The organism is Peribacillus sp. B65 (genome assembly GCF_058513295.1).
Genome location: NZ_CP195840.1, coordinates 689,068 through 746,738, shown reverse-complemented (window position 1 = coordinate 746,738; position 57,671 = coordinate 689,068). Strand labels below are relative to the sequence as shown.

The 57,671-nt window shown below is 40.0% G+C and carries 57 protein-coding genes (2 of these 57 only partly in view); 39 read left to right on the top strand and 18 right to left on the bottom strand.

Features of this window, described 5'->3' with window-relative positions; all coding sequences use genetic code 11:
- Nucleotides 1-509, top strand: the 3' end of a protein-coding gene (locus tag ACSR9O_RS03755; RefSeq protein ID WP_491723931.1) for an HD domain-containing phosphohydrolase. The gene continues 514 nt to the left of window position 1, outside the view; the window shows 509 of its 1,023 coding nt (coding positions 515-1,023); the start codon falls outside the window, past its left edge; the stop codon is at nt 507-509.
- Nucleotides 510-669: 160 nt separating this feature from the next.
- Here the strand turns inward: ACSR9O_RS03755 and ACSR9O_RS03750 are convergent, their stop codons facing one another.
- Genes ACSR9O_RS03750 through ACSR9O_RS03740 form a run of 3 tightly spaced genes read right to left on the bottom strand, consistent with a single transcriptional unit; the run spans nt 670 to nt 3,269 of the window.
- Nucleotides 670-1,221, bottom strand: coding sequence for a TVP38/TMEM64 family protein (locus ACSR9O_RS03750; RefSeq protein ID WP_101224308.1), 552 nt, complete (start codon nt 1,219-1,221; stop codon nt 670-672).
- Between the two features lies 1 nt (nt 1,222).
- Nucleotides 1,223-1,900 (bottom strand): response regulator transcription factor, encoded by a 678-nt coding sequence (locus ACSR9O_RS03745; RefSeq protein ID WP_101224307.1) that lies wholly within the window; start codon nt 1,898-1,900, stop codon nt 1,223-1,225.
- On the bottom strand, nt 1,878-3,269 hold the full coding sequence (locus ACSR9O_RS03740; RefSeq protein ID WP_230177229.1) for a HAMP domain-containing sensor histidine kinase: 1,392 nt from the start codon (nt 3,267-3,269) through the stop codon (nt 1,878-1,880). Before ACSR9O_RS03740 ends, ACSR9O_RS03745 begins: the two co-directional genes overlap by 23 nt.
- An 882-nt stretch (nt 3,270-4,151) precedes the next feature.
- On the opposite strand from ACSR9O_RS03740, the gene chrS reads away from it, so the two are divergent.
- Nucleotides 4,152-4,628: a chromate efflux transcriptional regulator ChrS gene (chrS, locus tag ACSR9O_RS03735; RefSeq protein WP_034315019.1), complete on the top strand. Its 477-nt coding sequence runs from the start codon at nt 4,152-4,154 to the stop codon at nt 4,626-4,628.
- A 35-nt stretch (nt 4,629-4,663) separates the two neighbouring features.
- Here the strand turns inward: chrS and chrA are convergent, their stop codons facing one another.
- The 6 genes from chrA to ACSR9O_RS03705 form a co-directional block, all read right to left on the bottom strand.
- A complete protein-coding gene (gene chrA, locus ACSR9O_RS03730) occupies nt 4,664-5,215 on the bottom strand; it encodes a chromate efflux transporter ChrA (protein WP_101224305.1) in 552 nt (183 codons plus the stop codon).
- Nucleotides 5,215-5,835, bottom strand: coding sequence for a chromate efflux transporter ChrB (chrB, locus tag ACSR9O_RS03725; RefSeq protein ID WP_491723930.1), 621 nt, complete (start codon nt 5,833-5,835; stop codon nt 5,215-5,217). Before chrB ends, chrA begins: the two co-directional genes overlap by 1 nt.
- A 368-nt stretch (nt 5,836-6,203) precedes the next feature.
- Nucleotides 6,204-7,076: a DMT family transporter gene (locus ACSR9O_RS03720; protein ID WP_101224303.1), complete on the bottom strand. Its 873-nt coding sequence runs from the start codon at nt 7,074-7,076 to the stop codon at nt 6,204-6,206.
- Between the two features lie 534 nt (nt 7,077-7,610).
- Entirely contained in the window at nt 7,611-7,823 is a 213-nt protein-coding gene (locus ACSR9O_RS03715; protein WP_101224302.1) for a hypothetical protein, read from the bottom strand.
- 98 nt (nt 7,824-7,921) lie between these two features.
- Nucleotides 7,922-8,200 carry a hypothetical protein gene (locus ACSR9O_RS03710; protein ID WP_101224301.1) on the bottom strand — a complete coding sequence of 93 codons (279 nt, stop codon included), beginning with the start codon at nt 8,198-8,200 and terminating at the stop codon, nt 7,922-7,924.
- A complete protein-coding gene (locus ACSR9O_RS03705) occupies nt 8,197-8,943 on the bottom strand; it encodes an ABC transporter ATP-binding protein (protein WP_491723929.1) in 747 nt (248 codons plus the stop codon). Before ACSR9O_RS03705 ends, ACSR9O_RS03710 begins: the two co-directional genes overlap by 4 nt.
- 288 nt (nt 8,944-9,231) lie before the next feature.
- On the opposite strand from ACSR9O_RS03705, the gene ACSR9O_RS03700 reads away from it, so the two are divergent.
- The 3 genes from ACSR9O_RS03700 (at nt 9,232) to ACSR9O_RS03690 (ending at nt 10,814) form a co-directional block, all read left to right on the top strand.
- Complete coding sequence (locus ACSR9O_RS03700) at nt 9,232-9,594, top strand: group I truncated hemoglobin (RefSeq protein WP_101224300.1); 363 nt, start codon at nt 9,232-9,234, stop codon at nt 9,592-9,594.
- Nucleotides 9,595-9,720: 126 nt separating this feature from the next.
- A complete protein-coding gene (locus ACSR9O_RS03695) occupies nt 9,721-10,104 on the top strand; it encodes a cupredoxin domain-containing protein (RefSeq protein WP_491723928.1) in 384 nt (127 codons plus the stop codon).
- A gap of 155 nt (nt 10,105-10,259) precedes the next feature.
- Nucleotides 10,260-10,814 carry a hypothetical protein gene (locus ACSR9O_RS03690; RefSeq protein ID WP_491723927.1) on the top strand — a complete coding sequence of 185 codons (555 nt, stop codon included), beginning with the start codon at nt 10,260-10,262 and terminating at the stop codon, nt 10,812-10,814.
- A gap of 61 nt (nt 10,815-10,875) precedes the next feature.
- Here ACSR9O_RS03690 and ACSR9O_RS03685 read toward each other — a convergent pair whose 3' ends face one another.
- Nucleotides 10,876-12,288 (bottom strand): PQQ-dependent sugar dehydrogenase, encoded by a 1,413-nt coding sequence (locus tag ACSR9O_RS03685; protein ID WP_491723926.1) that lies wholly within the window; start codon nt 12,286-12,288, stop codon nt 10,876-10,878.
- A 352-nt stretch (nt 12,289-12,640) separates the two neighbouring features.
- Here ACSR9O_RS03685 and ACSR9O_RS03680 point away from each other — a divergent pair, with 352 nt between their 5' ends.
- The 15 genes from ACSR9O_RS03680 (at nt 12,641) to ACSR9O_RS03610 (ending at nt 30,370) form a co-directional block, all read left to right on the top strand.
- Entirely contained in the window at nt 12,641-14,230 is a 1,590-nt protein-coding gene (locus tag ACSR9O_RS03680) for a bifunctional metallophosphatase/5'-nucleotidase (RefSeq protein WP_491723925.1), read from the top strand.
- Nucleotides 14,231-14,511: 281 nt separating this feature from the next.
- Complete coding sequence (locus ACSR9O_RS03675; protein WP_260356824.1) at nt 14,512-15,183, top strand: GntR family transcriptional regulator; 672 nt, start codon at nt 14,512-14,514, stop codon at nt 15,181-15,183.
- 483 nt (nt 15,184-15,666) lie between these two features.
- Nucleotides 15,667-17,133, top strand: a complete 1,467-nt coding sequence (locus tag ACSR9O_RS03670; protein ID WP_230177240.1) for a 4-hydroxyphenylacetate 3-hydroxylase family protein — start codon at nt 15,667-15,669, stop codon at nt 17,131-17,133.
- 29 nt (nt 17,134-17,162) lie between these two features.
- The gene (locus ACSR9O_RS03665) at nt 17,163-17,954 is read left to right on the top strand and encodes a carbon-nitrogen family hydrolase (RefSeq protein WP_491723924.1); all 792 of its coding nucleotides are present in this window, start codon (nt 17,163-17,165) and stop codon (nt 17,952-17,954) included.
- Nucleotides 17,951-18,628, top strand: coding sequence for a DUF2848 family protein (locus ACSR9O_RS03660; protein WP_491723923.1), 678 nt, complete (start codon nt 17,951-17,953; stop codon nt 18,626-18,628). Before ACSR9O_RS03665 ends, ACSR9O_RS03660 begins: the two co-directional genes overlap by 4 nt.
- A gap of 1 nt (nt 18,629) precedes the next feature.
- Nucleotides 18,630-19,346: a cupin domain-containing protein gene (locus ACSR9O_RS03655; RefSeq protein WP_101224292.1), complete on the top strand. Its 717-nt coding sequence runs from the start codon at nt 18,630-18,632 to the stop codon at nt 19,344-19,346.
- A 442-nt stretch (nt 19,347-19,788) separates the two neighbouring features.
- A complete protein-coding gene (locus ACSR9O_RS03650; RefSeq protein ID WP_260356828.1) occupies nt 19,789-20,610 on the top strand; it encodes an FAD synthetase family protein in 822 nt (273 codons plus the stop codon).
- On the top strand, nt 20,610-21,071 hold the full coding sequence (locus ACSR9O_RS03645) for a flavin reductase family protein (protein ID WP_230177434.1): 462 nt from the start codon (nt 20,610-20,612) through the stop codon (nt 21,069-21,071). Before ACSR9O_RS03650 ends, ACSR9O_RS03645 begins: the two co-directional genes overlap by 1 nt.
- A gap of 131 nt (nt 21,072-21,202) precedes the next feature.
- A complete protein-coding gene (locus tag ACSR9O_RS03640; RefSeq protein WP_260356829.1) occupies nt 21,203-21,976 on the top strand; it encodes an IclR family transcriptional regulator in 774 nt (257 codons plus the stop codon).
- Nucleotides 21,977-22,293: 317 nt separating this feature from the next.
- Complete coding sequence (locus tag ACSR9O_RS03635) at nt 22,294-23,637, top strand: MFS transporter (protein WP_230177246.1); 1,344 nt, start codon at nt 22,294-22,296, stop codon at nt 23,635-23,637.
- 491 nt (nt 23,638-24,128) lie between these two features.
- Nucleotides 24,129-25,484 (top strand): APC family permease, encoded by a 1,356-nt coding sequence (locus ACSR9O_RS03630; protein WP_491723922.1) that lies wholly within the window; start codon nt 24,129-24,131, stop codon nt 25,482-25,484.
- A 27-nt stretch (nt 25,485-25,511) separates the two neighbouring features.
- The gene (locus ACSR9O_RS03625; protein ID WP_260356831.1) at nt 25,512-27,137 is read left to right on the top strand and encodes an amidohydrolase; all 1,626 of its coding nucleotides are present in this window, start codon (nt 25,512-25,514) and stop codon (nt 27,135-27,137) included.
- Between the two features lie 34 nt (nt 27,138-27,171).
- Nucleotides 27,172-28,071 (top strand): carbon-nitrogen hydrolase, encoded by a 900-nt coding sequence (locus ACSR9O_RS03620; protein WP_101224287.1) that lies wholly within the window; start codon nt 27,172-27,174, stop codon nt 28,069-28,071.
- A gap of 304 nt (nt 28,072-28,375) precedes the next feature.
- Complete coding sequence (locus tag ACSR9O_RS03615) at nt 28,376-28,516, top strand: amidohydrolase family protein (RefSeq protein ID WP_230177252.1); 141 nt, start codon at nt 28,376-28,378, stop codon at nt 28,514-28,516.
- Between the two features lie 495 nt (nt 28,517-29,011).
- A complete protein-coding gene (locus tag ACSR9O_RS03610) occupies nt 29,012-30,370 on the top strand; it encodes a glycosyltransferase family 2 protein (protein ID WP_260356832.1) in 1,359 nt (452 codons plus the stop codon).
- A gap of 339 nt (nt 30,371-30,709) precedes the next feature.
- Here the strand turns inward: ACSR9O_RS03610 and ACSR9O_RS03605 are convergent, their stop codons facing one another.
- Nucleotides 30,710-31,903 (bottom strand): chromate transporter, encoded by a 1,194-nt coding sequence (locus ACSR9O_RS03605; RefSeq protein ID WP_491723921.1) that lies wholly within the window; start codon nt 31,901-31,903, stop codon nt 30,710-30,712.
- Nucleotides 31,904-32,529: 626 nt separating this feature from the next.
- Here ACSR9O_RS03605 and ACSR9O_RS03600 point away from each other — a divergent pair.
- Nucleotides 32,530-32,670 carry a hypothetical protein gene (locus tag ACSR9O_RS03600; RefSeq protein ID WP_157831099.1) on the top strand — a complete coding sequence of 47 codons (141 nt, stop codon included), beginning with the start codon at nt 32,530-32,532 and terminating at the stop codon, nt 32,668-32,670.
- Between the two features lie 176 nt (nt 32,671-32,846).
- Here the strand turns inward: ACSR9O_RS03600 and uraH are convergent, their stop codons facing one another.
- The 4 genes from uraH to ACSR9O_RS03580 all read right to left on the bottom strand — a co-directional run bounded on the left by uraH (nt 32,847) and on the right by ACSR9O_RS03580 (nt 37,822).
- On the bottom strand, nt 32,847-33,206 hold the full coding sequence (uraH, locus tag ACSR9O_RS03595) for a hydroxyisourate hydrolase (RefSeq protein ID WP_101224286.1): 360 nt from the start codon (nt 33,204-33,206) through the stop codon (nt 32,847-32,849).
- 9 nt (nt 33,207-33,215) lie between these two features.
- Nucleotides 33,216-34,709: a factor-independent urate hydroxylase gene (pucL, locus tag ACSR9O_RS03590; protein ID WP_491723920.1), complete on the bottom strand. Its 1,494-nt coding sequence runs from the start codon at nt 34,707-34,709 to the stop codon at nt 33,216-33,218.
- Between the two features lie 15 nt (nt 34,710-34,724).
- On the bottom strand, nt 34,725-36,050 hold the full coding sequence (locus ACSR9O_RS03585; protein WP_491723919.1) for a nucleobase:cation symporter-2 family protein: 1,326 nt from the start codon (nt 36,048-36,050) through the stop codon (nt 34,725-34,727).
- Between the two features lie 158 nt (nt 36,051-36,208).
- Nucleotides 36,209-37,822, bottom strand: a complete 1,614-nt coding sequence (locus ACSR9O_RS03580; protein ID WP_491723918.1) for a PucR family transcriptional regulator — start codon at nt 37,820-37,822, stop codon at nt 36,209-36,211.
- A gap of 309 nt (nt 37,823-38,131) precedes the next feature.
- Here ACSR9O_RS03580 and ACSR9O_RS03575 point away from each other — a divergent pair, with 309 nt between their 5' ends.
- The 4 genes from ACSR9O_RS03575 to ACSR9O_RS03560 all read left to right on the top strand — a co-directional run bounded on the left by ACSR9O_RS03575 (nt 38,132) and on the right by ACSR9O_RS03560 (nt 43,319).
- Complete coding sequence (locus ACSR9O_RS03575; protein WP_260356835.1) at nt 38,132-39,187, top strand: Rieske 2Fe-2S domain-containing protein; 1,056 nt, start codon at nt 38,132-38,134, stop codon at nt 39,185-39,187.
- 197 nt (nt 39,188-39,384) lie between these two features.
- A complete protein-coding gene (allC, locus tag ACSR9O_RS03570; protein ID WP_260356836.1) occupies nt 39,385-40,632 on the top strand; it encodes an allantoate deiminase in 1,248 nt (415 codons plus the stop codon).
- Between the two features lie 14 nt (nt 40,633-40,646).
- Nucleotides 40,647-41,909, top strand: coding sequence for a pyridoxal-phosphate-dependent aminotransferase family protein (locus ACSR9O_RS03565; RefSeq protein ID WP_101224280.1), 1,263 nt, complete (start codon nt 40,647-40,649; stop codon nt 41,907-41,909).
- A 30-nt stretch (nt 41,910-41,939) separates the two neighbouring features.
- Nucleotides 41,940-43,319 carry an allantoinase gene (locus ACSR9O_RS03560; RefSeq protein ID WP_260356837.1) on the top strand — a complete coding sequence of 460 codons (1,380 nt, stop codon included), beginning with the start codon at nt 41,940-41,942 and terminating at the stop codon, nt 43,317-43,319.
- A 137-nt stretch (nt 43,320-43,456) separates the two neighbouring features.
- On the opposite strand, the gene ACSR9O_RS03555 is transcribed toward ACSR9O_RS03560, so the two are convergent.
- Genes ACSR9O_RS03555 through ACSR9O_RS03545 form a run of 3 tightly spaced genes read right to left on the bottom strand, consistent with a single transcriptional unit; the run spans nt 43,457 to nt 45,818 of the window.
- The gene (locus ACSR9O_RS03555) at nt 43,457-43,903 is read right to left on the bottom strand and encodes a PaaI family thioesterase (protein ID WP_101224278.1); all 447 of its coding nucleotides are present in this window, start codon (nt 43,901-43,903) and stop codon (nt 43,457-43,459) included.
- A gap of 14 nt (nt 43,904-43,917) precedes the next feature.
- A complete protein-coding gene (locus ACSR9O_RS03550; protein ID WP_260356838.1) occupies nt 43,918-45,468 on the bottom strand; it encodes a solute symporter family protein in 1,551 nt (516 codons plus the stop codon).
- Nucleotides 45,465-45,818 carry a DUF485 domain-containing protein gene (locus ACSR9O_RS03545; RefSeq protein WP_260356839.1) on the bottom strand — a complete coding sequence of 118 codons (354 nt, stop codon included), beginning with the start codon at nt 45,816-45,818 and terminating at the stop codon, nt 45,465-45,467. The genes ACSR9O_RS03550 and ACSR9O_RS03545 overlap by 4 nt, the downstream gene beginning before the upstream one ends.
- A 264-nt stretch (nt 45,819-46,082) precedes the next feature.
- On the opposite strand from ACSR9O_RS03545, the gene ACSR9O_RS03540 reads away from it, so the two are divergent.
- The 14 genes from ACSR9O_RS03540 to paaX form a co-directional block, all read left to right on the top strand.
- Nucleotides 46,083-47,411: a phenylacetate--CoA ligase family protein gene (locus ACSR9O_RS03540; protein WP_101224275.1), complete on the top strand. Its 1,329-nt coding sequence runs from the start codon at nt 46,083-46,085 to the stop codon at nt 47,409-47,411.
- 210 nt (nt 47,412-47,621) lie between these two features.
- Nucleotides 47,622-47,861, top strand: a complete 240-nt coding sequence (locus tag ACSR9O_RS03535; protein ID WP_048678740.1) for a ferredoxin — start codon at nt 47,622-47,624, stop codon at nt 47,859-47,861.
- A 126-nt stretch (nt 47,862-47,987) separates the two neighbouring features.
- Complete coding sequence (gene paaA, locus ACSR9O_RS03530) at nt 47,988-48,944, top strand: 1,2-phenylacetyl-CoA epoxidase subunit PaaA (RefSeq protein ID WP_491723917.1); 957 nt, start codon at nt 47,988-47,990, stop codon at nt 48,942-48,944.
- A gap of 18 nt (nt 48,945-48,962) precedes the next feature.
- Nucleotides 48,963-49,322, top strand: a complete 360-nt coding sequence (gene paaB, locus ACSR9O_RS03525; RefSeq protein WP_101224273.1) for a 1,2-phenylacetyl-CoA epoxidase subunit PaaB — start codon at nt 48,963-48,965, stop codon at nt 49,320-49,322.
- Nucleotides 49,312-50,112, top strand: coding sequence for a 1,2-phenylacetyl-CoA epoxidase subunit PaaC (gene paaC / locus ACSR9O_RS03520; protein ID WP_101224272.1), 801 nt, complete (start codon nt 49,312-49,314; stop codon nt 50,110-50,112). Before paaB ends, paaC begins: the two co-directional genes overlap by 11 nt.
- A 24-nt stretch (nt 50,113-50,136) precedes the next feature.
- Nucleotides 50,137-50,634 carry a 1,2-phenylacetyl-CoA epoxidase subunit PaaD gene (gene paaD, locus ACSR9O_RS03515; RefSeq protein ID WP_101224271.1) on the top strand — a complete coding sequence of 166 codons (498 nt, stop codon included), beginning with the start codon at nt 50,137-50,139 and terminating at the stop codon, nt 50,632-50,634.
- Between the two features lie 20 nt (nt 50,635-50,654).
- The gene (locus tag ACSR9O_RS03510; protein WP_098372584.1) at nt 50,655-50,960 is read left to right on the top strand and encodes an EthD family reductase; all 306 of its coding nucleotides are present in this window, start codon (nt 50,655-50,657) and stop codon (nt 50,958-50,960) included.
- Nucleotides 50,957-51,733: an enoyl-CoA hydratase/isomerase family protein gene (locus ACSR9O_RS03505; protein ID WP_230177273.1), complete on the top strand. Its 777-nt coding sequence runs from the start codon at nt 50,957-50,959 to the stop codon at nt 51,731-51,733. The genes ACSR9O_RS03510 and ACSR9O_RS03505 overlap by 4 nt, the downstream gene beginning before the upstream one ends.
- A 10-nt stretch (nt 51,734-51,743) precedes the next feature.
- Nucleotides 51,744-52,517, top strand: a complete 774-nt coding sequence (locus ACSR9O_RS03500) for an enoyl-CoA hydratase-related protein (protein ID WP_491723916.1) — start codon at nt 51,744-51,746, stop codon at nt 52,515-52,517.
- 23 nt (nt 52,518-52,540) lie between these two features.
- Nucleotides 52,541-54,058: an aldehyde dehydrogenase family protein gene (locus ACSR9O_RS03495; RefSeq protein WP_230177277.1), complete on the top strand. Its 1,518-nt coding sequence runs from the start codon at nt 52,541-52,543 to the stop codon at nt 54,056-54,058.
- A 120-nt stretch (nt 54,059-54,178) separates the two neighbouring features.
- Complete coding sequence (locus ACSR9O_RS03490) at nt 54,179-55,051, top strand: 3-hydroxyacyl-CoA dehydrogenase (RefSeq protein WP_491723915.1); 873 nt, start codon at nt 54,179-54,181, stop codon at nt 55,049-55,051.
- Nucleotides 55,048-56,256, top strand: coding sequence for an acetyl-CoA C-acyltransferase (locus ACSR9O_RS03485; RefSeq protein ID WP_491723914.1), 1,209 nt, complete (start codon nt 55,048-55,050; stop codon nt 56,254-56,256). Before ACSR9O_RS03490 ends, ACSR9O_RS03485 begins: the two co-directional genes overlap by 4 nt.
- A gap of 13 nt (nt 56,257-56,269) precedes the next feature.
- Nucleotides 56,270-57,046 carry an enoyl-CoA hydratase-related protein gene (locus ACSR9O_RS03480; protein WP_230177282.1) on the top strand — a complete coding sequence of 259 codons (777 nt, stop codon included), beginning with the start codon at nt 56,270-56,272 and terminating at the stop codon, nt 57,044-57,046.
- A gap of 85 nt (nt 57,047-57,131) precedes the next feature.
- Nucleotides 57,132-57,671 carry the 5' portion of a phenylacetic acid degradation operon negative regulatory protein PaaX gene (paaX, locus tag ACSR9O_RS03475; protein ID WP_096339984.1) on the top strand. The gene runs 342 nt beyond the window's last position, so only the first 540 of its 882 coding nucleotides appear in the window; the start codon lies at nt 57,132-57,134; the stop codon falls past the right edge of the window.

Sequence of the window (57,671 nt, the reverse complement as noted above, 5' to 3'; positions counted from 1 at the left end):
ATCGAAGATGCCAGCTGGAACTATCTAAAAGCTATATGAATCATATCGTCCATTCAAGTATTCTACATGACATCGGGAAAGCGGAGATTCCAGAGGGGATATTATACAAACCTGGCCCGTTATCTCCTTATGAACGAAAAATCATCGAGATGCATCCGTTAATGGGATCCGATATTTTGAACAAGATTTCAAGGGAAATAAACAATGATGTGATCAGCAGCCTGGAAGTGGCTGAAAACATCATCCTCCATCATCATGAAAAATGGGATGGAACTGGATATCCACATCGATTGAAAGGTGAGGACATCCCATTGGAAGCTAGAATCGTTGCCATTGTGGATGTATTCGATGCATTGACCAGCAGAAGGCCGTATAAAGATTCCTGGTCAGTGGAGCGGGCATTATCTTTCATAAACGAACAAAAAGGAAAGCATTTCGATCCATCCATCGTGGTGTCATTCCTTTGCTACTTTAATGAAAAGGCTTCGAAGCCGTTCCCTGCACAGTGATATAAATCAAAGAACTCGTCGAATATCTTTTCCCGATAAAATGGGATCATGCCTCATCCGCCATCTGGATCTGGTCGGTGCCCCTTGGAGACCAAGGGTTACCGATTCTTGAAAAAATTTAATAGAATGAGCATGTAAAACCGAAAAAAGGGGAAGATTACTACATTCCATTTTTCTTATTTCTATTAAAGTAATAAACGACTGCAATTACCAGAATCGACAGTACCAAAACAATCCTTATATCGTCCGATGCCTTCAATACTTGTGTCACCGAATACGCCTCGACAAGGAGGGCAGGCAGTTTTCCGATGGATGTGGCGAGGAAGAAAATCATCATTCGCGTCTTGCTTAATGCTGCTGTAAGGTTAATCACGCCGGATGGTATAAAAGGAAGGAGCCTAAGCATCAGGATCATCCAAAATGCATGAAACCCTTGTGACTTTTGCAGCTTCATGACCCACCGGTTCTTCATGAACTTGGGTTGGAATGTTTGAAAGCCCTTTCGATATAACCAAAAGCTGACCACTGCACCGGCAATTTCCCCCATGTAAGAAAGGATCAATCCCTTTTCAAATCCAAATACGGTGATATTGGCGGCCGTGATGAATACGCTTGGAACAAAACCAAGCACGCTAATCAATATATTGAATACTAAACTTACAGCAATGGAAAAAGGGCCGCTGGATAGTAATGCCTCAGAAATGAAATTCATATCAATCCACAGAACTCCATTTATACCCGATGCCCCAGACCGTTTTCAAGTGTTGATCTACAGGAAAACCGACATGACGCAATTTCTCTCTAATATTTCGAATATGGGAATCGATTGTCCGATCTTCCGTATCCGTTTTAAATCCCCAAATGGTCGAAAGCAGGTGGTCTCTGGAATACACTTGATCTGTTGATTTTAAAAACAAGCATAACAGTGAGAACTCTTTTGGTGTCAATGGGATTGTTTTTGTATCATAATGTGCTTCATAAGCGGATTCATTTAATTTTAGCCCTCTAAAAATCACAGTATCATCCTGATTATGCACTCGCCGCGTCACTGCTTCGATTCTGGCAAGTAAAACTTCTTCATTAAATGGTTTCGTAATATAATCGTCTGCGCCCTTTTTCAACCCTTTCACCATTTCTTGTGCAGCATCCCGGGCGGTGAGCATGATTATGGGAATGTTGGTAAACGCACGGATCCTTTCACATGTTTCCCACCCATCCAAATTAGGCATCATTACATCAAGAAGTACTATGTCCGCATGTTTATGCGATAAGAACTGTAAGGCTTCATGTCCAGATTTCATCTTCATGCATGTATATCCGTGAGGTTTAATGTATAGCTCTAATAGATCAAGCATTCTCTGTTCATCATCAACCAGAACTATTGTCTTCATTTGTAATCTCCTTAAATGTGATAGTGAAGCACGTTCCTTGCTCCAAGTTGCTTTTAACCGAAATGGTCCCTCCTTGTATCTCCACTAATTGCTTGACGATGGAGAGCCCCAATCCGAATCCACCGGTATCTCTGGCGCGTGATTTCTCGACACGATATAAACGGTCAAAGATATGGGGGATATCTTCAGGGGGAATGCCAACACCTTGATCGATTATGGAGACGGAAATCCTGCCAAGGCATTCAGTGGCTTTGATGGTGGTGACTGTATATTCGTTCGAGTACTTCAGCGCATTATCGAGCAGGTTAAGAATGACTTGCTCAAACCGTGAGGGATCTATATCTATAAATAAATCATCCTTACATTCCAGATTCAATTGAATTCTTTCATTTGTAAAAGCCGGCAGCACTTTTTCATGAATGTTTTGCAGGAATGAAGAGAGCTGGACGGTTTCTTTTGATATGGTGAATGTATTCACATCCATTCTAGCCATATTGAATAGTTCGTCCAATAATCTGTTTAATCGTTCGGATTCATCATGGATGATCTCTAAGTATCGTGTTCGTTCGGCAGCATTCAAGTCTTTCCGGCGGGCAATATCAGCGTATCCCTTGATATAAGTTAGCGGCGTGCGCAGTTCATGAGAGATACTTGCCAAAAATTCATTGCGTTCCTTCTTTAAATAGTTCAATTCATTAGCCAAGCTTTGAATGGATTGGGCAAGCTCCCCGAGTTCATCATGAGATCGTACTGGCACTGCCAATGAAAAATTCCCTTTGCTGAGTTTGGTTGTCGCTTCCTTCATTGAAATAAGCGGTCTAGTCAAAGCTTTTGATAGAAAATAAATGGTGATAAGCATGAAGAAAAGGAGCAATGCAGTCGCAAAAAGGAAATGCTTATTCAATTGTGCAATTAAATCCTCAACTTCCCTAGTATCTTTGAACATATAAACATAGCCTTTTTTTTCTTTATCACTGATAAATGGCGTAATGGTCGCTATATATCTTTCATCCTTCCAACTTGATTGGATGACCATACCTTTTCGGGGAACTTGCGGGATGTTTTTTGCCAAGATTTTTTTCATTCCCCCATTTACCTTTTCGGAAGATATCAGAATATCGCCCCTTGTGTTCGTAATCACGACATCTGTATCGGTATGGTACTCCATCAGGCCGATATGCTTAAGGGTAGAGTCGGAATACGTGATTTCCAACACATCACGATGACTATTGCCACGGGCCTTCAGTGATTCCAATTCTTGATTGATACGGGAATGGATCACTTTATTATGCAAGTAAATCATCGAAACGGTTTCCATCAAAAAAATGCAAACAAATATAGATAGTCCGAGCTTAAAGGAGATTTTCATGAGCATTCACCTTCTTATGGAATAAAGTCAGTTTAGCGAAAAAGTATGAAGAAAGTATGCAGTATTTTCAATTTCTTCGCATCTCTTAAACAACGATAATCCGAATGAAGACTTGTTGCAAGAAGGACAATAACTTTAATGGACCCAAACTGCATTTTTTCAGTCTTGTATATGGTAATGCGGGAATAAGTTTTTTTAATTCTATTGGAAGTTGTTATTTAAAAAATAGATGATGATTCTTGAATTTATGTAGACTGCTTTTATTTTATTTAAACCTATAATAAATTGAAACTGCCGGAAAAATGGGCAGTTTTTTTATTTAGTCTATTCAAAATGTTTTGTATTAAGGAAACATTTTGTCGTAAATGAATACTATATAAAAAAGGAGCTGATCCATATGAATTGTACAAACCGTACGCAGAAAAAAATAATGGCTTATTCCGCATTATTCAAAAAAATGGGCATTCTCAATGATGAGGAATACAAAAATATCGCAAAAACCTTACAAACAAAGGATTGAGGAAGTGTCCATTGGAAATTCATAAACTATTATCCTGCATTAAACGGGCTGTAAAACCCCCGCCTTCCAATTTTCGAAGTAGGAGGGGGACTTCGGTCTGGAACTCAAGGAGGTGCCGTCATTTGTCCGGCCCTGAGTCTATCGAACTCCATCTTTTTGGCGGCTGCACTCAGCTGGATGAAATACTGCATCTTTATTTTGGAAAACTACATATATGATGGACATTCATATACAAATAGAGGGGGGGAATTTGGACTGCCCAAAAATTTCTGCCTTTATTAGAAGTGAAAAGGAAGATTGTTGTGATCCGGTGGTGTTCTCTGCGATAATGGAATAAAGAAATCGAAAAGGAGTTACGTAGGATGGCAGAGGACTTTAAGATTCCCAGCTTGAAAGTTGATGAGATCGATAAGAAAATCATATCGGTTTTACATGAAGATGCACGAATTTCATATACCGACTTAGCGAAGAAAGTGGAGCTTTCCAGAGTTGCGGTACAGATGAGAATTAATCATCTTGTTGAAAACGGGGTGATCGAGAGGTTTACTGCGGTCATAAATCCAGCTAAGGTCGGCATCCATGTCTCGGCATTCTTTAACGTTGAGGTTGAGCCAAAATATCTGGAATCGGTCGCACAGCAATTAGAAAGTGAACCGGCTGTAACGAGTTTATATCATATGACCGGTCCGAGTAAACTCCATATGCACGGAATCTTTACTGATAATCAAGAGATGGAACGTTTTCTCAATGAGAAGCTGTATGCGGTCGTCGGTGTTGTCAGCGTTGATTGCCAAATTCTCATTAAACGCTATAAAAGCCGGATGGGCATGAAGCTTTAAATAAAAAAATCCCCCTATATAGGTGGATTTTTTTATTATGTGAGCGGGATGATAAAGCCGCCATACGCAAAGGCAAGAATGATTACGAATGCGGGGTGAATCTTGAATTTACCTAAAGCCAAGAATGCCAATCCAGCGATGACGATTGAATGGATGTAGCCGATGGATCCGACCGCATCCGCTGCCATATTCCAGGTGAGCAATAACATCATGATCGCAATCACGGGCTGTACAAGCAGTGACATGCCTTTTACGATAGGCGATTGCTTGTATTTTCGCAGGATTTTTAATAAATATATCAAAGCCACGGCTGAAGGGATGATCGTGCCTGCCAAGGCAGCTAGAAATCCTGGCCAGCCATATACATCATATCCGACATATGCGGCTATTTTCGTGGCGATCGGTCCTGGGAGTGAATTTCCTAACGCCAGCATTTGTGAGAACTCGGTATTATCAAGCCAGCCATAACGGGTAACGATTTGATCATACATTAGCGGAATCGAGGCTGGACCTCCGCCGTAACCAAGCATATTGGCTATGAAAAACGCCAGAAAAACAGCAACTCCTATTGGGATAATAAGACCCATTAAGCGGATTCCTCCTTCCTATCCGTCTTTTTGTTTTTCAATCTATCCTTTAATTTAAAATGAAACGCTCCATATATAAGAAAAATCATGATGACGATACCCGGATGCAGGGAAATGACCTGCAGAAGCAAAAAGGAAATCGCAAAAAAGGTGATTCCGAGCACCTTTCCTAACCCTTTTACCGCCTTTTCGCCAAACTCATAAGCCATTTGACCAAGCATGACAGCAACCACCGGCATTACAGCAGCGATCATATTATTGATCATTGCTGAATTACTTAAAACATTAATGAATGCAATCAAGAAAACCATCGCAAAGCATGAAGGTAAAACGTGAGCGGCCACACTTACGAGGGCTCCCGGCCAGCCTTTTAATTTATAACCAAGATATGCTGCCATCTTCGTGGCAATCGGTCCTGGGAGTGTATTGGCAATCGCCAAAGTTTCCCCGAATTCATCATCGTCGAGCCAGTGATAACGGGAAACTGCTTCGTGGCGGATGAGCGGGATGACTGATGGTCCGCCGCCGAAACCTAATATCCCCGTTCTCATCATCCCAATCGTCAATTCCATATATGGTTTTTTCAAGAACGATTCCTCCTTCGTTATAAAATTTAGCATTCATTTCCAAAAGATTATGAATTAATGATAACAAAAACTCTTTCGAAATGTACATAAAATAATAATTATTATTACGTAATGATTGTATATTTGGGATTTTTCAATATAATCGGCTGAAAAAAATATAATAATACATCTTTTTGTCTTAAGAATCTAGAAACCGTTGGGACGGTGTAGATGAGTTCTTGGATTCCGCCTTATTATTAACATAAAGGGGTATTAATAAGGAGAAATTACAAATAAAAAACAACTTATTCTGCAATCCCCTTTTTAAAACCAAAAAAGAACCCTATAGACAGCCCTTTTTAAAGAGACCGCTCTATAGGGTACATTTTAATATATAACTCTAATAAACTTATTAATGTGGGTTATTCTTCCCGAATGACTAATAATACCCCGATAAAAATTAATATTGTGCCGATCCAAAAAGACAAGCCGATTTGTTCCCCTAGTATTAACCAACCTAAAAAAGTACCGACTATAGGCTGTAAAAAGAAAAATAATCCACCACTTGAAGCGGTAAGCATTTGCAGTCCGCGATTCCACAGTAAAAAGGCACATGCTGTGGAAATAACGCCCAAGTATAATAGGCCGCCCCATATGGATGGATGCATGATTGCTTGAAAATCAAGCTCATCCAATCGACTGATCGTAATAGGTGTTAAAAAGACAATTGCCACTAGCACTGCATAGGTCGTTATAACAATTTGTGAATATTGCCCAGGGACACGTTTAATTAGAACAGACATAAGTGCCCAAGTTAAGGCAGCAATAAGCAGTGATAGGCCCCCAAGTTGGTGAGATGAGCCGATATGGGCATTCCCGACAATGATACCGACTCCGATCGTCGCTAAAATTACAGAAATTGATTTCTTGATAGTGATTTTTTCTTTTAAAATGATACGTGCAAATATCACCATGAATGCAGGTGTTGTGGAAGTAATGATGGCTCCCATTTGTGCAGTGGATAGCAGTGTACCGACTTCCTGGGTTACTATGGAAATTGTGTTTCCAACAAGTCCTATAATGAAAACCAAAAGCCAATCCCGTTTTTCAATCCGCCAAGATTGTTTTGTTATAAAACCAATTGTCAGCAATGCTAAAATCGCAATTACATATCGTAATAATACTAATTCAAGTGGCGGAACAACGTCTACCACAACTTTTACCACAACATACATCCCGCCCCAAATGCTAGCAGCGAGTGATAAATATAAAGAACCTAATATAGTGTTTTTCATCTTGTACCCTCCGTTTTAACTAAACATTTCCAGTCCTTAACGGAGATGCAATTTTTCTGCCGTTAAGGAAGAATAACTGCAGGTACATCATTTTCGAATAGTGGTGACCACATCATAAGCTTTCAGCTCACTTTCAAAAAATATTATTTTCAATGATTTTAGTATTCCGAGCTGTTTCAAGCATCAGTAAGTTATAAAATATACTCATTTAAATATACAAGATTTTAGATTGATAAAACAACAAATAATAGTATTAAGCTAGCGTACAATTAAGATTATCCGTCAATCAAGATAGTATACTAAAACTTGAAACACATAAAAAAACCCCACCTGATCTATTAACAACTGGTGGGGTTTCTATTTGGCTTAATGGATTCTAGTTGGGATAAAAAGAGGGATTTATAGGGAAGGGATGCAAATGGTACAGTAATAAAGCTGGAAAGAAAAGGTGGATTAGGATTAAAGAGCTCCCTTAAAGAGTTTAATCCTAATCCACCGTTACGTTATATTTGGTGCATGACCTTTCCGAAAGCATCACAATCCGTTATATTTTCTTTCAATTTTCCTGAACTCATCTGATAGTTCAAATAGGGTGTGTAATACGGCTGTTTGAATATATAGATTCATATAATTATCATTGCTCTTCTTTTGAAAGGATAAATCATGTTTTTCATTTATTTTCCTAGTAATACATGCATTAATTTCGCTCCACATTTCTTTCGTTCCTTCTTTAATTTTAGTCTCCATAATCTCCCACTCCTTTTTTATTAGTTTATCCAATCTATTACATTCTTATACTTATTATTTGGCCAATCTGGTAACTTTTTTTATCTTAAAATTAATGTCTACAGTTTTATGGGTATCCTTCTTTTTCTTTGCTTCATAAAGAAAGAGTTAGCATAAAGAATAAAGAAAATGATAAAGAGGAAGATGACCACTGATGCAATCGACACCCCCGTTTGAAAACTCTCCTTATTATTGAGTACATCCAATATATCCTGGTTATACGTCAGTGATGAGAAGGTGAAATGGACCATTACACCAGTAATCATGGCAAACAGATAAATCGTATAAACACGGAAATTGCGCTGAACGTTCCGGAACGTCATATTCAGTAAGTTCAACTTTGATTCCCTCCCATGGCACTCTGGATGTGAAGGATTCGATCAAAGAAGTCACTTTGACTTTGGTCACCTTTATAAAGCTCGTTTACGATTCCTCCATCACGCAAGAAGATAACTCGTTTACAGAAGCTTGCTGCATAGGAGTCGTGTGTAATCATGAGAATGGTCGTTCGAAACGTTTCATTTAAGCTCGATAACTGTTCCAATAATTGTGTTGCCGCTCTCGAATCAAGTGCGCCTGTAGGTTCATCTGCAAAGACAATCGCAGGGTTTGCAATAATTGCGCGCGCGGATGAGGCCCGTTGTTTTTGACCGCCTGAAACTTCTGTAGGGTATTTATCCTGGATTTCTTCAATATTCAATGCCTGAATGACTGGTCCCAGCCGTCTTTCCATCTCATCCGTAGAAAATTTCCTCAATGAAAGGGGCAGGAGAATGTTCTCTTTAATCGTTAAAGTATCAAGCAAGTTGTAATCTTGAAAGATGAACCCCATGCGTTCTTGGCGAAATGTACGCAATGCTTTTTTGTTTAAATCCAACAGGGCCTGTTCTTCAAGCCAGACCTCCCCGCCAGAAAATTCATCAATTGTCGAGAGCACATTCATCAGTGTGGTTTTTCCCGAACCGGATGGCCCCATAATAGCCGTAAATTCACCCGAAGTAATGGTAAGGTCAATATTTTTTAAAACCTGTGCTTTTCCATAGGATTTTGATAAGTTTTTAGTTTGTAATACTTTTTTCAACGTAAATCTCCTCTACATACTATAAAATTCATCCCTTTTCCCACCATAGATGTAAGAGGAAGTAAGATAACAATTTTGTCACATTACAATTTGAATATGTAAAATAAAAGTGTGAACAGTGAATGTAATAAATGGATTTCCCTATAACAATTATGCATTTTCAGCAACTTGGTAGCATAAAGAGGGATTAGTGAATCTCAGCAAAAGGGGATTAAATTGTAAGATAAAGAATAAAAACAAATTTTCTACAAAGAATACTTCTATTAATTACAAGTTAGGAGTGTATATATGGAACAAACACTTTATGAAAAAGTCGGCGGGGAAGAAGCGATAGCAAAAGTTGTGGACTATTTTTACTCCGAATTGGTTCTTAAGGATGAGACAGTTAATCATTTTTTTGAAAAAACGGATATGGAAAAGCAACGCCGTCATCAAACAAAGTTCATTAGTTTTGCATTAGGTGGTCCAAAACAATATTCTGGACAATCCATGGCAAAAGCACACCAAGGATTGAATCTGCAACCAGAACATTTTAATGCCATTGTAAAACATCTTAACGATGCACTAGCTCACTTTGGAGTGAATGAAGCTGACATAAATACAGCTCTATCTAAAGTTGCTACACTAAGAGATGATATCTTGCATAAATGATTGTTATTGAGCTATCAGGTGCTTTGCAAAGGTGAGCTGACTAGCAGCTCTCCTTTGCAACCAAATTAATAGTAATAATATATTAATGGATTAGAAAAAATAGTGTTAAGGAAGGAGGGATTGCGAATGTCTATGAAAAAGCGGGTAACAGGATTGGCCATTGTGCTTGCAATGTTTGTAGTTGTGACAAGTCTAGGCTCACTCGGCGTATTTGCCGAATCCGGTGTTGTAGCTCAGCCTACGGTGAAATCGATTGAGGTAGAGTTGAACGACGATTACTTTAATCCGGAAGTCATCACTATTCCGAATGGAACAGCCACAACGTTGATATTGAAAAACAAAGGTACAAAAGAACACACCTTCACAGTGGAGAAGCTCGGAATTGACGCCGAGGTCCAGCCGGGTAAAGAAAAAACCATTACCGTGCAACCGAAACAGCCCGGTACATATGAACTGACATGCCGGTACCATTTCCAGGAGGGAATGGTTGGGAAAGTAATAGTCAAATAAAAGGCAGGGCCAATAAGGCCTTGTTTTTTTATTTATTAAGCTATTTTTTCATTACACAGGAAATTGATGTTTGGATGATTAATAATTGTTCCACCTCTAATAAATGGTAATATAATGTATCGTAACGTATAAACCAAATGGAAGGAGGTGGAAAGGTGTATTTTTTTAAACCTATTTCTGATGAGGTTCGTTTATCTCAAATAGTATTCAATAAACATAAAAAAACGATGAAGCTCATTTTAGGGTCTATTTTTGCCTGTATTGCTGCTATTCTACAGGCTGCTGCTGGCTTTTTACCAGGTATAGGATATTTTATAAGTCCGCTAGCCACTGCACCTATTCTGTTATGTTCCATGTTTTCCATTCCATATGGAGTGATGACCTACCTTCTGACAATTATGTTGTTATGCATCCTACAGCCCACTGAACTGATTGTATTTCCTTTTACAACAGGATTGTTAGGACTTGGCATAGGGGCATCTTTTTACTTCTTTAGGAAGAGATTAAGTATTATCGCTGCTGGCGCAATTCTTTTAATGTTAGGGATTATGAGTCTAATATTTATTTTTCACTTTCCAGTTTTAGGTCCAGCAGTCTCTGTTTCCTTTTCATTTCTTATTACTGGCTTCTTATTTGCTTTCATTTATAGCTGGTTATGGGTTGAAATTGCTTTAATCATTTTTAAAAGATTAAAAATGATTATAATTTAGTGATTCCCCATCACTCACTTGATTTAAATTTGGATTCATAAGAGAATTATCAAGAATTAATTCATGGAACAATTTCAAAAACAGTACCCTGGTTGAAATCAGTCACTTTCATAGAGCCATAAACCCCTAAATATAATCTGCTTTGATCCAGGTTCGTTCCCAAATTAACATAATAAGCTGATTGAGACCCAAAATCATAATCGGTTTGTATCACACTAAAATCATTTTGTTCACCATTTGGTCTAATGGTGGTATAAGCTAGAGCCCCTCTAACCTGAGGTTGAGATTCTTTCCGGAAAAGATCCGTAAACACAACGCTTCCTGTTAAACCAGGGATGCTTTTCCCCATATATGCTTGCACTCCTGTAAGTGCAGTTCCTTCAAACTTATCGTGTCTGTTATCTTTATGAAAATAACTAGTTAAAGGCTGAAGACGACTCCCTGAAAGTGATACTGCTTCATTGTAATAAGCAATTGTTTTTTCATCCGAATTCTGATTTTCAGTGCAGCCTTTTATAATCGAAGCAGGAAAAGCACCTTCCCAACCTCGCCAGCCAAAGTTAATAAATCCTTCTTTGTCAGGTTCAGAATTCATGAAAGAAGCTTGAATAAGCTGAGTAACCGGCATTGGTTTATAATGAACGAATGAAAAAATCGACTCGACCAAATTCTGGCCGACATTTCCCGCATATTTAATATACTGATTATAAAACCTTTGAAATGAAATGCCTGGTATATTGCGAACACCTTTGGCCATTACCATGAGTGCTTCCTGAATGGTTGTGGGAAGTTCATTGAAACGTGTGACAATGGGTGGATCATTGACGTACATATTCTTACCTACATCAATTTCAATTATTTTACCAGCTATTTCCAGATCATCCTGACTTAAGTTAAATGGGTCATGGCCTGATCCACCATCTCCGGTTGTTAAAACAAGTTTTCCTGTTTCAGGTGAAAAGTTTAAACTATTGACCCCATTATGATTTGAAAATGGTCTTCTTAAGTTGAGTAATGTCCGTCGTTTTTGGGGTTGGCCATTCGATTGTAAAATCCATTCTTCAATTGTATCAATATGATCATATTGTGTTTCTCTATTTATCCACCGTAGGTTTAAAGTCTTGGGATCACATGGATCAGGCTTAAAAGATTCAGGAAGAGCACCTGGTCCTTGTGTTCCAGCCACTGAATAATGAAGATAAAACAGACCGTTATAATAAAAATCGGGATGAAACGCTAGCCCTAGCAATCCCCGTTCATCATATCCGCCACCAGAAGCACCTAGTTTCAGGATTCGCGGGCGAATATCCAAAAAAGTCCTTATATCTCCATTTCCTATGTAAAAGATCTCTCCTACCTGGGTTGCCATAAATAATCTTTCAATTGAGTCACCTGGAAGTATGGTTGTTTTCAAAACAGTAGGTAAATTTATTTTACTTACGATGGGCCGTAAACCAACCTTGACTTTTATCAACTGACTTTGCACCCCTTCTTATTGTTTTCTTTGTATAAGAATATGATTAGAGCTGTCCATTAGTACCAAATTAGGCCGGGGAATCTGATAAGGCATTACACCATTTTCTGCACGAGCGTAATTAAATGGGTAGAAAAATGGGAGCCTTTTTAAATAAAACTGTATTTATTGCCAGTCAAAATCTTAACAGATTTCTAAATGTTAAGCCGTATGAGTATTTAAAAAAGATATGCATGTACTGGGTTAATTTAATAATTATTATATGAAATATAACAAAAAATCACGGTCCCTTTATACGGATATAAAATTCAAGAGTTATTCTTAATTTACATCTAGAGGGAGGGATCGGAAATTGTCAAAATTTCAGGCCATATCTTCTTTGTTCATCTTGGTATTCATCATCATTTTCGTAACTTATAAAATCTCAGCATACTCATCCAATCATTCCACAACGAACCATTCCACATCCAAACGCTACATTCAAGTACATTTGTTAGGAGTTAATGATTTTCACGGCCAACTAAACAAATATCAAATGGTTTCAGGAACCATGGCAGGTGGGGCTGAATACCTGTCTGCCCATTTAAAAGAATATAAACAAGAAAACCCAAATACACTACTTGTTCATGCAGGTGATATGGTAGGAGGAAGTCCTCCAATCTCTTCTCAATTTAAAGACGAACCGACGATTGAATTTTTAAACCTTCTGCACTTTGATGTCGGGACACCTGGAAATCATGAATTGGATCAAGGCGTAAATGAAATGAAACGCCTTATTTATGGAGGATTCAATAAAAAAACAGGCTATTTTCAAGGTGCCAATACTTCTTACAGTTCTGCAAATATAATCGATGGAAAGTCGGGTACTCCCTTGTTACCTCCGTATGTTATTAAACAAATTGACGGAATTAATATTGGATTTATCGGGGTGGTCACAAAAGAGACCAACCTGTATGTGACACCTGAAAATCGAAAAGAAGTAGAAATTACGGATGAAGTTACAGCTATTAACCGATCCGTTAAGATTTTAAAGGAAAAAGGGATTAAAGTGATTGTTGTATTGGCACATGACTCAGCTAAATCAGATAAGGCAGGAGCAAATTCCAGTGGAGCTTTAGTGAAGATGGCTCCAAGAATCGATGATGAGGTCGATGTCATTTTTGCGGGTCACAGCCATGAATATGCCAATACCGTTGTAGCCGGTAAACTGATCGTTCAAGCTTATTCTAATGGGAAAGCCTTTTCTCAAGTAAATCTTGAAATTGACCCACATTCTAAAATTATCGTTAAGAAACAAGCAAAGATTATTGTCACTTCACATCATCATATAAAACCGGATAAAGAAACGGTTGCCCTTCTAAATAAATACAGAAAAAGATTGGGGAGCCATTTTAATCAGATAATAGGACAAATGCCTGAAGAAATCAAACGAAATCAAGATGCAAACGGTGAATCCCCATTAGCGAAAATGATTGCAGAATCTGAGCGGGAAGCCATGGGGGTAGATATAGCTTTTGTCCATCAAGGCGAAATGCGGAAAAGTTTTAAAAAAGGGGAGGTCACTGTAGAAGACCTTTACACAGTCTTGCCTATGGGTCATAGTGTCAGTAAGTTAATCTTAACAGGAGACCAAATAAAACTTGCTTTAGAACAGCAGTGGGCGAAAGATTATGAAAATAGGCTGCAAACGGTTGGTTTAACGTATAATTGGGACCCCGAAGCTCCAATTGGCAACCGCATTGTTGCGTTGAAAGATATGAAGGGTCAAGAGATTCAGGCAAGCAGCGAATATGAAGTGGCAGTTAGTAATTATTTAGCTTCAGGCGGTGATAACTTCACTGCATTTGAACAAGGCAGACTCGTAGAATCCGGTCCGCAAGTTGTCACTGCACTAATACGCTATATCCAACAGAAGTACCCTCCCCATTCATTGAAAGAATGAAGGGGAAAATACAAGGACTTGCATAAGTAAGTGAGCCCAAAAAATTATATTTTCGACTATTGTTAATTTACTCTTTCAAAGGAGTTGCTTCGGCAGCTTTTTTTCTTATGGAATAAAAAGGTGCTGTCCGGTTTGTAAAATTTAGAAAAATAAAAAATATATTATTGACTTATGTCTGAGGTGTTATGTATTATGTATACATAACACATATGAGGTTTTAGCCAATCATGTAGATTTAAATTGTTCATATTGTAAAGACTTATCAAAAAGGACGGATTAATATGGCAGGAATTCATTTAAAACCAATCGAAAAGGAAAGAACAACACAAGATAAAGTTTATAATCAAATAAAAAAAGCAATTTTATTTGGTGGTATTACCAGTGATGAAATATTTACTGAAGTTCAATTAGCGGAAAGGTTAGATACTTCAAGAACTCCGGTAAGGGCAGCTATTCAAGATTTGGTGAAGGAAGGATTACTTGTTTCCATACCAAGGAAGGGTTTAACTGTAAGAAAGATTACACCAGAGGAACAGGATGAAATCTTTTTACTAAGAAGTGCAATTGAAGTTGAATCGGTGAAAAAACTAACAAAAGAAATGACATCACCTGAAAAGCTGAGGTTACTTAAATTAATTCTGAAGCAACAAGAAGAAGCGTTGCAAAACGATGATGCTATTAGTTTTATCAGGCTAGACCATGAGTTTCATCTCTCGCTGACAAGGCTAGCAAACTTCACTATAATAGAGCAAGTTTTGAACAATCTTCATAACCTTACTCAGCTTATGGGTTTAAAAGCAGTCAGTAAACTTGGGAGAATGAAAAATGTTTTAATGGAACATACTCAGATTATCCAGGCTTTAGAGGAGAAAAATCCGGAACTGGCTTCACAGGCGATTTTAAACCATTTAGAAAAAACAAAAGAAACATTGATTATGGTTGATAATTCCTGATTTCTATCAAATGCTTGAAGGGGGGTGCTCCTAGTAAAAGGCAGTTTATTAATCTTTAGGAAAAAAAAGGGTTTAGAATCAACTTCAGACTATGAAGTTGAAGCAAGGTTAAACCGATTCTTTTTTTCACGTGTAGAGCAAAGCCTTGGAGAAATTCTTCCGAATGCTTTTTCCTGGGTTTTTGCTTAGATAGTAAGCCTTATTGTTGAAATAGTAAGAGAACAATCTATAATTCATTGGAAATGAAAGCGTTTACTCATCGATCCCGATGTTAATGTTCATAGGTAAAGAGTAAAGGTATAAAGGAATAATGATTCGATATGGAATGTCATTACCTACCTTAATTACAGATTGGAATTGGCAAAACCTTTAATGTATACACAATACATAATACATAACACGAAATACAATTAAGGTTCGCCTGTTAAATCGTTTCTTGTTTTTAAAACATGTACTTATTCAAACATATAGGAGGAATCAGGTATGGTTAGAACAGGTAAAGAATATTTACAGTCATTGAAAGATGATAGGGCAATCTACATAAATGGGGAACGAGTACAGGATGTGACGACCCACCCAGCTTTTACAGGAATTACACATACCATTGCAGGTTTATACGATTTAGCATGGGATGAATCTCAGAATATGACATACAAAACTGAGGACGGTACACTAGCAAATAAAATTTATATGATTCCAAGGAGTCGGGAAGAACTTAAAGATAGAAGATTGGCGATTTCTAAATGGTCTGAAGCAACATGTGGATTTGTCGGAAGAAGCCCTGATCACGTCGCCAGCTTTTTGGCTGCTTTTGCCAGTTCACCCGATGTGTTTGATCGTGGAGGAGAAGGTTATGGGAATAATGTTTTGAATTTCTATAAACATGTGCGAGATCAGGATCTATATGTAACATACGTTATTATTCCGCCACAAATCGATCGAAGTAAAGCAGCTCATGAGCAGGAAGATAAATTTCTTCCAGTTGGAGTGTACGAAGAAAGAGAGGACGGAATTATTGTTCGAGGTTCTCAAATGCTCGGTACTGCATCAGCAGTATCAGATTACTTATTTGTAAGTTGCCTTACACCACTCAGACCTGGTGATGAAGATTATGCTTTGTCTTTTGTACTGCCGATTCATGCAAAAGGATTAAAATTTTATGCGAGGCCTGGTTATGCTGAAAAATCTCCAAGCACATTTGATTACCCATTGTCCTCTCGTTTTGATGAAAGTGATTCATTAGTTGTTTTTGACGATGTATTCATTCCTTGGCAAGATATTTTTGTTTACAAAAATATTGACATCGTGAGAGCTCAGTTCCATGAAACACCAGCTCACGTATTAGGCAATAATCAGGCGCAAATAAGATTTAGCAATAAATTGAAATTTTTGATTGGTGCTGCTCGAAAAGTTTCTGCTATGAATGGAATTGATAAAATCCCTTCAGTCCAAGAGAAGTTAGGGGAACTTGCTTCTATTGCGGCTTCTGTAGAAGGTAATCTCTTAGCTTCTGAATATAATTGTATCATCGACAAAAACGGTGTGGCACGACCGAATCCACGTTTTCTCTATGGTGTAGTAGGTCAACAGGAAACTATATATGCTTCCACTATTAAAATTTTACGGGAGTTATGCGGTGGAGGTGTTTTACAATTACCATCTTCATATAAAGAACTCATCAATCCTGAAACGAAAGATGATATGTATCAATATATACGTTCTACGGGAGTTGGGGCTGAGGAGAAAATTAAACTATTTAAGTTAGTATGGGATATCATTGGTTCAGAATTCGGTGGCAGGCATCAACAGTATGAAATGTTCTATAATGGTGCACCTTTTGTCACGAAAGGCTTTTCATTTAGAAATTACGGCTATGATGAGCCGGTTCAAATGGTGGATAAATTTTTAGGAAGCTATTCACTTCCCACTCAGGTGGAAGAACTAATATAAAAAAATATAAATAAAAGGATGTTGCAGAAATGAAAATTGCATCAATACAATTAGAGATTAAAGATAGCGAATCTAAATCTGCTCGCATAGATCGTGTGGAGTCAATGATTGATGGATTAAAAGGACAAGATTTAATAGTTTTACCAGAAACGTGGGCAACAGGGTACTTTTCTTTTGATCGTTATATTGACGAATCAGAAGAATTGAATGGGGATTTTGTCCAACGATTCTCCTCAAAGGCTAAAGAAGTTAAGTCATATATATTTGCAGGTAGTTTTATAGAAAAAAATAATGGAAAATACTACAACACAAGTGTTCTATTTTCTCCGGATGGGAAACTTATAGGAACCTATCGAAAAATGCATTTATTTCGTTATGGTTCAAAAGAAGGCCAAATATTGACGAGAGGAAATGAAACAACTGTAGTCGATACAGAATTCGGGAAAGTTGGCTTATCAACTTGCTATGATTTGCGATTTCCTGAATTGTATCGTGCTGAAGTGGATTTAGGAGCAGAGTTACTTCTTGTTACATCTGCTTGGCCGCATAGAAGGCTGGAGCATTGGAAATTATTCAATTCAGTTCGAGCATTGGAAAACCAGTGTTTCTTGATTTCGAGTAATTGTGTTGGTAATACTAATGACGTCCTTTTAGCTGGTCATAGTCAAGTGGTTGACCCATGGGGGATTGTTGTGGCTGCTGGAGGAGACGAAGAAACTATTATTAAAACAGAGATTGATCCATCTCAGGTTACTAAGATTCGAGATGTATTCCCTAATTTGAAGCACCGAGTTTTGGATAGAAAGGAGGAATTCAGTTGATAAATATTAATGTTTGTGGAAGAAATATTGTCGCAGACCCTAAACGATTACTTATTGCCGGCTATACGGGAAAAGACCAGGAATCTGTAAAAAAACATATTGATGAATTGAAGGAGATCGGCGTACCGGCTCCTCCACAAGTTCCGATGATTTACGATCTTTCAACAAATCTCATTACGACAAATAACTCAATTTCAGTTATTCAAGAAAGCAGCAGCGGAGAAGCAGAAGTGGTCATCATGAAAATTCAAGGGAAATGGTATTTAGGACTTGGCAGTGATCACACGGACCGCGGGCTTGAAAAAGTGTCTATTCAGAAATCCAAACAAGTATGCAGCAAACCTATTTCAACACAATTTTGGCCTTTGGATGAAGTAAAAGATCGATGGGATGACATTGAAATGAGAAGCTGGATGATTGTTGATGGGGTGAAAAAAGAGTACCAAACAGGCAAGCTGGGAGAATTCTTGCATCCTGAAGACTTGCTCAAAATAATCGAGGAACGTGGATATGATAGTGAGGATATGATTGTGTTTTGCGGAACATTACCGATTAAAAATGGTGAATTTATTTATGGGGAAGCATTTTCAGCAGAATTATATGATCGTTTAATAGATAACAAAATTCAATTGTATTATCAAGTTCATATTTTAGTGGATTCGGAGGTTGTTTGAAATGGAAAAATCAAAAATGAAAATTGATAGAAAACCAGAATTAGAATTTGTTGAGTATAAAACCTTTGAGGCTGTTCCTTCAAAAACTGTAAAAGGTGCATCTCAACGAATTATTGCACAGATTCCAGATACTAATGTAGCAACTCGAATTCTTGAACTGGAGGCAGGTACTGATACATCCCCTGATGGAGTCCAAGTCCATGATTTTTGGGAAGAATTATATATTATAGAAGGATCCTTAATTGATTTACGTCTAAATGAGGAATTTACAGCAGGAATGGTTGCATGCCGTCCTCCAGGGATGGAGCATGGTCCATGGAAATCAACTAATGGTTGCAGGATTTTCGAAGTTCGCTATTATGCAGATCAGAAAAAAGAAGAACATGAATTTGTCGATCATAACACTTTTGAAGCGCAGCCTTTTAGTAAGGTTAAGAGCCTTTCTGAAAGAATCATTGCTTCTGACCCTACTACAGGAGTCGCTACAAGAATTCTTCATAACGGTCCAGGGACAGATACTTCTCCTAATGGGGTGCAAGTCCATGATTTTTGGGAAGAATTATATATTATTGAAGGATCTTTAATAGATCTACGTCTAAATGAGGAATTTACAGCAGGAATGGTTGCTTGCCGTCCTCCTGGGATGGAGCATGGCCCATGGAAATCACCGGATGGCTGTAAGATTTTCGAGGTCCGTTACTACTCTAAGGTACAATAAACAGATATGTTTTGAAACGAATAAGCTCCTGCATATACGAATATGGTAATCCATCAAATGGCTTCTCGTGACATTAAACAACGAGGAGCCATTTATCTCTGATACATTCTTACGCAGGAACCCAATGCGAATGCTCAAATTGATTATTGGGGTATTTAAGTATCTGAATATTCCGTGTGATAGATTATGTATACAGAGTTCATTACGAAGAAACTCTAATCGTTAAGCAATGAGTGCACATTCATGAAAAGTTCAATTGTTGACTTAAAATGTACGTCATTAATGGTTGATGGGTCCACCGTACACCAGTGTTACACAAAATAATATCGGCTAAACATTTTAAAAATCATTATCTTGATGACGGAGAAGGTGAAGCAGGTTGGATGTTTTCCATTTAGCACATCCACTAGAGGGATCCCTATATCCAAGGGAGCCTCACGTAATGGCATTAGGTTTTTTTGACGGTGTTCATTTAGGTCATCAATCTCTGTTGAAGCAAACCAAGAGAATAGCCGAAAAGAAAAATCTTAAATTCACGGCGATGACCTTCGATCCACATCCAAATGAAGTAATCAAATTGGAGAAAGATTGGAGATATTTAACTCCCCTAGCTTTAAAGATTGAAAGAATGGCTGCTATAGGAGTGGACAAGCTTTTTGTCATAAAGTTTAATTTAGCATTTGCTTCCCTTCAGCCATCTGAGTTTATTAAACAATATGTTTTAGGTCTTCAAGCTAAACATATAGTGGTAGGATTTGATTTCACCTTTGGAAATAAAGCTCAGGGTACTGTTGATTATTTACAAAAAGTGAGTAAAAACAACCTCTTTGATGTAACCGTCATTTCAAAACAGGTACATAATGGCGAAAAAATAAGTTCAACTTTAATTAGAAAAATGGTAAGGGATGGAGATGTCCACCTCGTACCCTACTATTTGGGACATCATTTTGAAATTAATGGGGTCGTTTATAGTGCAAATAGACATAAACATGAGAAAGAGACAAATATGGAAATCTATATTGGGAATAAGTATATCCTGCCAGCACCAGGCTTATATCGTGTAGAAATCAAAAACGACAACAAATCTTGTCATGGGAAATTTATAAGATATGGGTGCAGCAAGAGAAATGATGAAATAAGCGGTCAAATTATAGAAATGCTGAAGGGAGGTGTTGTGGAAGAATTGACTGTTAAATTCATAAAACAGATACCTTTCGAATCAATGTTTAAGTATAGTTCAAATTTTAAGGAGGTTATAAAATGATGGATGATAGAAATTTTAGAAATGCGATGGGGAAATTTGCAACAGGAGTAACAGTCATTACAACACTTTTAGAAGATGAAGCACACGGTATGACGGCGAATGCTTTTATGTCAGTTTCACTTAATCCAAGAATGGTCTTAATATCCATAGGCGAAAAAGCTAAAATGCTAGATAAAATTAATGAATCTGGAAAATTTGCTGTAAATATATTGTCAGATGCTCAAAAAGAGTTATCCATGCATTTTGCGGGGCAGATTAAAGAAAACCGTCAGATTGAATTTGGCTGGATAAATGAACTGCCAGTAATTAAAAATGCTTTAGCAAATATCGTATGTAAGGTCCATAGTAAACAAATGGCTGGGGATCATACACTCTTTATTGGAGAAGTAACTGAACTCGTCGTTAGCGAAGGAGCACCACTAGCCTTTTATGAAGGGAAATACGCCGAAATACTCAGCTAATCTGTTTATATCAGGATTTTTGTAAAGGTTTGATCATTAAAGTTGAAAACGATGATCCTGTTTCGTATTAGTTAAAAAGACCGTAAAGCATTCTTGAAAAAGCGCTTTTGTTTTGTTAAGGAGGGGAATTCATGCAAAGCAAAAATAAGACAGCCGTCAGATCAATGGACATCCTTAATCTTTTTTTAACGCACTCAAAGTTAAGTTTTAATGAAATCGTACATTTTTCAGGGATACCGAAAACATCTGTTTATCGAATGGTAATGTCACTTGAAGAGATGGGTCTTCTCGCTAAAGATAGAGATGGAAAATATTTACTTGGCCTGTTATTTCTTCAGTTTGGCCATTTAGTAGCTGAACGCTTCGATATTCGGCAGGTAGCTTTGCCGATAATGCAAAAACTTCATGATAAGGTAGGGGAAGCCGTTAATCTCATCGTACAAGACGGCAAAGAGGCAATCTGCATCGAAAAACAGGATACAAAACAGCGTGTAAGGCTTAATACGGCAATTGGCCGGAGAACACCGCTGTATGCCGGAGCGTGTTCTCGTGTCATTCTCGCTTTTCTGCCGCAGTATGAGCGGGAACAATATTTAGAGCAAATAGAACTGAAGTCGATTGCATCTGGAACAATTACTGATAAAGAGAGACTTCGTATTCTTCTAGAAGATTCTCGAAAAATGCAATTTACGATCAGTCACTCGGAACTTGAAAATTATATATCTGCGGTAGCTGCTCCTATTTTTAATTACAAAGGTTATATCATTGCGGGCATTAGTGTTGCTGGTCTTGAAGTGAATTACCAAAACGAGTTGTTGCCTCCATTGGTTGAAAAGGTTAAGAGTGCAGCACTCGATATTTCACGGGAATTTGGGTATAACGATAAACATCTTTGTTTAGGCTAATATATCCACGGTTGATAGACAAATTGCGATTATCGGCTTTTTCACCAGAACGATTAGTGCCTTATTGAAGGTATTTATATAATGTATTGTGGATACACAACACATTATACTGAATACTTACGAGTCTGATTAACTGCATGTTCAAGATTAATATAAGGCACAAAGTAAACAAATAGCAGGAGATCAGACTCTCTTTATCGGGGAAGTAACATAGTACGTTATTAATGTTGGTGCACCATTAACCTATTAATAATCAGCAAGCCATCCACATCCAAGAACCCGCATCCAGGAAGTAACTAATCCGGAGGTGTGTTAAATTGAGTGGGAAAAAGAAACTGGACAAGAAATCACAAAAGATATTATTTGCAAGTTTACTTGGCAGTACCATTGAATTTTTTGATTTCTTTCTTTATGGAACCGTTGCTGCACTTGTATTTAATAAACTGTATTTTCCTAATGATGATCCGTTTGTAAGTTTATTGCTTGCTTATGCTTCATTTGGCATTACATTTTTTATACGACCTCTTGGTGGGCTTGTTTTTAGTCATTTGGGAGACAAGTTTGGCAGGAAAAATACTCTTGTGCTTTCACTTTTATTAATGGGAATTTCTACTGTATGTATTGGACTACTTCCAACATATAGCATGATAGGGCTTTGGGCACCAATCCTTCTGGTTTTTTTTCGTCTCGTTCAAGGGATTGGACTTGGCGGGGAATGGGGAGGAGCAATACTCTTAGCGGTTGAATCTGCACCTAAAGAAAGACGTGGCTTTTTTGGAAGCTTTCCTGCAATGGGTATCCCTCTTGGGATGTTACTTGGGACATTCTCCATTTCATTAATGAGTTTACTTCCTGAATCACAATTTCTTTCATGGGGATGGAGGGTTCCATTTGTCCTAAGTGCGATTTTAGTAGTTATTGGTATCTGGATAAGGAAAGGGATTGAGGAAACATCGGCCTTCAAGGAAGAGAAAGAAAAAGGAAACGTCGTAAAAATCCCACTATTTGAGACACTGCGATATCATTGGAAAGCTGTTTTAATTTCTTTAGGAGCAAAATGTGTTGAAGTGGGCCCATTCTACTTATTTTCCACATTTTTCATATCCTATGCTACAGAAACACAAGGTTTTTCAAGGACTACAGCTTTAAATGTAGTTACTGTTGCAACAATCGTTACAGCGATTTGCATGCCATTTATGGGAATGTTATCTGATAAAATTGGCCGTAAACGTGTTTTTCTTATTGGTACTATCGGAATAACGCTTTTTGCCTTTCCATACTTTTATTTATTTTCCTTACAATCCACTCCTTGGTTATACGTTATTTCAATAGTGGGCTTAGGAATACTGTGGCCTCCAATTGCGGCGACTATCGGGACAATGTTTACTGAAATGTTTAGTACGAATGTTGGTTATACAGGAATAACGCTTGGTTATCAAACAGGCTCTGCATTATTTGGTGGAACTGCCCCAATGATTGCGACTATATTAGTAGGCACCTACAATAATTCTTGGATTCCGCTTGCTTCATTTTTAGTATTTCTTTGTATCGCATCTCTTATCTCAGTATTATTTGTCCGAAGTAGTCAAAGTAAAAGTAATCCTTTCTCTGAAAAAAGGACAATAGACGATAAGGATACAGATAATCAAATAAGCGGGTAATGAATAGTCTTTCTAAGAGGGAAAATAGATTGATCTTTAAAAATGGTGACGTTTACACAGTTAATGAAGAGCGAAGTTGTACGAGAGCGGTTGGGATAGGGAAACCTTCCAATATCGCTCTCTTTCAATGAAGTCTCTTTGAAGTGTTTACGGTAGAAGGCACCAAGTAGACTATGTTCGGGCGATGGCATTATGATAACTTTGCCATTTGATTTTTCCTTTATAAATGACTTAATGAATAGATATTTCTTAGATATCGGAAGAGTGAGAGCCGAGGACTGCTAGCTGAAGAAGAAAAGTATTGAATAATGGGTTGCCATATCCCGTCCCTGACGACTGATTATGCAATATTAAATAAATGATGTAGAATTGCATAAACCTATTAATTCATTAAATAATCTGTATATTGCAATTGTTGGCAAAATACTATTAATACCCACTTGGTATGGTATTTGCATATAAATTAATCACGAATAAGGGTGGAGTGATACATGGAGAATGCAAAATTAAGACGTTCGTTAACAGTATTTCCTTTAGTGCTATTTGGATTGGCTTATATGGCACCTACAACAGTTTTTTCTACATATGGGGTTGTTGCGGAGATAACGAAAGGGATGGTACCTGCTGCCTATATCATAGCTTTGGCTGGTATGTTGTTTACAGCCTATAGCTATGGTCAAATGGTTAAGGCCTACCCTGTTGCCGGTTCTGCATATACATTTACTCAAAAGGCTCTTAATCCTCACCTTGGGTTCTTAGTGGGCTGGGTTATCCTATTGGACTATTTATTTTTGCCAATGATCAATGGATTACTGATCGCTATTTACTTAAACGCATATTTTCCATCCGTTCCTTTTTCCTTCTGGTTAATAGCCTTTGTCATTTTAATCACCACTGTAAATATAATTGGAGTGAAAATAGCAACAAAAATAAATGTTTTATTAGTTGCCTGTCAATTTCTTATAATAGTAATATTTTCATTCCTCTCGATTAAAGGGTTACTTAACGGAATGGGTTCAGGAACATTATTCATGAGTTCTCCATTTGTGAACGGAGATATACAACTATCTTTAGTATTAGCGGGTTCATCTGTTTTATGTTTATCTTTTTTAGGATTTGATGCTGTTACCACATTTTCAGAGGAGACCATTAATCCGAAAAAAATAATACCAAAAGCCATTTTCCTCGTCGCGTTAATAGGGGGAGGTCTGTTTGTCACCATCTCATACATCAGTCACCTTGTTTACCCAAATTTCCAAGCTTTTAAAGATCCGGATTCCGCTTCCTTGGAAATTGCCATGTACATAGGGGGTAATTTATTTCAATCTATTTTTCTAGCAGGATATATTACCGGAGGGCTGGCATCTGGTTTATCAGCTCATGCAAGTGTTTCGCGACTTTTGTATGCGATGGGGAGAGATGGAGTTCTTCCAAAGAAAATATTTGGTCACATTCATCCAAAATTTCAAACTCCAACACACAACATCATCTTAGTGGGTATTTTTGCTTTATCTGCTTTATTTGTTGATTTAGTGACAGCATCATCCTTTATTAACTTTGGGGCGCTTGTTGCCTTTACTTTTGTTAATCTTTCGGTTATTTCCCATTATTATATTAGAGAAAAACAGCGAAACGGAATGAACACACTAAAATACCTCATATTGCCGCTGATTGGTACTGGTTTCACAATTTGGTTATGGACTAGCCTTGATTCAAAGGCACTTTTACTCGGACTGGGATGGTTTGGAATTGGTTTCATCATGCTGCTTTCAAATACGAAATTGTTTAGTAAGCGGCCGCCTGAGCTTTCTATTGATAATGCGATTGAAAAAGAAATTCAGGCATAAAAGCTATAGTCATCAAGGAGGATAAAAATGGTAAGTGCAGACATCATTCTTTCTGGTCAACATGTTTTTACTGGGTTACAAGATGAGCCAATAAAAGCAGCTATCGCCATTAAAGATACTAAAATTATTAAAATCGGTTCTAAAGAAGATATAATGTCATTCCTTGGAGATCAAACAAAAGTCTATGACATGGAAGATGGACTAATTATACCGGGTTTTCATGACTTTCATATGCACATTATGATGGGAAGCATTTTACAGAAGGATAGTGCCAAATTATTTGATGCAGCTTCAGAAGAAGATGCAGCCAAAATAGTAGGTGAATTTGCAGAAACGAGACCAAATGATGAGTGGATATTTGGCGTCGGCTGGGATCATACCAATTGGAAGAACAAAGTGCTGCCACATAGAACAACACTAGATAAATATATTAGTGATCGCCCTGTTTTATTATTCAATGCAGAAGTGCATTACGCATGGATCAATAGTAAAGCAATGGAAATCATTCAATTAACGAAAGATACCCCAGATCCGGAATATGGGGAAATTGGAAAAGATGAAAATGGGGAACTGACAGGCCTTCTATTTGAACAGGCAATTGGCTATGCATCAGAACATGCATATAAATTACCGAAAGATAAACGTGTAAGCCTATTCCAAGGTTTTCTTAATGAAACAAAAAGATTGGGAATCACATCCGTTAATGATTTATACGGAGCTAAAATTGCGCCAAATCCATTAGACGATCTTGAAATTTTCAAGGAATTTGAGAGAGAAGGGTTACTTACAACCAGAATTCACTTTTCGCCGGAATTAAAAATGGATTTAGCTGCCGCAATGGAATTACAAACAAATTATCAGTCAGACAAGCTCACCTTTTCTGGATTAAAACAATTTATAGATGGTGTTGTGACAAGTCATACTGCTTTTTTATTGGATCCTTACAAAGACCGTCCAGATACAAAAGGCGGAACAACCTATCCAGCTGATACAATTAAACAATTAGTAAAAAAGGCAGATAAGGAAAATTTCCAAATTCGTTTCCATGCTATTGGTAACGGTGCAGTCCGCTTAGCATTGGATGCATTTGAAGAAGCGAGAAACGTAAATGGACAAAGAGATGCTAGACATGTCATTGAACATGTGGAGGTATTGCATCCGGATGATGTTCATCGCTTTAAGGAATTAGATGTAATCGCTTCCTTTCAACCTAAACACATTGAATTAATGGAAAGTGAGGCATACACAGCCAGAATAAGTGAAAAACAACAACCTCTCTATTATCCTATCAAAACACTAGTGGATACTGGTGCTAAAATTGCCTTTGGTACAGATTTTCCTGTAGTACCCTTAAATCCCATGATGGGTATTTATCAGGCAATCACCAGAAAAGATTTAACCGGGAAGGCGTGGCAAGAGTCGGAAGGAGTAACATTAGCTGAAGCGTTAAAATATTACACGGCTACACCGGCATTCGGGTCTTTCAGAGATAAAGAATTAGGCACCTTGGAAGCAGGGAAGATAGCGGATATCGCAGTATTAAATAAAAATTTATTTAGCATATCAACAGAGGAAATTCTTGAAACAGAAGTGAAGATGACGATTATGGATGGAAAGGTCGTATATGAAAACCAGGTCGTCCAAAAGGTATAAGATAAAAAAATATTAAAAGGTAGGTAGTGAGAAAATGTCAAAAGTAAAAGTTGGTCTTATTCAAATTCATTGCGGAGAATTCATTGAGCAAAATATCCAAAAAACGATAGAGAAAATAAAAGAAACAGTAAATAAAGGGGCACAAATCGTTTGCTTACAGGAATTATTTTCTTCGCAATATTTTCCGCAAACGGTCAGTGTGAAAAATTATGATTTAGCTGAAGATGTAAATAGCGGTACATTAGCCGAAATGGGTGAATTAGCAAAGGAATTAGCAATTGTCTTGATTGTCCCTTTTTACGAAAGAGCAGGTGCTGGAATTTATTTTAATAGTGCAGCTGTATTTGATGCTGATGGAGAATGTTTAGGGATTACAAGAAAAAATCATATTCCGGATGGTCCCCAGTATCATGAAAAATATTATTTCGTTCCAGGCAATACAGGCTATCCTGTCTATGAAACGGCTTATGGAAAAATAGGAGTCGGGATTTGTTGGGACGAGTGGTATCCAGAAGTTGCCCGAATTTTGAGCTTACAAGGTGCAGAGATATTATTCTATCCTTCCGCTATTGGTTCAGAGCCAGATCATCCCGAGATATCGACAAGATCATCCTGGGAAAAGGCAATTTCCGCTCATGGCATTTCTAATGGTGTATTCGTTGCTGCGACAAATCGAGTGGGCCAGGAAAAGGACATGAATTTTTACGGCGGTTCATTCATTAGCGATACATTCGGGAATATTCTAGCTTCACTTGATGAAGAAGAAGGAATTATTGTGCAAGAAATTGATTTAAATGAAATAGAAGAAACTAGAAAAATTCTTCAATTCTTTAGAGACCGTCGTGTCGATACATACGGCCCTATATTACAAAAAGAAATACTCCCAACCCCATCCCCTTCAAAAAAGGGAACAAACAAAGCGCTGTTTAGTTAATCATTAAAAAATAATGCATGGATTTTCTCTTAGGAAGTCCCGTACCAATCAAGCTAATTCTGTTTTTTAAAAGTAGGAATTGCTGTCTTATTTTTACGCTTACCACATCGTAATTAAGGCTGTGCAATCCTTCTTCTCAAATTTGGTATGCTTCGCCTGAAATTTAAACGAACGATTGTTGGTGGACACGTTGTTTATGTTCAGGTGAGGACATTAGTAAAATAATAACCGTCTCTGCTAACTTTGCCATCTAATGTTTACTTTATAAAGGTAATTTTAAGAGCATGAATAAGGGACATTGGAAGTGGGGAAGCTTGCTGATATCGTTGCCCTCGACCGTGATCTTTTTGCGGTTCCGCTTGAGGAGATACCAGAAACGAAAGTGAAAATGACCATCATGGATGGTAAAATCATCTTCACTGCTCCTGAATGCTTAAATGCGTAATAAATTATACAATGGAGGTATAATAGGGCTCAGTCGATTATAGCGAAATATATTTAAAAGAAATAGCAGGTGGGACTACCTGTTATTTCTTTTTTGTTAACTGAGAGCTATGCCTTAAAAGGTATAGCGTTTTTGTTTATACAAGCAGTTTTATCAAAATTTAAAATAAACAGGTGTATAAGTATAAAAACAAGGAAATAAATTCTGAGGAAATAAAAATTTCAGGTGGAGTTATTAGTTTATTATACATGACTAATAGTGTACTTTTTTTGTATTTTAAGATAATTCCAGGACAGGAATTTTCTTATAGGGGTACCGCTAAAAGGTCTGGCAAATACAGTAAACGAATCCATTACGTGTTTTTAGATTTCCCTGAAATACGTGGAGTATATATCCTTTTTCTTATTTACCCACAAAAAAGCCAGATTCCTCTTGAATTATATTGGGAGAAAGCAATATTATTTTGCTATTCTTATTTTAAGGAGGATTGTTTTATTGGGTATTTTTATCGTATTTATGTTCTGTTTATCTATTGTTTTTTCTTTACTTCATTTGTTCCATTGTTTACCTTGGTTTCGTGGACAAAACGAAGGGATAAAACAGATTCTTGAAAAGGAAAAAGGAATTAGTATTCTAGTCCCTTGTTATAATGAACAGGGAATTATAGAAACCTCCATTAAGAGTATGAAATCATTATCTTATTCACAGTTTGAGGTCATTTATATTAATGACGGTTCAAATGATAAGACTATGAATCTCTTTCATAAATTTCTAAAGTTAAAACCATGTTCAAAATCTGCACTTAGAAAGCTTTCCCATAAGAAAGTAGAAAATTTTTATCAATCCAAACTTTATCCTAATATCTACGTTATAGATAAAAAGAATGGGGGAAAAGCTGATTCCTTAAATGCAGGTATTGAATATTCTAGCCAAAGTTTGATTGTAACATTAGATGCTGACACCATATTGACAGAACAGGCCTTATCAATTGTTAACAACACATTTGAGGATAAGGATGTAGTTGCTGCAGGTGGTATGGTGCACGTTTTGCAAACAAAAACATCTAATCCTTTGAGAGACTTGTCTTTACTTCATGCAAATATGCTAGTTCGTGTCCAAATGTTGGATTTCCTAAAAGCATTCTATATTACCAAAGTATCTCTTGCACGCTTTCGTGCATTAGCTATCATATCCGGAGCATTTGGTATTTTTACAAAACAAGCTCTTGTTGATGTAGGAGGATATCGTACAACAATAGGAGAAGATATTGATATAACACTGCGCATTCATAGGTACATATCGGGACAGAAAAAAAAGAAGATTGTTTTTGTACCGGAAGCTGTTTGTTATACAGAATTACCTGAGAACTGGAATGATTTTATCAAGCAACGCATACGATGGCAAAAAGCATTTATTGATTGTTTTATCCATTTTAGATCCTTTTTTTGGAAAACGTTTTTCACTAAGCCGGTTTCCTTTTTCTACATAGCCGAATCTTTTCTAGTAGGGACCGTGGGTACTTATATTACGACAGGTATTTTTGTGATAAATAGTACCTTAAACCCTCCTACTTTATCTCCTTATTATATATTTACCTATTTGTCTTACATTTTTTTATTTAGTTTAACGTATGACTTGGTGGCAATTGGTATGGGTAAGCATTACGGGTTTACGTTTCAGAAGAAGGATAGATATCGATTATTTATTACAATTATTTTTGATATATTTGTCTATCGATTTGTAACTTTGTATATTGTTATGTATGGAAGCATTGCTTATTTCTTTAACAAAGACTGGAATAAAGTTGCTCGAACAGGAAGAAATTATCAAACTGATTCAAAATCTGCAGCATAGTTTGAAATCTGGCCTGATGTTCTGTTTCATCACACTGCTTTTTTAAAATGCCAAATTAGGTATCTAAATGCCAATTATTGCTTTATAGAAAGATTAATTTAGCACAATTCTCGAAGACCGCCCTTTAAAGGGGGCGGTTATTTTGTTCAGCTGTAGCTTTAAATGAAGATTGTAGCTTCCGTTGTCGTAGCTTTTTCTAATGCAATTAATAGGGATTTTATTTCAATAATAGGGTTGTACTAGGGGCAGCCTTGGAACTAACGGTGCAGGTTAGTTCCATAGGAAATATAGAATGAATAAGATGAAAATGTGAAACGATAAATGAATAAAATACCCGATTCATATTAACGTCATAAGTGAGCCGCCAATAGCACCGGTTATCACTATAAACCAAGCTGGCAATTTCCAGTACACAAGCATACTAAATAAGATGGCAGCAAAAGCAAAGTCTATAGGAGCTAAGATGGAGCTGGTCCAAATGGGATTATAAAAAGCCGCAATCAAGATGCCTACAACTGCTGCATTTACTCCCATTAATGCCCCTTTTACTTTAGAATTACGGCGTAATGTGTCCCAAAATGGCAATGTCCCTAGAATAAGAAGAAATGCAGGTAAGAAAATAGCAATTGTTGCTAATAAGCCACCTTGCCATCCATTTATCACGGCACCTATGTACGCTGCAAACGTAAATAATGGTCCTGGTACAGCTTGTGTTGCACCATATCCAGCAAGAAATGCCTCTTTGTCTAGCCATCCAGTAGGGACAAATTCACGTTCAAGCAATGGCAAGACTACATGTCCACCACCAAACACTAAAGAACCAGACCGATAAAAGCTATCAAACAGAGCAATCCAATTTGATGAAGTAACCTCTCGTAAAATTGGAAGTAGAAACAGTAATCCGAAAAATAAAGCTAAACTAACAAAACCGACACCACGCGAAATTGGAAAATGAACGTTAGATTCATAACTTTCGTCGTGTTGTTTATAAATTAGAAAACCAATAAATGCGGCCAGTATAATAATACCAACTTGCACATAGGCAGTCTGCCAAATCAAGGTCCCAACCAAGGCTATTAATGCAATTGTCTTTCTCTTTATATCTGGAGTTAAATTTTTTGACATCCCCAAAATGGCGTGTGCAACTACTGCTACTGCTACTATTTTTAATCCGTGGATCCAGCCTGCATTTGAAACATCCATTCCTTTGAAAAATGATGCTAATATTACTAACGCTATCACCGAAGGCAGTGTAAAACCAAGGAAAGCTAAAATTCCACCGAAGAAACCTCCCCGCATAACTCCGACTCCAATTCCAACCTGACTGCTAGCTGGACCAGGCAAGAATTGACACAAAGCAACTAAATCAGCATAGCTTTTTTCATCCATCCATTTCCGTCGTCTAACATACTCATCATGAAAGTAACCTAAATGTGCTATTGGCCCACCAAACGATGTTAAACCAAGCCTTGTTGAAACTAATAGTATTTCAATTAGTGACTTTAAACTTCTGTTTGTTTTGTTTTGGTCCACTAAAGTATTCCTCCATTATTTAAGTTCATAAGCTTTCTTTCCGGCTTCCATAAATATTTCCTTTTTAAGTGGTCGAATAAATAATTTTCTTATTTTCCCATCGACGTTTCGTTCCTCATTTATTAAAAGTCCATCAGATTCAATTGTGTATAAAGTACCTGAATTGACGGTTTATCCATGTCATTTTAGTTCTTCGAACATCCAAAGACCAAAGTCGATTATCTATAATGAAGTATACTATTTATAAATATTTAGTTTCTAATTCCAACAATTAATTTACACACTCTTAATATTTGCTCAACCTAACATTATTTATCAAAAAATGGAAACATTTATAGCCCTTAATGTTTAGGTAAATCCATAATGAAAGCCATTACCGGAAGCTGATCAGCAGCTTCTTTTCTTTTGGAAAAAAAAGCAGTAATTATAAAGAGGAGAGATTTTACACCTAACGTACGTCCTCCTTTTTTTGTTAAGTGAGACGGTTAGCAAAGAACAATATGGGAAATACTAAAAGAATGAAAATCTTACCGAATTTTCAGAAAAATACATTGACGGGAAATTACAGTTGTTATATATTATTAATAAGTTAAATTTATTGTTATATAACAGAAGGAGGAGTCAAGATGATGAACATTCAGGATAAAGCCTATGAAAGTTATTTAAAGATTTGTGAAAGGTATGAAATCGAGTCGATAAACTTCGACCGCTTCATCAAAAACTTAACTAAAGATCAGTTGGATGAATACAGTAAATTAGCCGTTTAAATGAAAGGACGTGATTGCACAAGATGGATCTCCCGGTTGATGTAGATGTAGAAGCCAGTTAGAAACCCCACCAGTTGCTATTGGGAACAGGTGGGGTTTTGTTATGTGTTTTAAAATCCAGACTGTAATCAATCAAAAAAGAAACTGCCAGAGAAGGTCTTCTCCGGCAGTTTCTTTTAACTTCCCCGATACACTTGATAGCCCCATGGGGAAACGAGCAGTGGCACATGATAATGAGAGGATGGGGAAGATAGTCCGAAACGGACGGGTACCTGGTCCAAAAAGGGCGGATCAGGAAGCTCGATGGACTTATTCCGGAAGTAATCCCCGATATGAAAAATGATTTCGTAGTTTCCCATTTTAGTGTTTTCTGCGTTCAGCAGCGGGGCATCGAGCCTCCCGTCTGTATTTGTGACCGCTGAGTGGAGCAGCTGCCAGTCAGCGGTTGATGATTCAGAATAGTATAATTCAATCGTCACGTTTTCGGCCGGCTGGCCATGCATTAAATCCAATATATGTGTTGTTATACCAGGCATAAATACTCCTTAACCGATGTTTTCTTCAGCAGCAGCCAGGATTTTATTATTTTCGAGATTTTCTTTTTTAACGGTGAAGACCTGAAATCCATATGGCGGGCGCGGCTCTGTATATACTTTTCCTTTGGATTCCGGGATTTCGGAAACGACTGTATCCCATGTGTGGTTTTGGGATTCGAATGTAACTTCAAGAAGCTGAGGGAATCTGGTTAAAATACGGCAGCCGATTTCATAAATCAGATTTTGGATCGAAGGAGTCTCCATTTCATGGAAAACGGATGTAGCAATATCGATTACCTGTTCAGCAGCCACGTATTTAGAAGGATCCACACCGAATGCGTCCTTTTGATCCTCATAGACCCAGTGGAGATTCAAATAGATGAAAAGCGGTCGATTTCCATCTTCGGGAAGCGTCGTATACTCATCACGGACAAAACCGACAAAAGAGTTCCCGCTTACTTTGATTAATTGGAGGTCATGGATGGAACTGCTTTGCTGAACGATTTCACTGCCGTTTTCCCTACGGATGATTTCGACGGCTGCCTTGGCCCGTTCGTTGCGGGACTTTTTGAATACAAGGTCACTCGGTTTCAATTGAAGATCCGTCGCTTCAGTCACAGCTTCGAAAGGGATATCCTCGGCAATCAATTTAACCGTATCGATTTGAGGATATTTGTTAAGGAAGGCTTCTGACACATATGAAGCAAATCCTTCTAATGTTGCTCCTTTGAATGTGGCTAAATGCCGTTGGATGAAGTTTTTCATCGAATCTGTCGCGACGACCATGGAATTGTCTCCTTCCGTGAAGGAGGGAAGAAAAGAGGAGCCGCCAACGGAAACTTTTACATTGGTGCCAAAAATGATATGATCTCTGCCTGAAAAAGTGGATTCTGGTATTTGTTTGATTCCGGTTAAAGGCTTTGAATAGGTCCTATAGGCAAAAACATTTCCTTTTCCATAACTTAGTGTTTGTGCGGCTGATTTATTTTTCATTGAATTCTCTCCTTCGATTTTGATTTTATCCTGTAAACGAAATAGGGCAATTTTATGAATTTCAGATAGTGCCTTATCGAACTCTATTGTTTCTGAATGGTGAATCCTTGTTTTCATCGATTGATATATGTCATTTTTATCTTTGCCGCGTACAGCCAGGATAAATGGAAAGCCGAATTTATTCATATATTGCCGGTTCAATGATATGAAACTTTCATATTCTTCGGCAGTAAGGTCCTTTAAACCGGCGCCATGCTGTTCCTTAGTCGAATCATCACTCATTTCAACTTTGTCCCCTAGGTTCGGGTGCTTCTTGATTAATGTTAACTTTTCTTCATTTGACGAATTGCTTACAATGTCCACCATGCATTGATGCAGAATGATAATGGATGAAAATGGTCTATTGGCTGCCGCCTTTTCTGCAATCCAAGGTGAATGTTCGAAAGTATCACCAAGGAACATCGTGAAATCCTTTTCGCTAATTGCATTTAGTGACTTAATAGTAATCATTCTAAGGGCTCCTTTTTAAATGCTTTTTGCCATGAACTGATCTGCATCCGCGATGGTTCTATCTGCCGCCTTTTTCTTTCGGGGAGTCAAGATCACATTCAGGATGATGGCTGTCAGGCTTCCTGTGATGATTCCATCACCGACAACGATACGGATAGTTTCCGGCAGGCTTGAGAATAACTCGGGAACGACGGTTGCGCCCAGTCCGAGTGAGACTGAACAAGCAATGACCAATAAATTGGCATTATCCGAGAAATCGACGTCATTCAACATTTTAATTCCTGATGAAACGACCATTCCGAACATGACGACGGTAGCACCTCCGAGAACGGCAGTGGGAATCAGTGTAGCGAGTGCTGCGATTTTCGGTACAAGTCCAAGCCCGATTAAAATGAAGCCGGCTACAATGGTGATTGTTCTTTTTTTTACACCGGATAATTGTACGAGGCCTACATTCTGGGCGAATGTACTATAAGGAAAGGCATTGAAAATCCCGCCTAAAGTGAAGGCAAGGCCTTCTGCCCGGTAGCCCTTGACAATATCTTTTTCACTCAATTCCCTGCCGGTTATTTTTCCGAGAGCAAGGAATGCGCCAGTGGATTCGACAAGGATGACTGTGCCAACCAACATCATCGTAAGTATGGGTGCTATTTCAAAGCTGGGTGTACCGAAGTACAAAGGAGCGGGGATATGGAACCAAGAAGCCTCGGCAACGGTGGAAAAGTCTATCTTCCCAAAAAACGTTGAAGCGATCGTTCCTGCTATGATGCCAATCAGAACGGAAATGGAGCGAATGAATCCAGTGAAGCAGCGATTGATTAACAGAATAACGGCGAGGACTCCTAAAGAAAGCATCAAGTTCTCAGCTGAGCCAAAGTCTTTGCTGCCGGAACCGCCAGCCATATTCTTTATGCCGGTGGGCACTAAGGATAATCCAATGATGATGACGACGGTACCGGTCACGACAGGTGGGAATAATTTAAGCAGTTTACCAAAGATGTTGGAGAAAAAAATGATGAATAATCCAGCGGCTATGATTGATCCATAGATAGCGGAAATGCCATAATTGCTGCCGATGGATATCATGGGGGTGACTGCTACGAAAGAAGTTCCCAAAACTATCGGGAGGCCAATTCCAAAGTATTTATTTTTCCAGGATTGCAATAATGTAGCGATCCCGCAGGTCAATAGATCAATGGCAATAAGGTAGGCTAACTGTTGAGAATTGAATCCCAATGCCCCCCCGACGATGATCGGCACCAATATGGCACCAGCATACATGGCAAGAACGTGCTGAAGACCTAACGAGAAGGCCTTGGACTTATTAATTCTGTCATTCATAAAAAAACTCCCTTCTACAATAGCATGTCATTTTATATCACGTGATTCTGTTATGATTAATATCATAATAAAAAATCAGAAAATTGTCATTAGTTAGATTAGACAATTTTTGGTTGTGGATATAGACAACTTGCATAAAGTGATGGGAGGCTTTTGTTTTATATTTTAAGTAAGGATTTAATGCGAAGGGCAAGCCGTATCTGGAGTGTGGTCTCCGAATCTTTCAGGCTCTTGCCTAGCAGCTCCTCGCATTTCTCGAGTCTGTATACAACTGTGTTTCGGTGTACGAATAACCTTTTGGCAGTTTCGGATATTTGACAATGAGTTTCGAGATAGACGGATAATGTCTGTAATAAGGATTGCTCCTCCTCGGTGAAAACCTTTGAAAATCCCTGTAGTGCATAATGGTGAAAATTCATGAGGTCTTCTTCGGGGATGATCCTCAATAATTCCATAATATCCTTCGTTCGGAATATATGGATGTATTCGGTCCTTTTCGAAAGGCCTCCTTCGAGAAGGGAGTCGTTCGCTTCTTTGTAAGAATTCTTGGTCTGTAAAAAACTCTGGCTCAAATGGCTCACTCCGAAAGAAATCGTGCAGCCGAACTGGCTGGCTGTTATCCTTTGCAATGATTTAAGCGAGGTTTCGACAGTTTGGAGAACGTCAGAGACTTCATTCACTTCATATAAAAGAATGCATTTCTTGCCTTTGGTAAAGAGATGAATGGGATTGGGTGATAGGCAAAGTTCATCTTCCAAAAACTCGTATATCGAATCAGCCCGTCGCTGCAGCTGTGTGTAACTTATGTCCGAATCGGATTCATCGATCTTTCCGACTGCGCATATATAGGTTTTTTCATTGTGTAAGGAAAACTCCTTTGCCCGATTTATGATTTCCTCTTGTGAGGAGAAACTGCCATCGAGAAAATGAAGGAAGAAATCATTTCGGATATTCCGATCATGCTGTTTAAGGGCGTGTTCTTTCATCAGGGCAAAAGAAATGACATTAGTTGCCTGTTCTATCGTCAATGTTATGAGGTTATCGCTAGTCTTAATTTCTCCCAATATCGTCAAATAACCAAATTTTTCTTCATTCATATAGATGGGGAAGACGGTATAGGGCTGTTTATTGGAAAGGGATGAAAATGAAAAGAAAGGTGTTTTGGTTTTGTGGAATCTGAATCCCGCTTCGCTCATTTTTTTGATTATTGGAATAATTCCAGGAGTTGAGATTGGTTGGAATATCGGTTTTAGGTACTGGTCAACTAATAAGATGGGGTATCCAATCATATCCGATAAATGATCAAGCAGCTTTTGAATCCCTTTGCCGCGCATGATTAAGTTTGTGAATTGCTTATGTGTTTCCATGGCAAAAGTCAATTCCGCTGCACGTTGATCCAAAATCCCCCGTAATGTATGGTTGATGATTTCCCCGAGTGACAATTCGGCCGGGAGTTCAATGATTGGAAAGGATAAATCATTGGCAAGAACCAGTGCCTCCTCAGGTATTTCCTTTAGGTACCTCCTTGTCTTTATTCCCAGGGCTGCGCAGCCTTGGTTTGCCATCGCTTCGACGAGTGATGACAAGAGATGCGGCTTGTCCTTTATGTGATAAGCCGTCGTTACAAGGAATTCATTTGGTTTTAAAAAGTTGATGATATCCGGAGCGTCCATCATATTGACTGTGAGGACTTCCCGTTCGATCCCTGTTCCTCCGGCAATTAAATGCATGCCGGTTAATGCTGGCAATGTTAAAAGTTCGGCTACCTTCATCTGAAACACCTCATTTTGGAAAATTAGAGTATTGAGTGTAAGTTTATAAATACAGGGGGAATGAATCGGTTTTAAATTAGCGCATGTTGCTGATATTAGTTTGAATCCCTCCGTTTACTAACGTGCTTTGCGGATTTTCATTATCATATCATACAAACACTTTGGCATATCCTACAAATTTCATTGTTTGGATTATCGAATAAATAAAAAATCATTTTTATGTTAGGTTTTATAACATCGTTGGTGACATGTTATTTTAATTTTGTTAATATTTATAAAAAATAACGTGAGGATAAGGGAGACGATAAAATGAGTGAAGGCACAGTTGCTTCCAGTAAGAAAAAAAGAGTAACGCCGTTTCCGAAAGAATGCACATTCAGCAAAGGGGACTGGGATGTATTATCGCAATATTGGTTTCCTGTGGCGGCAGTCGAGGAAATATCGGAAAAACCGATAGGCATTAAACTTCTGGATGTGCACCTTGTCCTTTATCGGGCCAATGGGAAGATTATCGTTGCGAGGGACCTTTGTCTGCATCGTGGTGTACCATTAAGCATGGGATGGGTGGATGGTGATGATATCGTATGCCCTTACCACGGTTTTAGATATGGCCCGGAAGGGAAATGTACGGGGATACCTGCACATCCCAACGCTAAAATATCCCCGCGTCTTTGCATTAATATTTATCCCGCGGTTGAGCGCTACGGCTTGATTTGGACTTCGATTGCGAGCGATAAAGAGGATATTCCGAAGTTGCCGGCCTGGGATGATGAGGCATATTTGAACATCCTGCCGCCATCCATAGACATTGCCGGTTCAGCCGGTCGGCAGATGGAAGGTTTTTTGGATGTGTCCCACTTTGCTTGGGTTCATTCGGAAAGCTTCGCTGATCGTAACAATCCTATCGTTCCTAGTTATAAGGTGGAAAAAACGGAATATGGCCTGCATGTGGAATACTTAAGTTCCGTCAGTAATTACGGAAAAGGCATGCGGCATTTAGAACCTGCCCACTTTGAGTGGCTGCGTGTTTTTGATATCTATCCACCGCTGGCGGCCAGGCTTACTGTCCATTTCCCGGAGGATGGGAAACTTCACATCTTGAACTGTGCCAGTCCGGTTTCGGCACGAAAGACAAGAATGTTTTCACCGATGGCCCGTAACTTTGATTTAGATGCCCCGGTTGAAGATACTTATGAATTCAACTTGCAGATTTTCAATGAAGATAAGGAAATGGTGGAAAATCAAAAGCCGGAGGAGCTGCCTCTTGATTTGCAAGCGGAAGCGCATATCGCGGCAGATAAGACGTCGATCGCTTATCGTCAGCTATTGAGGGAATTGGGCTTAGGCTCGAATTATACAAGTTGATAAAAAGAGGGTGTCCGGTTTAATGGGCGCCCTCTTCTTTTGTTGGCTTGTTTTCAGTTGGTTATTTTGCACAAAAAAACACCGAAATACTAACAGAATTGTCAATGAAGTTAAATGTGAAAGCAAGTAAAATAATAGATAACATAAATTTGTGAATATTCATAACATGAATGGATATTGAGAAGGGAAGCGATGTGATGGGCATTCAAATCGAAAAATTCATAGATGAAAAGGATGATGTTGCGTCGATGATAGAATGGTTGGCATCTTTCGGGGCAACGGAGAGTAATGGGGTGACCCGGTTATTATATTCCAAGGAATGGATGAGCGCTCAGCAGGCAATGAAAGCTGAGATGGAAAAAGAAAACCTCAGTACATATTTTGATAGTGTAGGCAACTTGTTTGGCAGGCTTGAGGGAAGGGATCTCTCCGGTGGAATCATTCTGACCGGTTCTCATATAGACACGGTCAAGGATGGGGGGAAATATGACGGCGCATATGGGGTCATCGCTAGTTTCCTGGCGGTTAAGAGGTTGTATAAAGCCTATGGGGCGCCGCGAAAGACGATTGAAGTCGTTTCCTTTTGTGAAGAGGAAGGAAGCAGATTTCCCTTGACGTTTTGGGGGTCGAGGAATATTAAAGGAGTCTATGGTCTTGAGCATGTCAGGGATTTAAAAGATACAGAAGGAATTCCTTTTTTGGAAGCCATGAAAAAGTCAGGGTTTGAACCTGAAGCCTATAAAACCCCGGTCCGCGATGATATTGACCGGTTCGTCGAAATTCATATAGAACAGGGGATGGTGCTTGAAAAGAATGAGAATGCAATTGGGGTCGTCAGCCATATTGTCGGGCAGCGCCGTTATACGGTTAAAATCATGGGTGAGAGTGATCATGCGGGCACCACTCCCATGTCATACAGGAAGGATGCTGTCGGTTTTGCTTCGGAATTCATTTCTTTTTTAACGAAAAAAGCGAAGGGTATGGACCCGGGTTTAGTTGCGACTGTTGGGAGAATGGATGTTAAACCTAATGTTCCGAATGTCATTGCTGGTGAAGTGGAGCTCAGTCTCGATATCAGGCATCACGAGGAAGAGGTTCTTGAAAGGTTTTGTAAGGAAATCTTTTCGACTTTCGATTCCTTGGCAAAGAAAGCTGAAATGAAGCTGGAGGTTTCACAATGGATGGATGTCAAACCGGTTGCGATGGATCGGGAAATGAATGGCCTTGTCCGAAAGGTAGCTGAAGATAAAAATATACCATACCAAGATATGGTCAGCGGAGCCGGCCATGATGCACAAGTATTTGGTTCGTTTTGTCCGACTTGCTTGCTGTTCGTTCCAAGTAAGGGGGGGATCAGCCATTCGCCTAAGGAGTTTACGAGTGTTGTGGATATGGAAAAGGGAATCGACGTTTTAAGTGAAATACTATATAAATTAGCCTATTAAAGGGGTTGGGGAAAATGGCATATTCAGAATTGAATGCACCGATGAGAACGATCATGACACCAGGACCGGTCGAAGTGGATCCGCGTGTTTTAAGGGCGATGAGCACACCGATATTAGGGCAATTCGATCCTGCATTCACTACAATCATGAATGAAGTGATGGAAATGCTGCGTTTGGTTTTTCAAACGAAAAATAAATGGGCATTCCCTATCGATGGCACCTCAAGATCGGGTAATGAAGCGATTCTATGCAGCATCATTGAGCCGGGAGATAAGGTTCTGGTTCCCATATTCGGTAGATTCGGTCATTTGTTGGTCGAAATCTGTGAGCGATACGGAGCTGAAGTCCATACGATGGAATGTCCTTGGGGAGAGGTGTTCGAACCGCAAGCTGTCATCGCGGAAATCAAGAAAGTCTCCCCAAAAATAACAGCAATCGTTCATGGGGAAACTTCCACAGGTTGTATGCAGCCTTTGAAGGAAATCGGGTTGGCCTGCAGAGAATTGGGTGTCCTGCTTGTGGTGGATGCGGTTGCCTCGATCGGGGGCACCGATGTTAAGGTGGATGAATGGTGTATTGATGGGTTGATAGGAGGGACACAAAAATGCTTGTCCGTTCCTTCAGGTATGGCACCGATTACGTATAATGAGAGAATAGAAGAAATCATCCAGTCCCGTAAAAAGGTGGAACGTGGTATTGCGACGGATGAAGATAACCAAAAGGTTTCGCTCCGCCGTCCGATCACCAGTAATTATTTCGATTTAAGCATGCTGCAGGATTATTGGGGACCGCGCCGCTTGAATCACCATACAGAAGCGACCTCCATGATTTATGCGTTACGTGAAGGGTTGCGCCTTGTGCTTGAAGAAGGTCTGGAAACGCGCTTTGCCCGTCATGAACTCCACGAAGCTGCTCTCGTTGAAGGGATCAAGGCAATGGGGCTGACGTTATTCGGGGATGGGAAAAACAAACTTCCGTGTGTAACTTGCATCGAAATTCCAAACGGAATCGACGGTGAAGCTGTAAGAGCCATGCTGTTGAATGAATTTGGTATCGAAATCGCTTCCTCGTTTGGTCCGCTTCACGGCAAAATCTGGAGGATCGGGACCATGGGATTCAGTTGCAGGAAAGAAAACATCCTCTTTGTATTGGCCTCCTTGGAAGCTGTCCTTTTGCGCCAGGGGTTCCAAGTTAATCGGGGAGAGGCTTTGCAGGCTGCACTGGATGTGTATGTGGGAAAGACGGAGAAAGTGGCTGCATCAAGGGGATCTCTTTGATTATAAAACTATTTTGGGGGAGTGGTCCATATGTCAATATATGATCTTATTATCCGCAATGGATATGTAGTTTTTCCTGATGGAGTGAAGAAAGCTGATCTTGCCATCCAGGATGGGGTGATTGTTAAGATTGGGGATATCCTGGATGGCAATGGTTATGCAGAGTATGAAGCGGATGGCCAGCATATCTTTCCTGGTATGATTGATGTCCATGTGCATTTTAGCGAACCTGGCCGCGCTCATTGGGAGGGCTTTGAGACAGGATCGCAAATGATGGCGGCGGGAGGCTGCACCACATATTTCGATATGCCATTGAATGGAATCCCTTCAACGATTGATCGAAAGGCCCTCCTTGAAAAGGGCAATCTCGGTGAGATGAAGTCGGTTATAGACTTTGGATTATGGGGAGGACTGGTCCCGGGAAATATCGATGATTTAGAGGATCTCGCCAAATCCGGAGTCATCGGATTTAAGGCATTTCTATCAGCGACGGGAAATGAGGAGTTTGAACGGGCAGATGATTTCACCCTTTTACATGGAATGAAGAAAATAGCGGAATTGGGAAAGGTCTTGGCCCTTCATGCGGAAAGTGATCCGATCACTCAGTGGTTCAAGCGGGAAAAAGAGAAGGATGGACTATTCAGTGCGAATGATTATGCAGCTACAAGACCTGTGCAAGCGGAAGCGGAGGCTGTGGAGCGTGCCATTACATATGCAGAGTTAACGGGCTGTCCGCTGCACTTTGTCCATATTAGCAGTAGTTTGGCCATCGAAAAAATTGAATCGGCCAAACAGAAGGGGCTGGATGTGACGGTCGAGACGTGTCCGCATTATTTATTATTCAATCAGGATGATTTAATAGAAAAAGGCGCGGTTGCAAAATGTGCTCCCCCACTAAGGGAAAGGGAAGAACAAGAAAGATTGATTACCCGTTTAATGGAAGGGAAATTCGATATGATTTCTTCCGACCACTCACCATGCCCTTTTGAGCTGAAAGATCCTGCCATACATAATATTTTTGAAGCGTGGGGCGGAATAAGCGGGGGGCAATTTTCGTTGATGTCGATGATTGAGTTGGCTGTTTTACATGGTATCCCGCTTCATAAGGTCGCTGAGTGGACAGCTTCAGCCCCGGCAAAAAGGTTCGGTCTCTCCTCTAGAAAAGGACAAATCGAGGTAGGGAAGGATGCAGACCTTGCCATCGTTTCCCTTAATGGTACGCATGAAGTTTCGGAAACGAATTTTTTCGCGAAACATAAACAAAGCGTTTATATGGGCCATACCTTTCCTTGCCAAATCACGGCTACCATGAATAGAGGGAAAATAGTTTACGAGACTGATGTAATCAGTGAAAGGGAGCGTGGGGAGTGGCTAAAAGTGATAGATTCCAGTATTCCGGCCAATAGCTAGGAAGAAGGGTTTTAAAATAAGGGAGGGGGATTCCGAATCGGGAATCCCCTTTTTATTAGTTCAACGTATGTATCATGGGCAAAACAAGGGGAAAATAAACCGGACAAGTTGATTGCTCGTCCGGTTTCAAGTGTTACTTATTCAACTTGGTCGACGAAATATTGATTTTTCCTGTATACCATCGCTTCCATGGTTGCAATCAATTCCCTTTCATTTGACACGTCTATTTTATACCAGGCCAGTTTATGGTTTTTCTTTATTTCTTCCGCTCTGGCAGTTAAAGTCTCACCCCGTTTGCCAGCTGATAAGAAGTTGATGTTGTTTGAAACGCCAACCGCAATTTTGCCATATGAATTACTGGCTGCGGCGAACACGTAATCAGCCAGTGAAAAGATGATGGCACCGTGAACCGTTCCATGGCTATTTAGCATGTGGTCACTTGGAATCAATTCTGCTTCAGCTGTCCCGGGACCGAGTTTCGTCAATTTCATCCCTAGAAAAGAAGCGTATGGTTCGTCGACCAGTACTTGTTTGATTTGATCGTAATGCAATTCGTGAATATCCTGATCTAAATGTGTGGTCATGGAAATCCTCCTTCTTAATGGTCTTTTGCTGAACTTATCCCATATCCGGTGTTTGATTTGAACAGTACTTCAGCAAAACCGTTTTCTTCATCTTTTGCTTTTGACAGTATTGTACCTAAATAAGCTCCAATAAAGCCGAGCGGTACGGTGAAAATGGTCGGGTTGCTCATCGAGAAGAGGGGATCACCAGTGAAAATCCCCATCCCGGGTTCCGGATTCCATACATTGGGACTGAGCATGACCAGTATGATGGAGCTGAGTAACCCGAATGACATTCCGGTGATCGCTCCGGTTGCGTTGAAGCGTTTCCAATATATTGTGCAAAGAATGATCGGTAAATTGGCACTGGCAGCAATTCCAAGCGCAAGGACTGAAAGAAAAGCGACATTCATTGATTGAGCAAATAAAGCAAGTAAAATCGAAATGACCGCTACTCCGACAGAAGCCATTCGGGCAACGAGTATTTGCTGTTTTTCCGTAATATTTCCTTCCTTGATGATTTCACCGTATATATCATGTGCAAAAGCCGATGCCGACGTTAAAACAAGGCCGGATACAACCGCTAAAATCGTGGCAAATGCCACAGCAGAAACGAATGCGAATAAAAATTCCCCGCCCATGGTTAATGCAAGTAGGGGCGCGGCCATGTTTCCAGCCGAGTTTGCTTCGATGATCCGCTCAAACCCGACGAAAGATGCAGCGCCGAAACCAAGGAAAATCGTCATGATGAAAAATACCCCTATAAACCATGTGGAATATACAACGGATTTCCTTGCAGTAGCTGCGTCCTTTACTGTAAAGAAGCGGACGAGTAAATGCGGAAGGCCTGCTGCTCCAAGGACAAGCGACATATTAAATGAAATCATGTCGAGTCCATCGGTGTATTTATTTCCTGGATTCAAAAATTCCTTTCCGAGCGGTGTTGCAGTTTGTACATGTTGGAACATCTCTGAAATGTTGAAATTAAAACGGGAAAAAACGATGAACGTCAATACAGCGGAACCGCCTAGCAATAGAACCGCCTTCGTGATCTGCACCCAGCTTGTCGCTCTCATCCCGCCGAAAATCACATAAATCGTCATCAGTACACCGACAAGAAGAACTGATAGCCAATAATCGATGCCGAGCAAAAGTTTAATTAATCCTCCTGCACCTACAAGTTGGGCAATCATGTAAAAGATTGAAATGACAAGTGTGTTAGCAGCAGCTATCCCTCGCACTTTTTTTGATTTGAAGCGTGCTGAAATCATGTCTGCCAGCGTAAACTTACCTAGATTGCGAAGTGGTTCCGATACAAGATACAATAAGACAAGAAAGGCAACAAGGTTCCCGATGCTCATATAAAAGCCATCAAAACCAATCAGTGCGATTGCACCCGTAATTCCCAGGAAGGATGCGGCTGACATAAAGTCACCTGCTACGGCCAATCCATTCTGCCATGCTGTCAATCCGCCGCCGGCCGTATAAAAATCGCTGGCATTTTTCGTCTTCTTAGAAGAGTAATAGGTTATTGTAAGCGTTAACAAGATGATGCCCAAAAAAAGCGTGAGGGATAAAATGCTCATTCGCCAAGCTCCTTCTCATATTTATTCAAGATATTTTTAGCCATCTTGTCGTATTTCTCTGCTTTTTTGATATAGACAATTCCCCCTAACCATACGACAGCGAATTGGAGAAGTGCATATACCCAAGCCCAAGTAATATTAAAAAAAGCTTCACCCTTCAACACTTCGCTATAAGCAGCTAAAATAGGCAGAACAAAATAAAAAGCAAGAAAGAAGAGAGTGACAGGTACGATGAAAGCTTTTTTCTTTTGAAGCAAATACTTGAATTCTTCCGTTTCAATTAATTGACGATACTTATTTCCGTTGTCATGTCCTGATGGTGAATGGCTGTTTTTAGCCTGTGATTCCATAGTAAGCCCCCTTTTTGTGTAGTACGTTTTTAAAACGATTGTTTGATAAAATGATATATCATTGTTAAAATTAACATAGTCTGAAAATTTAGTAAATTAGTATTTTGTCTATTCGGTCATTTTATCTGAATTATAAAAACATTATTGACAACGTAGAAATGACGTATTAATCTTGAAATAAATCATAACAATAATTTAATCTCCGTTTTATTACCGTTATGTATGTTAGATGGGACAATAGTAAAATTGAGGGGGACTGAAATAATGTACAATCCGGAAGTTGAAACCGCTTCGCGTGCTGAAATGGAAAGTTTACAAATGGCACGCCTTAAAAAAACGATTAGCCATGTATATGAAAATGTACCTTATTACAGAGAAAAGTTTAGAGAGATGGGCCTGGAACCAGAAGATATTCAAACTCTAAACGATGTGATAAAGCTTCCATTTACAAAAAAACAGACGCTTCGTGATCAGTATCCATTCGGTTTATTTGCCGTTCCGATGGAGGATGTAACACGCATTCATGGTTCATCCGGAACGAGCGGAAAGCCTACAATTGTCGGGTATACGAAAAATGATTTGGAAAATTGGGCAACAATCGTCGCACGTGGAATTGTAGCTGCAGGAGGCCGCAAGTCAGATATTTTCCATAATGCATATGGATATGGTCTGTTTACAGGGGGCCTGGGCTTGCATTGCGGGGCAGAAAAGCTGGGAGTTGCGACAGTACCCATTTCAGGGGGGAATACCGATAGGCAGATTACGATCATCAATGACTTTAAACCGCGAGGCATTTGCGGAACCCCTACTTATATTTTGAATATCGCTGAAAAGATGGAAGAGATGGGAATTGATCCTGCTGATAATGGGCTTGAGTATGGGATTTTCGGAGCTGAGCCATGGTCGGAGGCAATGAGGGCAACACTTGAGAGGAAACTGAAATTGAAAGCCATCGATATTTACGGATTAAGTGAAATCATGGGGCCGGGAGTTGCGATTGAATGTCATGAAGCACAGGATGGACTGCATATCGCAGAAGACCATTTCCTTGTCGAGGTCATTAACCCGGACACGCTTGAACCGGTTAAGGACGGCGAAGATGGGGAACTTGTCTTTACCAGCCTTACAAAGGAAGCGCTGCCAATCATTCGTTACCGTACAGGTGATATCGCCTCAATTACACATGAACCGTGTAAATGCGGGCGTACGACAACTAGAATGTCCCGTGTTAAGGGCAGAACGGATGATATGATCATAGTCAGGGGAGTGAATGTGTTTCCATCTGAAATAGAGCGTGTGCTATTCCAAATGGAGGGAATTGTGCCACACTATCAGATTCATCTCGTTAAGAAGGGAAATATGGACGGTGTTGAACTGCACATTGAAATTGAAAGCGGTTTCTACAGGGAGATTGAAGAAGACTTAACGCATGGGAATGTAGAGATATTAAGGAAAACGATACAGCATCATTTGAAATCCGCATGTCTTGTAACGATGGATATTGTTGTCAACATCCCAAAAAGCATTCCCCGTTCAGAAGGAAAAGCGATTCGTGTCGTTGATAAGCGGAAGGATGAAGTCATTCGTTCATAAATTCCATGCTCATGAATATGGATGTTGAAACAGGACGATTCTGTCGTTCAGTTCTTTCCTGCTGAAGTACCGATTGGAATAAGTGAGCTGAAGAAATCGAACAAGTAAACGCGATACATAAAGCGGATGCAATCGTGGTTAAATATGGGTTTATCTCTTAATGGAAGAGAAGATGGAGCCAATCATGAAATGGAGAAGGAGGAGGGCCTTTTGTCAAAATATACAGTTGTGGATCAAGAAACTTGCATTGCTTGCGGTGCATGCGGTGCGGCTGCACCTGAAATCTTTGATTACAATGATGAGGGAGTGGCATTTGTCATCCTGGATGAAAATGAAGGAACTGCAGAGGTCGCGGAAGGTTTATTTGATGATCTGGATGATGCAGTGGAGGGCTGTCCGACAGATTCAATCAAAGTGGAAACCTCGCCCTTTAAAGTTTTAGTGGATTAAAAGATTCAAAGAAACCCAGATAATTTCCTTTTATTTCGAAAAAAGACAGAATAGTCTTGCATTAAATATAACAGTAAAATATAATAACGTTATATAAACGTTATATTATAAAAAGAGGTGATTTGGATGAACGTTCTTTTAAATGATATGGCAGGAGAAGAAAAGCTAAATCAATTCATTGCCAGAATAGAAGCGGGAGAAAAGATAGAGGCGGATGATTGGATGCCGGAAGAATACCGGGGCACTTTAATCAAGTTAATATCGATGCATGGAATCAGTGAAATCATGGGGGCGCTTCCAGAAAAGGAATGGGTACCTAAAGCCCCGACCTTAAATAGAAAACTTGGAATCATGGCAAAGGTGCAGGATGAAATGGGGCATGGGCAATTATTGCTTCGAGTCGCCGAGGATTTGCTAAGGCCTTACAGTAAAAAACGGGATGACCTAATGCAAGATTTGTTTAAAGGAGATTTAAAGTTTCATAATGTTTTCCATATGGAAGCCAGATCCTGGGGCGATGCTGGATTGATTGGCTGGCTTGTTGATGGTGCAGCCATCATTTCCCAGACGAACATGCTTGGCGCCTCATACGGGCCTTATGCCAGGGCATTACAGAGGATTTGCGCGGAAGAAGTTTTTCACGCCCAGCATGGTGAAGCAATAATCATGGCTTTGGCTGAGGGGACGGAAGAACAAAGGAAATTGGTTCAAGACTCCATCAATTATTGGTGGGAATCTTTATTACTTTTCTTTGGACCTCCCAGTAAGAATGAAGTGGGCACATCCAAACAGGATATAACGATTAAGTACAGAATCAGAACCAGTACGAATGAACAACTTCGACAAGCCTTTTTTTCTAAATATGTGAAGCGGATCCTTTCACTTGGCTTCAGCATTCCAGATGAAACGCTTAGGTTTGACAAAGCATCCGAAACCTGGATTTACCAACAACCCGATTGGGGGAAATTGAAGGTGTTCGCAAGGAATGAAGGTCCCCGTTCGCAGGATCGCTTAAGTCTTCGAAGAATTTCTTATGAAAATAATAAATGGGTACGTGAGGCATTGGCGCCCAAGGTCATCTAGAGGAGGGGGAAGGACGATATGGAAACTAGGCAAGGGAATTACTTTGAAGAATTTGAAGTATTTAGCCGTAAAACGCAATCATCACCCGTTCAATATCACTTCAGCCTGCTGGCCCCGAATGAGGATATCGCCATCATGATGGCACAAGAAAACTTCATGAGACGCGAAGCGGTTGATGATATCTGGGTCGTGAAAAGACAGAATATACGGAAAATGACGGCCGAGGAAAAGAAAACGCTTCAACGTATCGATAATAAAGACTACAGGACCACAAAAGGATACGGGTATTTAAAGAAAAAATGGCGGAAGTATGAGCAGGGAATGCTCGATGAAAAAGAGATAATGTCTTGGGCTGGAGGTGTGAAAAATGAAGAATGAATCATTGAAGGGCATCGCTATCAAGGAATTGCTGCTTCAACTGGCTGACGATGACTTCATCCATTCATACCGTGGTGCAGAATGGTTGGGACTTGCACCGCATATCGAGGAAGATGTTGCATCCGCTTCGATATCTCAAGACACGATGGGGCATGCCGCAATATATTATAAATTACTTGAAGAACTCGGTGAAGGGGATGCTGATAAGCTTGCTCATGACCGTCCCGCCAAGGAACGGCGCAATGCGATCATTCTCGAATTGGTCAATGGTCCTGGTTACTATATGAAAGACCCGGATTATGATTGGGCGTTTGCGGTAGTGCGAAATTATTTTTATACCCAAGCCAAAGCGATTAAGGTTCAATCCCTTCATTCAAGTTCATATGAACCGCTTGCTGAAGTGGCACAAAAGGTACAGATGGAACTTTACTATCATTTGATGCACTGGAAAACATGGTTCGTCCAATTGCTGGGATCCGGTCACTTGGAAGCGGTTTCGAGAATGAAAGCGGCAATCGGGAAAACAATGCCCGATTTTGCTGGCATATTTTCACTTGGACAATATGGAGAGGAAATGGTTGAGCTCGGCTTGATAGAAGGCGAAGCTGTTTTACAGAAAAAATGGATCGAGGCCATCACACCAATTTTTGAAAGTGTCGGCTTGGCAACAACGATTCAAATAGGGATGGCAAGAGGTGATGGTCGTAATGGCCAGCATACGGAAGATTTGGAAAAGGCGCTAGAAACGTTAAGCGAAGTATACGCAAGCGATAAAGCAGCTTCATGGTGAATCAATAGAAAGGGGAGGGGTACCATGGCGACCGTACAGTTAAACACAGAAGAAATATATAGGCTCCTGGAAGACGTTAAAGATCCCGAAATCGATACAGTAAGTATTCTGGATTTAGGTATGGTCGAAGACGTGACGGTTTCGGGCCAGGACGTTTCGGTAAAAATGCTGCCAACTTTTCTTGGGTGCCCGGCATTGTCGATCATTCAAAAAAATGTGGAAACAGCCCTTCGACAGCTGCCTGCCGTAAAAAATGTAAGTGTGGAATTTTTACGTTCCCCTTCCTGGACATCCGATCGAATTACGGAAAAGGGGAAAGCTGGATTGAAGGTTTTCGGAATCTCCCCTCCTCCCCGACAAATGAAAAGTGATGGATCATGGCATGTGGATTGCCCATATTGTGAATCGACATATGTCACGATGGAAAATATCTTCGGTCCAACGGCCTGCCGCAGCATTTTATATTGTAAGGCATGCAAAAATCCGTTCGAAGCGATGAAACCGATGATAAAAATAATCTAATAAAATGGAGGTTTTCTAAAATGGTAAAACTAATCGCCCTTTATAAACAACCTGAAAACAAGGAAGAATTCGATGAGCACTACTTCAATGTACATGGTCCGATAACGGAAAAAATTCCTGGTCTTCAAAAAATGGAGGTCACTAAAATAGTCGGGACACCGATGGGCAAAGACTCTGAGTATCACATTCTATGTGAAATGTATTATGAAGACCATGATGCACTGCAAAAAGGAATGCGTTCTCCTGAGGGCAAAGCATCAGGGAAAGACTTAATGGGCTTTGCGGGGAAACTTGTAACGATGATGATCGGCGAAGAAATAAAATGAATGCGCTTCAATTCATTGAAACGTCAATCGCGGATGGCATTGGTTATATCTCTTTAAATCGGCCGCAGCAACTGAATGCCCTTAACAGGAAAATGGTGAGGGAAATAGTTTTAACCATGGAAGAATTCGACCGGGACCCGCAAGTGAAGGTGATCTTGCTATCGGGTAATGGAAAAGCATTTTCCGCTGGAGCTGATATTGACGAGATGGTGAACGACAATCCAATTAGTATGGAGTTAACGAACCAATTTGCCGATTGGGACCGAATAAGCCTAGTCAAAAAGCCTGTGATTGGTGCGGTGAAAAGTTTTGTATTCGGCGGTGGTTTTGAACTTGCTTTATCCTGTGATTTCCTGATTGCCGCCAGCGATACCCAGTTTTCCTTTCCGGAAGTGACACTAGGGGTCATGCCTGGTGCGGGAGGAACCCAAAGATTGACGAAATTGGTAGGCAAGACAAAGGCACTTGAATGGATGTTGACGGCTGAAAGGATAAAGGCAAAGACAGCTCTGCAATATGGTTTCATCAATAAGATCGTGGCACCTGAATTGTTAATGGAAGAAACGGTTGATTTTGCCAGGAAGATAGCAAAGCAACCCCCGTTAGCTGTAAGGCTGATTAAAGAATCCGTCAATAAAGCCGTTGATTACACCTTATATGAGGGCATGCAATTTGAACGGAAGAACTTCTATATTCTTTTTGCATCAGAGGACCAAAAAGAAGGAATGAAAGCATTTGTAGAAAAAAGAGAGCCGGATTTTAGAGGCGGATAAGGGGTGCTCTATGTACGAAACCATCAAATATAGGGTTGGAAATGGAGTGGCATGGCTTACTTTGAACCGTCCTGAAAAACTAAATGCCTTTACGTCCCAAATGAATAAGGAAATACAGAAAGCGATCAAAATATCTGCGGGGTCAGATGAAGTGCGGGCCATTATCATTACTGGGGAAGGCAGGGCCTTTTGTTCGGGGCAGGATTTATCGGATGTTGATGAGGGCATGAATTTAGGCCAAAAGCTGCTTGATGACTACGGTCCTATGATGCAGCAAATAGCAAACTGTGAAAAACCGATCATTGCCGCAGTCAATGGAGTGGCTGCAGGTGCTGGCTTCAGCCTGGCGCTGGCATGCGATTTTCGGCTTGTTTCTGAAAAAGCCAGCTTTTTAAATGCTTTTGTCAATATCGGGTTGATTCCTGATTCGGGGAATCTGTATTACCTTTCGCGGATCGTTGGTCATGCGAAAGCCTTGGAATTATCTTTATTGGGGGAAAAGGTTACGGCTAGCGAGGCGAAAAATATCGGACTCGCTACAAAAGTGATCGTTTTGGAGGAATGGAACGAGGAATTGAAAGCCTTTGCAGAGAATATCGCAAACAAACCAACGAAAGCGATCGGTTTAATCAAAAGATACTTAGAGGCGTCCTATCACCTTTCATTGGAAGAATACTTAAAAGAAGAAGCGGAGGGGCAGCGAATTGCTGGCTTAACGAAAGATTATGCAGAAGGTGTGGCAGCATTCACTGAAAAAAGGAAAGCTCAATTCATAGGCAAGTAATATAGAAAAGGGAGTGGGATTACATGGTTAGAGTACAAGAGGCGGCATTTGAAAAAGCGGAAATGAAGCGTGATTATTATCATCTGATCATTAATGGAGAAAGAGTGGAAAGCTCGGATGGTTCCACGATTGATGCGTATAATCCTGCAACAGGTGAAATCATTGCCAAGGTTGCAAAGGCGACCAAGGAAGATGCAGAAAAGGCTGTTCAAGCTGCACGTGAAGCATTTGATAACGGGAAATGGAAGAGGACACCGATTAACAAACGGTCTCGTGTTTTGAACAAAATTGCAGCGATCATGCGTTCACGCTTTAATGAATTGGTTGAATTGGAGGTCCTGAACAGCGGCAAATCCATCTCTGCAGCTCAAGGCCAAGTCATGCAGGCAATTGAAGATTTCGAGTTTTATGCAGGAGCTTTAGTTGCACATCGCGGATCGGTCAATAATGTTCCTGGTCAATTCCATAATTATACGGAAAAGGAGCCAGTAGGGGTTTGTGCTCAAATCATCCCTTGGAATTACCCTATGATGATGGCTGCGTGGAAAATTGCACCTGCAATCGCAGTCGGCTGTTCGGTCATTGTTAAGCCAGCTTCGTTAACGCCGCTGACTGCCATTGTATTAGGTGAAATCTGTTTAGAAGCTGGTGTTCCTTCCGGCGTGGTCAACATCATTCCAGGACCTGGATCTGACGTAGGGAATTACCTTGTCGAACATCCGAAAGTGAATAAGGTAGCCTTCACGGGTTCTACGCCAATCGGCAGGGATCTCATGGGCAAAGCTTCACAGACATTAAAGAGGGTGACATTGGAGCTTGGCGGTAAGTCCCCTAATATTGTTTTTGAGGATGCAGACCTTGAAGCGGCTATCGATGGATCATTATATGGCATTTTCTACAATACTGGGCAGTCTTGCGAAGCCAGATCCCGTTTATACGTTCACGAAGACATATATGATGAGTTCGTTGCCAGATTCGTAGAAAAAACGAAAAAATTGAAATTGGGCAATCCGCTCGATAAAGAAACACACGTCGGTGCAGTCATAGATCAAGGGCAATTGGATGTCATCGACAATTATGTACAATCTGCCATTACTGATGGAGCGAAAATCCTCACAGGAGGAAAGCCAGCGGTCATCGAAGGCTTCGAAAACGGTTATTGGTATGAACCGACGGTCATTGCGAATGTCAATCATGATATGGATGTTGTGAAAGAGGAAATATTCGGGCCGGTCGTTGTCATAATGAAATTCAAAGATGAAAAAGAAGCCGTGAGACTCGCGAATGATACGGAATTCGGTTTGGGTTCAGCCCTCTGGACAAAAGACGGCGGGCGTGCGACTAGAGTCGCCAATCAAATAGAAGCGGGAATCGTCATGGTGAATTGCCCATTCTCCGCATTTCCTGGAACACCTTTCGGAGGGTATAAGCAATCAGGATTCGGCAGGGAACTTTGTATTGAGACACTTGATCTTTATACAGAAACGAAAAGCATCATTTCCTATCATGGAAGCCGTCCCTTAAATCCCTTTGGAATTTAATAAAACATAAAATAGGCGGCTGGCTGAACGGAATGTCGGAAAAGTAATTCAGGTATGGATGAATGCTGATCTGATTCATCCGCAGCCAGCCCTATTTATTTTTGAAGGAGGAATGAACGAATGATTAGAAATCTAGTGATTGTCGGATCTGGTGTCATGGGCAGGGGAATAGCTTATGTAGGAGCAACAGGGGGCTTTAATGTAGTGCTGGTGGATGTGAATCAGGATGCTTTGGAAAGTGCAAGAAATGAGATAGATGCCATTTTTGAGAAGGGTGTGCGCTATCAAAAAATCACTCAGGAAGAAGCGGCAGCTGCAAAAAGCAGATTTTCCTATTCTTCCAATTTGAAAGAATCAGCAGCATATGCCGACTTGATCATAGAGGCAGTTCCGGAAAAGGCGGAAATTAAGAGGGCAGTCTTTGAAACGATTGAAGTCCATGCAAAAGAAGACTGTTATTTTGCAACCAATACGTCCACGATGAGCCCGACGGAAATTGGTTCTTATGGAAAACGTCCCGAAAAAACGATTACCATGCATTTTTTCAATCCTGTACAAAAGATGCCGCTCGTTGAAATCGTACGTGGACTTGAAACCAGCGATGAAACGGCAGCTGTAATAAAAGAGGTAGCCGGAAAAATGGGAAAAGAAACAGTGGTCATAAATGAATTCCCTGGGTTTGTAACCAGCAGGATCAGCTGTTTGGTAGGAAATGAAGCCTTCTTTATGCTTCAAGAAGGTTTAGGCACACCAGAGGAAATCGATAAGGCAATAAAGTTAGGGCTGAATTACCCAATGGGGCCATTTGAGCTAGGTGATTTGGTGGGACTAGATGCCCGATTGAATAATTTAAAATACTTACATAGTAAGCTTGGTGAGAAATACCGCCCGGCTCCCCTCCTTGAACAGTATGTTAAAGCTGGCAGGCTCGGCCGTAAATCAGGTAAAGGTGTGTACGATTATACAAAAGACGGCGAGCTGGTGAGGAAATGAAGGATGTTGTGATCATTGATGCTGTGAGAACACCAATCGGAAGATATAAAGGCGCATTGAAAAGCGTTCGACCGGATGACCTAGGTGCAATTGTAATCAAGGCGCTGACCGATCGCAATCCAGAGCTGCCGCCAGATCAAATTGAGGATGTCATCTTCGGGAATGCAAATCAAGCCGGAGAGGATAATCGCGATGTGGCCCGGATGTCCGCCCTTTTAGCTGGTCTTCCGGTAAATGTAGGTGGAACGACAATAAATCGCTTATGTGGATCCGGATTGGATGCCGTCATGTATGCTGCACGCTCCATTGCAGTTGGTGAAGGCGATATTTATATCGCAGGCGGTACTGAAAGCATGACAAGGGCGCCGTACGTCATGGCCAAACCTGAGAGTGAATTTCCTCGGGGTTCAATGGAGCTTCAGGATACAACGATCGGATGGCGTTTCACGAATGAGAAACTTAAAGAAATGTATGGTGCGGATTCCATGCCTCAAACGGCTGAAAACGTCGCCCTGCGTTTTTCGGTTTCAAGGGAGGACCAAGATCAATTCGCGTATCAAAGCCAGCAAAGAGCAAAAAAAGCAGTGGAAAATGAGCGTTTCATTACTGAAATCGTACCTGTTCGATATACGGATCGTAAAGGGAATGAGGTCATTATCGAGAAAGATGAACACCCTCGTCCTGACACGACCATCGAAAAGTTGGAAAAACTCAAACCGATCTTTAAAGGCGGCACCGTAACGGCCGGTAATGCTTCAGGTGTAAATGATGGAGCCTCGGCATTACTTTTGATGAGTGCAGAAAAAGCACGGGAGCTTGGATTGAAGCCTCTGGCCAAATATGTTGTGGGGGCGGTAGCGGGCTTAGAACCGTCCATTATGGGCCTTGGTCCGATTCATGCCACTAAAAAGGCATTGGAGAGGGCAAGCTTGACGATTGAAGACATCGGGCTAGTGGAATTGAATGAAGCATTCGCTTCCCAATCCTTGGAGTGCATCCGCCAGTTGAAATTGGATAAGGAGAAAGTGAATGTCAATGGCGGGGCAATAGCGTTTGGCCATCCCCTCGGTGCAAGCGGGGCGCGTATTTTAACAACACTTGTCCACGAAATGAAAAAGCGGAAAGTACGCTATGGTCTTGCGACGATGTGTGTAGGCGTTGGCCAAGGCATATCGGCAATTATAGAAAATATCGAGACAAATTAAGGGGAGGTGCCTCATGTCCAAGGTTATTTATGAAGTGATAAATCAAATCGGCTATATAACAGTGAATCGGCCCGACGTATTGAACTGCTTCGACTATGGGACACTTTGTGAACTTCAGGAAGTCATCGATGCAGTTTATTATGACGGCAATATCCGTGTCGTCATTTTCACCGGTGCTGGGGAAAAAGCATTCAGCGCGGGTGCGGATTTGAAAGAAAGAAAGTCTTTGAATGATGCGGAAGTAAGAAGGAACGTTAAAGCGATTCGTGATGTTTTTAATAGTATCGCAGGGCTTCCGCAGCCAACCATAGCTGCCGTCAATGGATATGCATTGGGGGGAGGATTTGAATGGATGCTTTCATGTGACTTTGCAATTGCAGCCGAAGGTGTTTCTATGGGGCTCACTGAAACTAGCTGGGCCATTATTCCTGGGGCAGGCGGTACACAGCGGCTGCCGAGATTGATTGGGGAAATGAAAGCGAAGGAATTGATCTTCACTGCTAAAAAATTGACTGCAGAAGAGGCATGTCAATTAGGGATCCTTTTGAAGGTCGTGCCAAGGGATCAACTAATGTCAGCTTGTGGAGAATTGGCAGCCAATATCATGAAAAACGGGCCGATTGCAGTCAAACAAGCCAAATATGCGATTGACCAAGGAATGAATACGGACTTGCAAACCGGAATGGCCATAGAAGGTAAAGCCTATGAATTGACTATCCCGACTCAAGACAGATCGGAAGCGCTGCTGGCATTCAGTGAACGGAGAAAAGCACGGTTTACTGGTGAATGATATTGCGCTTTCATTTAAAAAAGATATAATAATTATTATGTCTTCCGTGTGAAAACAGTAACAATGTTAGGACGAGGTGAGAAGGATAGGTACTAATACACAATCCATGATTTTTACGATATACGGCGATTATATCCGTAACTATGGAAGTAAGATCTGGATAGGCAGTTTAATTCGTTTGTTAAAGGAATTCGGCCATAATGAGCAGGGCGTTCGTGTAGCCGTTTCACGAATGGTCAAGCAAGGGTGGATTCAGTCGGAGAAGCAGGGAAATAAAAGCTATTACTTTTTGACTGATCGCGGTGTGCAGAGAATGGATGAAGCGGCCAATCGCATATATAAGATGAAACCGAATGAATGGGACGGTAAATGGCGTATCTTAATGTACACGATCCCTGAAGATAAGCGGCAATTACGAGATGATCTCCGTAAAGAATTATTATGGAGCGGGTTTGGCAGTTTTTCAAGTGGTTGCTGGATTTCCCCTAATGATTTGGAGAAACAAATCAATCGCTTGATCGAGAAATATGACATAGATGAATATGTTGATTTTTTCATTTCGGAGTACAAAGGTCCAAAGGAAAACCAATCGCTTGTCGAGAAGAGCTGGCATTTAGAAGAGATT

Bases quoted from the DNA above. Each gene is read 5' to 3' on its own strand.
- ACSR9O_RS03555 (WP_101224278.1), bottom strand. From the start codon at position 43,903: ATGACCACACATTTAGATCAGGATATTCACGAATTGCATTACGATCAA.
- chrA (WP_101224305.1), bottom strand. From the start codon at position 5,215: ATGGGTCTTATTATCCCAATAGGAGTTGCTGTTTTTCTGGCGTTTTTC.
- ACSR9O_RS03575 (WP_260356835.1), top strand. From the start codon at position 38,132: ATGAGTGAAGGCACAGTTGCTTCCAGTAAGAAAAAAAGAGTAACGCCG.
- ACSR9O_RS03640 (WP_260356829.1), top strand. From the start codon at position 21,203: ATGCAAAGCAAAAATAAGACAGCCGTCAGATCAATGGACATCCTTAAT.
- paaC (WP_101224272.1), top strand. From the start codon at position 49,312: ATGAAGAATGAATCATTGAAGGGCATCGCTATCAAGGAATTGCTGCTT.
- ACSR9O_RS03750 (WP_101224308.1), bottom strand. From the start codon at position 1,221: ATGAATTTCATTTCTGAGGCATTACTATCCAGCGGCCCTTTTTCCATT.
- ACSR9O_RS03650 (WP_260356828.1), top strand. From the start codon at position 19,789: ATGGCATTAGGTTTTTTTGACGGTGTTCATTTAGGTCATCAATCTCTG.
- ACSR9O_RS03500 (WP_491723916.1), top strand. From the start codon at position 51,744: ATGTACGAAACCATCAAATATAGGGTTGGAAATGGAGTGGCATGGCTT.
- ACSR9O_RS03585 (WP_491723919.1), bottom strand. From the start codon at position 36,050: ATGAATGACAGAATTAATAAGTCCAAGGCCTTCTCGTTAGGTCTTCAG.
- ACSR9O_RS03505 (WP_230177273.1), top strand. From the start codon at position 50,957: ATGAATGCGCTTCAATTCATTGAAACGTCAATCGCGGATGGCATTGGT.
- ACSR9O_RS03675 (WP_260356824.1), top strand. From the start codon at position 14,512: ATGGCAGGAATTCATTTAAAACCAATCGAAAAGGAAAGAACAACACAA.
- ACSR9O_RS03480 (WP_230177282.1), top strand. From the start codon at position 56,270: ATGTCCAAGGTTATTTATGAAGTGATAAATCAAATCGGCTATATAACA.
- ACSR9O_RS03645 (WP_230177434.1), top strand. From the start codon at position 20,610: ATGGATGATAGAAATTTTAGAAATGCGATGGGGAAATTTGCAACAGGA.
- ACSR9O_RS03695 (WP_491723928.1), top strand. From the start codon at position 9,721: ATGTCTATGAAAAAGCGGGTAACAGGATTGGCCATTGTGCTTGCAATG.
- ACSR9O_RS03655 (WP_101224292.1), top strand. From the start codon at position 18,630: ATGGAAAAATCAAAAATGAAAATTGATAGAAAACCAGAATTAGAATTT.
- paaA (WP_491723917.1), top strand. From the start codon at position 47,988: ATGAACGTTCTTTTAAATGATATGGCAGGAGAAGAAAAGCTAAATCAA.
- ACSR9O_RS03745 (WP_101224307.1), bottom strand. From the start codon at position 1,900: ATGAAGACAATAGTTCTGGTTGATGATGAACAGAGAATGCTTGATCTA.
- pucL (WP_491723920.1), bottom strand. From the start codon at position 34,709: ATGATTACTATTAAGTCACTAAATGCAATTAGCGAAAAGGATTTCACG.
- paaD (WP_101224271.1), top strand. From the start codon at position 50,137: ATGGCGACCGTACAGTTAAACACAGAAGAAATATATAGGCTCCTGGAA.
- ACSR9O_RS03550 (WP_260356838.1), bottom strand. From the start codon at position 45,468: ATGAGCATTTTATCCCTCACGCTTTTTTTGGGCATCATCTTGTTAACG.
- ACSR9O_RS03700 (WP_101224300.1), top strand. From the start codon at position 9,232: ATGGAACAAACACTTTATGAAAAAGTCGGCGGGGAAGAAGCGATAGCA.
- ACSR9O_RS03620 (WP_101224287.1), top strand. From the start codon at position 27,172: ATGTCAAAAGTAAAAGTTGGTCTTATTCAAATTCATTGCGGAGAATTC.
- ACSR9O_RS03540 (WP_101224275.1), top strand. From the start codon at position 46,083: ATGTACAATCCGGAAGTTGAAACCGCTTCGCGTGCTGAAATGGAAAGT.
- uraH (WP_101224286.1), bottom strand. From the start codon at position 33,206: ATGCCTGGTATAACAACACATATATTGGATTTAATGCATGGCCAGCCG.
- ACSR9O_RS03560 (WP_260356837.1), top strand. From the start codon at position 41,940: ATGTCAATATATGATCTTATTATCCGCAATGGATATGTAGTTTTTCCT.
- ACSR9O_RS03495 (WP_230177277.1), top strand. From the start codon at position 52,541: ATGGTTAGAGTACAAGAGGCGGCATTTGAAAAAGCGGAAATGAAGCGT.
- ACSR9O_RS03580 (WP_491723918.1), bottom strand. From the start codon at position 37,822: ATGAAGGTAGCCGAACTTTTAACATTGCCAGCATTAACCGGCATGCAT.
- paaB (WP_101224273.1), top strand. From the start codon at position 48,963: ATGGAAACTAGGCAAGGGAATTACTTTGAAGAATTTGAAGTATTTAGC.
- ACSR9O_RS03740 (WP_230177229.1), bottom strand. From the start codon at position 3,269: ATGAAAATCTCCTTTAAGCTCGGACTATCTATATTTGTTTGCATTTTT.
- ACSR9O_RS03545 (WP_260356839.1), bottom strand. From the start codon at position 45,818: ATGGAATCACAGGCTAAAAACAGCCATTCACCATCAGGACATGACAAC.
- ACSR9O_RS03600 (WP_157831099.1), top strand. From the start codon at position 32,530: ATGATGAACATTCAGGATAAAGCCTATGAAAGTTATTTAAAGATTTGT.
- ACSR9O_RS03565 (WP_101224280.1), top strand. From the start codon at position 40,647: ATGGCATATTCAGAATTGAATGCACCGATGAGAACGATCATGACACCA.
- chrB (WP_491723930.1), bottom strand. From the start codon at position 5,835: ATGCTAAATTTTATAACGAAGGAGGAATCGTTCTTGAAAAAACCATAT.
- ACSR9O_RS03490 (WP_491723915.1), top strand. From the start codon at position 54,179: ATGATTAGAAATCTAGTGATTGTCGGATCTGGTGTCATGGGCAGGGGA.
- chrS (WP_034315019.1), top strand. From the start codon at position 4,152: ATGGCAGAGGACTTTAAGATTCCCAGCTTGAAAGTTGATGAGATCGAT.
- ACSR9O_RS03510 (WP_098372584.1), top strand. From the start codon at position 50,655: ATGGTAAAACTAATCGCCCTTTATAAACAACCTGAAAACAAGGAAGAA.
- ACSR9O_RS03665 (WP_491723924.1), top strand. From the start codon at position 17,163: ATGAAAATTGCATCAATACAATTAGAGATTAAAGATAGCGAATCTAAA.
- ACSR9O_RS03630 (WP_491723922.1), top strand. From the start codon at position 24,129: ATGGAGAATGCAAAATTAAGACGTTCGTTAACAGTATTTCCTTTAGTG.
- ACSR9O_RS03625 (WP_260356831.1), top strand. From the start codon at position 25,512: ATGGTAAGTGCAGACATCATTCTTTCTGGTCAACATGTTTTTACTGGG.
- ACSR9O_RS03720 (WP_101224303.1), bottom strand. From the start codon at position 7,076: ATGAAAAACACTATATTAGGTTCTTTATATTTATCACTCGCTGCTAGC.
- allC (WP_260356836.1), top strand. From the start codon at position 39,385: ATGGGCATTCAAATCGAAAAATTCATAGATGAAAAGGATGATGTTGCG.
- ACSR9O_RS03670 (WP_230177240.1), top strand. From the start codon at position 15,667: ATGGTTAGAACAGGTAAAGAATATTTACAGTCATTGAAAGATGATAGG.
- ACSR9O_RS03485 (WP_491723914.1), top strand. From the start codon at position 55,048: ATGAAGGATGTTGTGATCATTGATGCTGTGAGAACACCAATCGGAAGA.
- ACSR9O_RS03715 (WP_101224302.1), bottom strand. From the start codon at position 7,823: ATGGAGACTAAAATTAAAGAAGGAACGAAAGAAATGTGGAGCGAAATT.